Origin of the sequence: Pseudarthrobacter sp. NCCP-2145, assembly GCF_023708005.1 — a bacterium.
GTDB lineage: Bacteria > Actinomycetota > Actinomycetes > Actinomycetales > Micrococcaceae > Arthrobacter > Arthrobacter oxydans.
Map to the genome: position 1 here is coordinate 56,109 of NZ_BRCG01000005.1, position 55,490 is coordinate 111,598.

Annotated in this window: 56 protein-coding genes and 2 pseudogenes (2 of these 58 cut by a window edge); 28 read left to right on the forward strand and 30 right to left on the reverse strand. The window is 65.9% G+C overall.

Annotated features, from left to right (window positions below; genetic code table 11):
• Positions 1-28, forward strand: the end of a protein-coding gene (locus NFU08_RS05745; RefSeq protein ID WP_251421281.1) for a glycoside hydrolase family 1 protein. It extends 1,457 nt beyond the left edge of the window; only the last 28 of its 1,485 coding nucleotides appear in the window; the start codon falls outside the window, past its left edge; it ends in the stop codon at positions 26-28.
• Positions 28-1,089: a LacI family DNA-binding transcriptional regulator gene (locus NFU08_RS05750; RefSeq protein WP_174180802.1), complete on the forward strand. Its 1,062-nt coding sequence runs from the start codon at positions 28-30 to the stop codon at positions 1,087-1,089. Before NFU08_RS05745 ends, NFU08_RS05750 begins: the two co-directional genes overlap by 1 nt.
• A gap of 66 nt (positions 1,090-1,155) precedes the next feature.
• On the opposite strand, the gene rsgA is transcribed toward NFU08_RS05750, so the two are convergent.
• Positions 1,156-2,331 (reverse strand): ribosome small subunit-dependent GTPase A, encoded by a 1,176-nt coding sequence (rsgA, locus tag NFU08_RS05755; protein ID WP_397425268.1) that lies wholly within the window; start codon positions 2,329-2,331, stop codon positions 1,156-1,158.
• 390 nt (positions 2,332-2,721) lie between these two features.
• Here rsgA and NFU08_RS05760 point away from each other — a divergent pair, with 390 nt between their 5' ends.
• Positions 2,722-4,080: an Nramp family divalent metal transporter gene (locus tag NFU08_RS05760; RefSeq protein WP_251421283.1), complete on the forward strand. Its 1,359-nt coding sequence runs from the start codon at positions 2,722-2,724 to the stop codon at positions 4,078-4,080.
• A gap of 33 nt (positions 4,081-4,113) precedes the next feature.
• On the opposite strand, the gene NFU08_RS05765 is transcribed toward NFU08_RS05760, so the two are convergent.
• Positions 4,114-4,350 carry a zinc-ribbon domain-containing protein gene (locus NFU08_RS05765; RefSeq protein ID WP_174180798.1) on the reverse strand — a complete coding sequence of 79 codons (237 nt, stop codon included), beginning with the start codon at positions 4,348-4,350 and terminating at the stop codon, positions 4,114-4,116.
• A 146-nt stretch (positions 4,351-4,496) separates the two neighbouring features.
• Between NFU08_RS05765 and NFU08_RS05770 the strand changes: the two genes are divergently transcribed.
• Positions 4,497-5,648 carry a GGDEF domain-containing protein gene (locus tag NFU08_RS05770; protein ID WP_251421285.1) on the forward strand — a complete coding sequence of 384 codons (1,152 nt, stop codon included), beginning with the start codon at positions 4,497-4,499 and terminating at the stop codon, positions 5,646-5,648.
• A 155-nt stretch (positions 5,649-5,803) separates the two neighbouring features.
• On the forward strand, positions 5,804-7,423 hold the full coding sequence (gene mptB, locus NFU08_RS05775; protein ID WP_251421287.1) for a polyprenol phosphomannose-dependent alpha 1,6 mannosyltransferase MptB: 1,620 nt from the start codon (positions 5,804-5,806) through the stop codon (positions 7,421-7,423).
• A gap of 9 nt (positions 7,424-7,432) precedes the next feature.
• On the opposite strand, the gene NFU08_RS05780 is transcribed toward mptB, so the two are convergent.
• The 5 genes from NFU08_RS05780 to acsA are packed head-to-tail and all read right to left on the reverse strand — an operon-like array spanning position 7,433 to position 11,550.
• Positions 7,433-7,678, reverse strand: coding sequence for an acyl carrier protein (locus NFU08_RS05780; RefSeq protein WP_251421288.1), 246 nt, complete (start codon positions 7,676-7,678; stop codon positions 7,433-7,435).
• Positions 7,675-8,202 carry a 2-oxo acid dehydrogenase subunit E2 gene (locus NFU08_RS05785; protein ID WP_251421290.1) on the reverse strand — a complete coding sequence of 176 codons (528 nt, stop codon included), beginning with the start codon at positions 8,200-8,202 and terminating at the stop codon, positions 7,675-7,677. The genes NFU08_RS05780 and NFU08_RS05785 overlap by 4 nt, the downstream gene beginning before the upstream one ends.
• A complete protein-coding gene (locus NFU08_RS05790) occupies positions 8,166-8,747 on the reverse strand; it encodes an alpha-ketoacid dehydrogenase subunit beta (protein ID WP_246256431.1) in 582 nt (193 codons plus the stop codon). The genes NFU08_RS05785 and NFU08_RS05790 overlap by 37 nt, the downstream gene beginning before the upstream one ends.
• A complete protein-coding gene (gene pdhA / locus NFU08_RS05795) occupies positions 8,744-9,742 on the reverse strand; it encodes a pyruvate dehydrogenase (acetyl-transferring) E1 component subunit alpha (RefSeq protein ID WP_251421292.1) in 999 nt (332 codons plus the stop codon). The genes NFU08_RS05790 and pdhA overlap by 4 nt, the downstream gene beginning before the upstream one ends.
• Positions 9,739-11,550 carry an acetate--CoA ligase gene (gene acsA / locus NFU08_RS05800; RefSeq protein WP_251421294.1) on the reverse strand — a complete coding sequence of 604 codons (1,812 nt, stop codon included), beginning with the start codon at positions 11,548-11,550 and terminating at the stop codon, positions 9,739-9,741. The genes pdhA and acsA overlap by 4 nt, the downstream gene beginning before the upstream one ends.
• 201 nt (positions 11,551-11,751) lie before the next feature.
• On the opposite strand from acsA, the gene NFU08_RS05805 reads away from it, so the two are divergent.
• The 3 genes from NFU08_RS05805 to NFU08_RS05815 all read left to right on the forward strand — a co-directional run bounded on the left by NFU08_RS05805 (position 11,752) and on the right by NFU08_RS05815 (position 12,829).
• On the forward strand, positions 11,752-12,084 hold the full coding sequence (locus NFU08_RS05805; RefSeq protein ID WP_174180790.1) for a CU044_2847 family protein: 333 nt from the start codon (positions 11,752-11,754) through the stop codon (positions 12,082-12,084).
• 71 nt (positions 12,085-12,155) lie between these two features.
• On the forward strand, positions 12,156-12,650 hold the full coding sequence (locus NFU08_RS05810) for a phosphoribosyltransferase (protein WP_251421296.1): 495 nt from the start codon (positions 12,156-12,158) through the stop codon (positions 12,648-12,650).
• A gap of 11 nt (positions 12,651-12,661) precedes the next feature.
• Complete coding sequence (locus NFU08_RS05815; RefSeq protein ID WP_251421297.1) at positions 12,662-12,829, forward strand: hypothetical protein; 168 nt, start codon at positions 12,662-12,664, stop codon at positions 12,827-12,829.
• A 767-nt stretch (positions 12,830-13,596) separates the two neighbouring features.
• On the opposite strand, the gene NFU08_RS05820 is transcribed toward NFU08_RS05815, so the two are convergent.
• A complete protein-coding gene (locus tag NFU08_RS05820; RefSeq protein WP_174180785.1) occupies positions 13,597-13,887 on the reverse strand; it encodes a hypothetical protein in 291 nt (96 codons plus the stop codon).
• A gap of 542 nt (positions 13,888-14,429) precedes the next feature.
• Positions 14,430-15,002, reverse strand: a complete 573-nt coding sequence (locus NFU08_RS05825) for a hypothetical protein (RefSeq protein ID WP_251421299.1) — start codon at positions 15,000-15,002, stop codon at positions 14,430-14,432.
• Positions 15,003-15,434: 432 nt separating this feature from the next.
• Between NFU08_RS05825 and NFU08_RS20825 the strand changes: the two genes are divergently transcribed.
• Positions 15,435-15,878 carry an erythromycin esterase family protein gene (locus tag NFU08_RS20825; RefSeq protein ID WP_285835575.1) on the forward strand — a complete coding sequence of 148 codons (444 nt, stop codon included), beginning with the start codon at positions 15,435-15,437 and terminating at the stop codon, positions 15,876-15,878.
• Between the two features lie 7 nt (positions 15,879-15,885).
• Here NFU08_RS20825 and NFU08_RS05835 read toward each other — a convergent pair whose 3' ends face one another.
• Positions 15,886-17,106, reverse strand: coding sequence for a glycosyltransferase 87 family protein (locus NFU08_RS05835; protein WP_251421303.1), 1,221 nt, complete (start codon positions 17,104-17,106; stop codon positions 15,886-15,888).
• A 61-nt stretch (positions 17,107-17,167) separates the two neighbouring features.
• Positions 17,168-18,454 (reverse strand): glycosyltransferase family 87 protein, encoded by a 1,287-nt coding sequence (locus NFU08_RS05840; RefSeq protein ID WP_377085389.1) that lies wholly within the window; start codon positions 18,452-18,454, stop codon positions 17,168-17,170.
• 365 nt (positions 18,455-18,819) lie between these two features.
• Between NFU08_RS05840 and NFU08_RS05845 the strand changes: the two genes are divergently transcribed.
• Together NFU08_RS05845 and NFU08_RS05850 are read left to right on the forward strand one after the other, a co-directional pair.
• The gene (locus NFU08_RS05845; protein WP_251421305.1) at positions 18,820-19,023 is read left to right on the forward strand and encodes a hypothetical protein; all 204 of its coding nucleotides are present in this window, start codon (positions 18,820-18,822) and stop codon (positions 19,021-19,023) included.
• A gap of 205 nt (positions 19,024-19,228) precedes the next feature.
• Positions 19,229-19,519, forward strand: coding sequence for a hypothetical protein (locus tag NFU08_RS05850; RefSeq protein WP_251421307.1), 291 nt, complete (start codon positions 19,229-19,231; stop codon positions 19,517-19,519).
• Here the strand turns inward: NFU08_RS05850 and NFU08_RS05855 are convergent.
• Positions 19,516-19,995 carry a hypothetical protein gene (locus tag NFU08_RS05855; RefSeq protein ID WP_251421309.1) on the reverse strand — a complete coding sequence of 160 codons (480 nt, stop codon included), beginning with the start codon at positions 19,993-19,995 and terminating at the stop codon, positions 19,516-19,518. The two genes, NFU08_RS05850 and NFU08_RS05855, sit on opposite strands and share 4 nt — an antisense overlap.
• A gap of 221 nt (positions 19,996-20,216) precedes the next feature.
• Here NFU08_RS05855 and NFU08_RS05860 point away from each other — a divergent pair, with 221 nt between their 5' ends.
• On the forward strand, positions 20,217-21,707 hold the full coding sequence (locus NFU08_RS05860) for an FAD-dependent monooxygenase (RefSeq protein ID WP_251421310.1): 1,491 nt from the start codon (positions 20,217-20,219) through the stop codon (positions 21,705-21,707).
• Positions 21,708-21,728: 21 nt separating this feature from the next.
• Here the strand turns inward: NFU08_RS05860 and NFU08_RS05865 are convergent, their stop codons facing one another.
• Entirely contained in the window at positions 21,729-22,616 is an 888-nt protein-coding gene (locus NFU08_RS05865; RefSeq protein ID WP_251421312.1) for a class I SAM-dependent methyltransferase, read from the reverse strand.
• Positions 22,617-22,662: 46 nt separating this feature from the next.
• On the reverse strand, positions 22,663-23,055 hold the full coding sequence (locus NFU08_RS05870; protein ID WP_309296830.1) for an IclR family transcriptional regulator C-terminal domain-containing protein: 393 nt from the start codon (positions 23,053-23,055) through the stop codon (positions 22,663-22,665).
• A gap of 117 nt (positions 23,056-23,172) precedes the next feature.
• On the opposite strand from NFU08_RS05870, the pseudogene NFU08_RS05875 reads away from it, so the two are divergent.
• The 8 genes and pseudogenes from NFU08_RS05875 to NFU08_RS05910 form a co-directional block, all read left to right on the forward strand.
• Positions 23,173-23,292 (forward strand): annotated as a pseudogene (locus NFU08_RS05875) (tripartite tricarboxylate transporter substrate binding protein); the annotation flags it as partial.
• A gap of 38 nt (positions 23,293-23,330) precedes the next feature.
• Entirely contained in the window at positions 23,331-23,930 is a 600-nt protein-coding gene (locus tag NFU08_RS05880; RefSeq protein ID WP_251421314.1) for a methyltransferase, read from the forward strand.
• Between the two features lie 22 nt (positions 23,931-23,952).
• The gene (locus NFU08_RS05885; protein WP_251421317.1) at positions 23,953-24,732 is read left to right on the forward strand and encodes an NAD(P)-dependent oxidoreductase; all 780 of its coding nucleotides are present in this window, start codon (positions 23,953-23,955) and stop codon (positions 24,730-24,732) included.
• 79 nt (positions 24,733-24,811) lie between these two features.
• Positions 24,812-26,203, forward strand: a complete 1,392-nt coding sequence (locus NFU08_RS05890; RefSeq protein ID WP_251421318.1) for a TRAP transporter large permease subunit — start codon at positions 24,812-24,814, stop codon at positions 26,201-26,203.
• A complete protein-coding gene (locus tag NFU08_RS05895) occupies positions 26,161-26,415 on the forward strand; it encodes a hypothetical protein (protein ID WP_251421320.1) in 255 nt (84 codons plus the stop codon). Before NFU08_RS05890 ends, NFU08_RS05895 begins: the two co-directional genes overlap by 43 nt.
• On the forward strand, positions 26,412-27,395 hold the full coding sequence (locus tag NFU08_RS05900) for a cyclase family protein (protein ID WP_251421322.1): 984 nt from the start codon (positions 26,412-26,414) through the stop codon (positions 27,393-27,395). Before NFU08_RS05895 ends, NFU08_RS05900 begins: the two co-directional genes overlap by 4 nt.
• 96 nt (positions 27,396-27,491) lie before the next feature.
• Positions 27,492-28,148, forward strand: a complete 657-nt coding sequence (locus NFU08_RS05905; protein ID WP_174180751.1) for a GntR family transcriptional regulator — start codon at positions 27,492-27,494, stop codon at positions 28,146-28,148.
• The gene (locus NFU08_RS05910; RefSeq protein WP_251421324.1) at positions 28,145-29,320 is read left to right on the forward strand and encodes an MFS transporter; all 1,176 of its coding nucleotides are present in this window, start codon (positions 28,145-28,147) and stop codon (positions 29,318-29,320) included. Before NFU08_RS05905 ends, NFU08_RS05910 begins: the two co-directional genes overlap by 4 nt.
• A gap of 32 nt (positions 29,321-29,352) precedes the next feature.
• On the opposite strand, the gene NFU08_RS05915 is transcribed toward NFU08_RS05910, so the two are convergent.
• The 4 genes from NFU08_RS05915 to NFU08_RS05930 all read right to left on the reverse strand — a co-directional run bounded on the left by NFU08_RS05915 (position 29,353) and on the right by NFU08_RS05930 (position 33,241).
• Positions 29,353-29,925 carry an MOSC domain-containing protein gene (locus NFU08_RS05915; protein WP_174180747.1) on the reverse strand — a complete coding sequence of 191 codons (573 nt, stop codon included), beginning with the start codon at positions 29,923-29,925 and terminating at the stop codon, positions 29,353-29,355.
• The gene (locus NFU08_RS05920; protein ID WP_251421327.1) at positions 29,922-32,321 is read right to left on the reverse strand and encodes an excinuclease ABC subunit UvrA; all 2,400 of its coding nucleotides are present in this window, start codon (positions 32,319-32,321) and stop codon (positions 29,922-29,924) included. Before NFU08_RS05920 ends, NFU08_RS05915 begins: the two co-directional genes overlap by 4 nt.
• 93 nt (positions 32,322-32,414) lie before the next feature.
• Positions 32,415-32,837 carry a VOC family protein gene (locus tag NFU08_RS05925; RefSeq protein ID WP_251421330.1) on the reverse strand — a complete coding sequence of 141 codons (423 nt, stop codon included), beginning with the start codon at positions 32,835-32,837 and terminating at the stop codon, positions 32,415-32,417.
• A complete protein-coding gene (locus NFU08_RS05930; RefSeq protein ID WP_174180815.1) occupies positions 32,834-33,241 on the reverse strand; it encodes a helix-turn-helix transcriptional regulator in 408 nt (135 codons plus the stop codon). The genes NFU08_RS05925 and NFU08_RS05930 overlap by 4 nt, the downstream gene beginning before the upstream one ends.
• Before the next feature lie 286 nt (positions 33,242-33,527).
• Between NFU08_RS05930 and NFU08_RS05935 the strand changes: the two genes are divergently transcribed.
• Positions 33,528-33,929, forward strand: coding sequence for a YgjV family protein (locus tag NFU08_RS05935; protein ID WP_174180741.1), 402 nt, complete (start codon positions 33,528-33,530; stop codon positions 33,927-33,929).
• 3 nt (positions 33,930-33,932) lie between these two features.
• On the opposite strand, the gene NFU08_RS05940 is transcribed toward NFU08_RS05935, so the two are convergent.
• From NFU08_RS05940 to NFU08_RS05965, 6 genes are all read right to left on the reverse strand, one after another.
• On the reverse strand, positions 33,933-35,378 hold the full coding sequence (locus NFU08_RS05940) for an SLC13 family permease (RefSeq protein WP_251421333.1): 1,446 nt from the start codon (positions 35,376-35,378) through the stop codon (positions 33,933-33,935).
• Positions 35,379-35,402: 24 nt separating this feature from the next.
• On the reverse strand, positions 35,403-35,663 hold the full coding sequence (locus NFU08_RS05945) for a hypothetical protein (protein ID WP_251421337.1): 261 nt from the start codon (positions 35,661-35,663) through the stop codon (positions 35,403-35,405).
• Positions 35,664-35,871: 208 nt separating this feature from the next.
• Positions 35,872-36,252, reverse strand: a complete 381-nt coding sequence (locus NFU08_RS05950; RefSeq protein ID WP_174180735.1) for a universal stress protein — start codon at positions 36,250-36,252, stop codon at positions 35,872-35,874.
• Positions 36,253-36,288: 36 nt separating this feature from the next.
• Positions 36,289-38,259: a tripartite tricarboxylate transporter permease gene (locus NFU08_RS05955; RefSeq protein ID WP_174180733.1), complete on the reverse strand. Its 1,971-nt coding sequence runs from the start codon at positions 38,257-38,259 to the stop codon at positions 36,289-36,291.
• Between the two features lie 8 nt (positions 38,260-38,267).
• Complete coding sequence (locus tag NFU08_RS05960; protein WP_251421340.1) at positions 38,268-39,485, reverse strand: tripartite tricarboxylate transporter substrate binding protein; 1,218 nt, start codon at positions 39,483-39,485, stop codon at positions 38,268-38,270.
• A 78-nt stretch (positions 39,486-39,563) separates the two neighbouring features.
• On the reverse strand, positions 39,564-40,643 hold the full coding sequence (locus NFU08_RS05965) for a PrpF domain-containing protein (protein ID WP_174180729.1): 1,080 nt from the start codon (positions 40,641-40,643) through the stop codon (positions 39,564-39,566).
• Positions 40,644-40,921: 278 nt separating this feature from the next.
• On the opposite strand from NFU08_RS05965, the gene NFU08_RS05970 reads away from it, so the two are divergent.
• The 4 genes and pseudogenes from NFU08_RS05970 to NFU08_RS05985 all read left to right on the forward strand — a co-directional run bounded on the left by NFU08_RS05970 (position 40,922) and on the right by NFU08_RS05985 (position 46,166).
• The gene (locus NFU08_RS05970; RefSeq protein WP_251421344.1) at positions 40,922-41,836 is read left to right on the forward strand and encodes a LysR family transcriptional regulator; all 915 of its coding nucleotides are present in this window, start codon (positions 40,922-40,924) and stop codon (positions 41,834-41,836) included.
• Positions 41,837-41,931: 95 nt separating this feature from the next.
• Entirely contained in the window at positions 41,932-44,298 is a 2,367-nt protein-coding gene (locus NFU08_RS05975; RefSeq protein ID WP_251421604.1) for a beta-galactosidase, read from the forward strand.
• A gap of 51 nt (positions 44,299-44,349) precedes the next feature.
• The gene (locus NFU08_RS05980; RefSeq protein WP_251421347.1) at positions 44,350-45,219 is read left to right on the forward strand and encodes an AraC family transcriptional regulator; all 870 of its coding nucleotides are present in this window, start codon (positions 44,350-44,352) and stop codon (positions 45,217-45,219) included.
• A 164-nt stretch (positions 45,220-45,383) separates the two neighbouring features.
• Positions 45,384-46,166, forward strand: a pseudogene (locus NFU08_RS05985) (recombinase family protein).
• Here NFU08_RS05985 and NFU08_RS05990 read toward each other — a convergent pair.
• Both NFU08_RS05990 and NFU08_RS05995 read right to left on the reverse strand, forming a co-directional pair.
• On the reverse strand, positions 46,163-47,395 hold the full coding sequence (locus tag NFU08_RS05990; RefSeq protein WP_251421350.1) for a ZIP family metal transporter: 1,233 nt from the start codon (positions 47,393-47,395) through the stop codon (positions 46,163-46,165). The pseudogene NFU08_RS05985 and the gene NFU08_RS05990 sit on opposite strands and share 4 nt — an antisense overlap.
• Positions 47,392-48,516, reverse strand: coding sequence for a multicopper oxidase domain-containing protein (locus tag NFU08_RS05995; protein ID WP_397425330.1), 1,125 nt, complete (start codon positions 48,514-48,516; stop codon positions 47,392-47,394). Before NFU08_RS05995 ends, NFU08_RS05990 begins: the two co-directional genes overlap by 4 nt.
• 70 nt (positions 48,517-48,586) lie before the next feature.
• Between NFU08_RS05995 and NFU08_RS06000 the strand changes: the two genes are divergently transcribed.
• Positions 48,587-49,255, forward strand: a complete 669-nt coding sequence (locus NFU08_RS06000) for a metal-dependent transcriptional regulator (protein ID WP_251421356.1) — start codon at positions 48,587-48,589, stop codon at positions 49,253-49,255.
• 210 nt (positions 49,256-49,465) lie between these two features.
• A complete protein-coding gene (locus NFU08_RS06005) occupies positions 49,466-50,140 on the forward strand; it encodes a fasciclin domain-containing protein (protein ID WP_251421359.1) in 675 nt (224 codons plus the stop codon).
• A gap of 389 nt (positions 50,141-50,529) precedes the next feature.
• Here NFU08_RS06005 and NFU08_RS06010 read toward each other — a convergent pair whose 3' ends face one another.
• Positions 50,530-51,516, reverse strand: coding sequence for an arsenic resistance protein (locus tag NFU08_RS06010; RefSeq protein WP_251421362.1), 987 nt, complete (start codon positions 51,514-51,516; stop codon positions 50,530-50,532).
• Positions 51,517-51,761: 245 nt separating this feature from the next.
• Here NFU08_RS06010 and NFU08_RS06015 point away from each other — a divergent pair, with 245 nt between their 5' ends.
• Positions 51,762-53,012, forward strand: coding sequence for an Nramp family divalent metal transporter (locus NFU08_RS06015; protein ID WP_251421365.1), 1,251 nt, complete (start codon positions 51,762-51,764; stop codon positions 53,010-53,012).
• Between the two features lie 596 nt (positions 53,013-53,608).
• On the opposite strand, the gene NFU08_RS06020 is transcribed toward NFU08_RS06015, so the two are convergent.
• The 3 genes from NFU08_RS06020 to NFU08_RS06030 form a co-directional block, all read right to left on the reverse strand.
• Complete coding sequence (locus NFU08_RS06020) at positions 53,609-54,316, reverse strand: metal-dependent transcriptional regulator (RefSeq protein ID WP_251421368.1); 708 nt, start codon at positions 54,314-54,316, stop codon at positions 53,609-53,611.
• Positions 54,317-54,510: 194 nt separating this feature from the next.
• Positions 54,511-55,311, reverse strand: coding sequence for an SURF1 family protein (locus tag NFU08_RS06025; RefSeq protein WP_251421607.1), 801 nt, complete (start codon positions 55,309-55,311; stop codon positions 54,511-54,513).
• 77 nt (positions 55,312-55,388) lie between these two features.
• Positions 55,389-55,490 carry the 3' end of a DUF3105 domain-containing protein gene (locus NFU08_RS06030; RefSeq protein WP_251421371.1) on the reverse strand. The gene runs 534 nt beyond the window's last position, so only the last 102 of its 636 coding nucleotides appear in the window; the start codon falls outside the window, past its right edge — the gene reads right to left on this strand; its stop codon occupies positions 55,389-55,391.

Consider the following 55,490-nt stretch of genomic DNA (forward strand, 5'->3'; position numbering starts at 1 on the left):
GGAGCCGGGTGTCGTATTGTCTGTGTAATGAACGAAAAGTCCCGCCGGTCCGGCCTCCTGCACGCCGGGCGGCCCAGCCCGACGCTCGAGGACCTCGCCACGGCGGCCGGAGTGTCCCGCTCCACCGCGTCCCGGGCAATCAACGGCGGGCTGAAGGTCAGCCCGGAGGCGCAGGCCGCCGTCGACGCCGCAATCGTGGCCCTCGGATATACACCAAACCGTGCTGCCCGGAGCCTGGTGACCAGGCGTACCGGATCCATTGCGCTTGTCATTCCGGAGCCGGACGCCCGCGTGATGATGGACCCCTTCTTCGCCGCTGTCATCACCGGCGTCAACGAGGCACTCCGGGGCACCGACATGCAGCTGGTGCTGCTGATGTCCCGGGCGGGGGATGACTCCGCCCGGACCATGCGGTACCTGCGGGGCGGGCACGTCGACGGCGCGATCGTGGTCTCGTTCCACGAGGCGGACGACTGGGCGGAGACCCTTGGCACAACGGGCCTGCCCACCGTCTTCATCGGCCGGCCCTGGGCCACGGGCTTCGGGGTCCCTTATGTGGACCTGGACAACTTTGAGGGCGGCCGGCTTGCCGCCCGCCACCTGGCCGGCACCGGGCGCACCCGGCTCGGAACGGTGGCAGGACCGGCAGACATGACAGCGGCAGTTGACCGCCTGGAGGGGTGGATGCAGGGTATCCGGGAGGCCGGGCTGCAGCCCGGGCCCGTGGTCCACGGGGACTTTACGACGGCGGGCGGCGCCGACGCTGCACGGACCCTTTTCTCCGAAGCGCCGGAGCTTGACGGTGTCTTTGCGGCCTCCGACCTGATGGCGCTGGGGGTCATTGACACAGTGCGGGGCAGGGGCCACAAGGTTCCGGAGGACGTTGCCGTTGTGGGGTTCGACAACCATTCCCTCCTTGCCGCCAACGGCCTGGGCCTGACCACGGTGACCCAGCCCATGGTGGACATGGCCGTGACAGCCGGTCAGCTCCTGATCCGCGCGATCGAAAACCCGGAAGAGCAGCTGGAACCGGTCATCTACCCGGCCGAGCTGGTTGTCCGCGGCAGCACCGCGGGACACAGCCGCTAGAACCACCCCGGCGGACGGCGGTGCCCCGCAGCTGCAGGGCACCGCCCGTCAGGTCCAGGCCGTGGTTCAGCGCCGCTTGCGCCCCGGCCGGTCCTGCCGTCCACGCTGTTCAGAGAGGTCGCGTTCTGCGGAACGCTGGGACTTTCCGGCCATGACCACTTTCTGGTGCCATTCCCGCTGGTAGGCCCGCTGCGCTGCGGCGTCGCTCCGGCGGGCCAGGGCGGCAAGCTCCCGCTGCAGCTTCAGGTAGTTGTGCCAGCGGCGTTCCTCCAGCACGCCCTCCGCTATTGCCTCCTGCACGGCACAGCCCGGCTCGCTCTGGTGGGCGCAGTCCGTGAACCTGCACTGGCCTGCCAGTGCTTCGATGTCGCCGAACATTCCGCCGATGCCGTCCTCGGCGTCGAACAATCCGAAACCCCGCACGCCGGGTGTGTCCATCAGGACCGTCCCGTTGGGAAGGGGCACGAGTTCGCGGGATGTGGTGGTGTGTTTACCCCTGAAGTCGCCGGACCGAACATCGCCGGTGTGCTGGACATTGCGGCCCACCAGGGCGTTGATGAGCGTGGACTTCCCGGCGCCGGACGGCCCCAGGAGGACGATGGTGCCGCCCGCCGGAATGTGCGCCAGCAGCTCGGGGATGCCGTCACCGGTTTCCGCTGAGGTGGTGACCACCTCCACGCCCGCCGCCTGCAGGATGACCTTCCCGACGACGTCGTCCGCCACCCCCGCGAGGTCCGCCTTGGTGACGATCACCAGGGGAGTGGCGCCGGAATCCCAGGCGGCCACGAGCGTGCGCTCCAGCCGGTTGTGCGTCAACGGCCGGTCCACGGGGACCACCACGCCCACCATGTCCATGTTGGCCGCCAGGACCTGCGCCTCGGAGGAATCCTCGAAGGCGCGCTTCCGGCTGAGCTCCGAGAGCCGCGGAAGGACGCCGAGGACCTGGCGGTCCCCGGCCCTGTTGGGCCCCATCCACACCCAGTCGCCGGTGACTGCCGCGTCACCGGTCAGCGGATACGGAAGGTGGAGCAGGTCTGTTCCCGCGGCCACCAGGAGCAGTGAACGGTCCACGCGGACCACCCGGCCCCGCTCCGTTGCCCCGGGCAAGGGGTGGATGTCGAAGTGCCGGGCGACCGCCGGCGTGTAGCCGTAGGCACGCGGGCCGATTGGAGTTGCGTTGTGTGGCGTTGTGACGTTTGTGAGGGTGATGCTGTCCAGGACACGGCCTGATGATGTGTTCACTGTGATACCTCAGGGAAAGCCCCTGCGCACCGGCCGCAGGGGGCCCGGGTGTTGTGGCGCTCCGTTGAAGGGTCAGGCGGGGCCGGTGCAGTTCAGGGAAGGAGTCTGGAAGAGGGGTGCGGAGCGCTCAGGGCGCGGGGCTGCAACAGTCATCAAGACCACCTCCCTCTCCTGCCGTGGGTGACCGGTATCAGGGTCCCTTGGTCCGCCGGCGTCATCCGGCGGATCCACTCTAGCCCCGGCCAGCGGAATCCACCAGAGCCCGGGACCGGACATCGGTACCCGTCATGTGCCCCCGGGCCAGCCCATTGTCTTTGGAGGGGGCAATGGTTCCGGCATAGGTTGGCTGCAGTTGTGTTTTCCACGCTGCTGGACAATCGAGGAGGAACCATGGGCGATGACGCCGTGGGCAAGGCCGCTGCAAGGAACGACGCTGTGTTGAACGCGGGCAGGGAGAGCCAGCCCGGAGTCAGCCATGCGGACAGGATTGATGACGACGGCGGCCGTCCGGCGAAGTGGCGCATCGTCGGTCCCGGACTGGTGGTGGCGGCCACAGGTGTGGGTGCCGCTGACATGGTGGCCACCCTGGTGGCGGGCTCCCGCTACGGCTACGGCCTGTTCTGGGCAGTCATTGTGGGGGTGGTCCTGAAGATCATCCTCGTCGAGGGGGCCGGCAGGTACACGCTGGCAACCGGAAAAACGATCTTTGAGGGCTGGCGTTCCCTGGGCAAATGGACCACCTGGTACTTCGGCCCCTACATCATGATCTGGGGATTCGTGTACGGGGCCACGGCCATGTCCTCCGCGGCGCTGCCGCTGGCTGCCGTGTTCCCTTTCCTGCCGCTGTGGGGGTGGGCCATCCTGATGGGCCTCGCCGGCTTCGCGATGGTGTGGTGGGGCAAATACGCCACCTTCGAGAAGATCACCGCCGTGCTGGTGGGCATGATGTTCGTGACCGTGGTGGGACTGGCCGTGATTGCCGCCCCGAACATTCCGGAGATGCTCGCCGGGCTCATCCCGATGATCCCCTCGACGGACGGCGGCATCTTCTACACGCTCGCGCTGGCCGGTGGCGTGGGCGGCACCATCACCCTCGCCGCCTACGGCTACTGGCTTCGCGAAAAGGGCTGGTACACGCCCAAGTGGATGAAGGTCATGCGGATCGACAACTCCATGGCCTACGTTATGACCGGCATCTTCGTCATCGCCATGCTCATTGTGGGTGCGGAGGTTGTGCGTTCCGCGGGTGTGTCCCTCAGCGCCAGCGACGAAGGGCTGCTGGACCTCTATGGTGTGCTGAAAGCGGAATACGGGGACGTTGTGGGAACCGGGTTCCTGGTGGGTTTCTGGGCCGCGTCCTTCTCCTCCATCATCGGCGTATGGAACGGGGTCTCCCTGATGTTCGCCGACTTCTGGGGCAACATGCGGGGCAAGGAGTCCGGCCACCCGGATACCCGGGTGGGCGGTAAATACTTCAGGTTCTACATCCTGTGGCTGACGTTCCCGCCCATGGTCCTGTTCGCGCTGGGCCAGCCGATCGGCCTGATCCTGCTGTACGGGGCACTGGGTTCGCTGTTCATGCCGTTCCTGGCACTGACCCTGCTGGGGCTGCTCAACGGCCGGCGGATCCCCAGGGCGTGGGCCAACAAGCTCCACTCCAACATCGCACTGGGGATCTGCGCCCTGCTGTTCATCGTCCTGGGCATCCGGCAGTTCTGGACATCCCTCTCGCCGCTGTTCGGCGGTTAGGAGTCCGGCTGCGGCCCCTCACGGGGACCCGGCCTACCGCTGCAGTTCCAGGGCCCGCTTCTGCCGCGCCGAGATGCTCGAAACGTACCCGCAGTTGGTGCAGGTGATGTTGTATTTCCGCGACGTGGTGAACACGGGGATGAAGAAGAGCGTGAACTTGGTGGCCCGCTCCTCCAGGCGGTGATGGACGAACGAGCGGCAGTACTGGCAGGTGGCCGGTTTGCCGGGCAGCGCGTTCAGCACTGTTTTCAAACCAAAGAGAAGGAACATGGGTCTGGCCTTTCGGGGCAGTCCTGCTGGCTGTTCTGACAACCTTAGGCCCTGGGGTTGCCGATAGCGCCATCCTGACAGCCTCCCCGACCGGTGCGATACTGGGGGTCCGCGCACTGTTCGTTATCAGGGGGATTTCGGCAATCATGGTTCTGGATACCGCGACCCTCCGGATTGCGTTCGGCCTGATGGCGCTGGTGCTGGTGTTTCTTTTCTATTTCTCGGCCTACCGGGTGACGCGCTCGCCGTACAGCGGCTGGTGGTGCCTGGCGCTGCTGTTTTTCCTGGCAGGATCTGCGTGCTTCCTGCTGGACGGCACGGCCCACCAGGTCTGGGCCAACCCGCTGGGGAACGTGCTGCTGGTGCACGGCGGGGTGGCCGTGTGGGCTGGTGCACGGTCGCTGCGGACCGTACCGCCGCCCACATGGGCCTTCACCGGTATCCCCCTGGCCACCCTGGTGGCCTCGGTCCTCGATAACCCGGCCACCAATACCTGGTCCGGCGGACCTGTTTTCCTGGCGGTCATGAGCCTTACCATCGGACTGGCATCCCGTGAACTGTGGCGCCTGGAACCGGGCTACTCCCGGGTGCGGATCCCCATGGCCGTGGCCGCGGGCGGACTGTCCGTGTTCTACCTCCTGCGCTGGGGTGCCTTCATGCTGGACGGCCAGGACGGGCCTGTTTTCCAGAGCGTCTTCGGTTCCGCGGTCACCACGCTGGTGACCATGGTCCTGCTGGTGGTGGTCTCGTTCAGCATGGCGGCCCTCAGCAGCGAGCAGCAGACCAGGGCCCTGCGCGTGGTGGCTTCCCGCGACGATCTCACGGGGCTGCTGAACCGCAAGGCCTTCCTGGAAATGGCGGCGGAGCAGCTGGCGGACCTGTCCATCGCCAGGGGATCAGGCGCCCTGGTCCTGGCAGACCTGGACCACTTCAAGTCCGTCAACGACACCTACGGGCATGCCGCCGGGGACCTCGCCCTGCAGACCTTCGCCGATGCGTGCACTGCCACAGTACGGCCCACCGACCTGGTAGGCCGCTACGGCGGGGAGGAATTCGTCATCCTCGTCCCGGGCGCCAGCGCCGAACGGGCGGAACTCATCGCCGAGTCGATCAGCAACCGCCTGGCCGCGGCGACCACGGCGGACGGGATGGAGATGCCCACAGCCAGCTACGGGATTGCCACCTACGACGGCGCCTCAACGGACGTTGAGCGCCTGATCGCCTCAGCAGACGCCGCACTCTACATGGCCAAGTCGCTGGGCCGGAACCAGACTGCCCGCAGCGACAGGATGTCCTAGCCGGGGCCGCGCACCGGGCCTGTTGCCAAACTGTGGCTTCCGGGCGGTCCGTCACCCAGGGGCAGTGTGAAGCCCTGCTGATAAAATGGCGGGGTTGCAGGCGGCCTTATTGCTGGTCCAACCAGCGCCGTAACCAAGTTAGGGACCAGACACTCATGACGGCAGGCGGGTCACACCCCGGGACTTCGGAGACTCAGCCGGGCGCGCCGGCTAAAGCCTCCGGCCCGGCCACCGGCCGCGCCTATCTCGCCACCCTTGAGGGCTTCATCGGAGCCCTCATGATGTTTACCGGCTCCATCGGCACGGGCTGGATCGCCAACGGCTCACCCATGATCCGCCAGCCAGTGGTCATTGCCCTCCGCACGGAAGGCTGGGGAGTGACAGTGTCCACCGTGCTGCTCACCGTGGGCGCCATGGTGCTGATCCGTTCCTGGCTTCGGCTGGGCCAGCGGCTGGCGGACTGGGGACAGTCCGCGCTGCAGTCCGTAGTAGTGGCCATCTCCGCCTGGTCGCTGCCGCTGCTCTTCTGCGTTCCGGTGTTTTCACGGGACGTCTACGCCTACACCGGCCAGGGCAGGCTGGTGATGGAGGGCCAAAACCCGTACGAGGTGGGTATCTCAAGCCTCAGCAACTGGTTCTCGCTGGGGGCCGACCCTGCGTGGGCCGAAAACCGGACACCGTACGGCCCCTACTTCCTCTGGCTGGCACGCGGGGTGGTCGGGCTGACAGGTGCCCAGCCTGACGTGTCCGTGCTGCTCTTCCGCCTCCTGGCCGGCGCCGGCGTCCTGCTCTGCGTTATCTATGTCCCCAAGCTGGCGGAACTGCACGGCATCAACGGGGCCCGGGCCCTCTGGATTTCGGTGGCCAACCCGCTGTTCCTGATCAGCTTTATTGCCAGCGCCCACAACGACGCCCTCATGGTGGGGCTCGCCGTCGCCGGCGTCTACTTCGCAGCCACGCGCCGCTACATGGTGGGCATCCTCCTGGTCACCGCCTCCATCGGCATCAAGCCGATCACCGTGCTCCTGCTGCCGTTCATCGGTGTGATGTGGGCGGGCCCGTCCGCGTCGTGGCCGCGCAAGTTCCTGATCTGGGCTGCGACGGCGGGCATCAGCTTCGGCGTGCTGGTCCTGAGCGGCATCCCCTACAACCTTGGCATCGGCTGGACCTGGGCCATCATGGACCCCACCCCGGGGTACACAGGCTACTCGCCATCCGGCTTCCTGGGCCAGCAGGTGGAGTTCCTCGCCAACGTCCTGGGACTCCCCGGCGGAACCTTCGCCACCCTGTTGCGGACGGGCATGAAATGGGCCGCGATCGGGCTGGTCCTGCTGCTGATGTTCCGGGGTGACTACTCGCTGGCGGTACGCCGGATGGCGCTGGCGTTCACCGCCGTCGTGATGCTGTCCCCCATCATCCAGCCGTGGTACATCCTCTGGTTCCTGCCGTTCCTGGCCGTCACGGGAATCCGCGACGACTGGCAGATCAGGTCGCTGTACGTCGGCGTCACGTTCTTTGTGGTGTTCGGGGCGCAGGACCAGCTCTCCGTCTGGTCCTTCGTGGAACTGCCCATCGATGCGTCCTCGCTGGCGTTCATCACGGCCCTGGCATTTACGTTCTATCTTTTATTCCTTGACGTGCATACACGGAAGCTGCTGATCGAAGGCAAGCCACTGGACCTGGCCAGGCGGGGCTGGACGTGGCTGATGGCGCTGCGCGAGGCCAGGCGGAGCCGGGCGGAAGAGCCTGGCCGCGAGAAGCTGGGAAGCCGCTGATCCAGGCGGTCAGCCGTGCGCAGTGACGTAGTCGATGAGCCCGCCAACGGTTGAAACCTGCGGATAGTCGCGCTCCGGAATATTTACGCCGGTGGAGGTGTCGATCGTTTCCACCAGCCGCAGGAAATCCAGCGAGTCCAGCTCCAGGTCTTGGCGCAGCCGGGCGCCCGCTTCTTCCAGGTCCTCCGGCCCGACGTCCGGCGCCACCTGGTTAATGGCCCGGTGCACTGCCGCGCGGGCATCCTGTCCGTTCATAATTCCTCCGGTTTCTGCAGCAGCTCGTCCAGCCGGGCAAGGAAGCGGGCCCCGCGGAGGCCGTCGCTGACACGATGGTCGGCGGACAGTGTTGCCGTCACCACGGGGCGTATGCCCAGCATCCCGTTGTGGGCCCATGGCTGTTCCATCACCCTGCCCAGCCCCACCATGGCCACCTGGGGCGGATAGATGACGCCGAAGACGCTGTCCACGCCAAGATCGCCCAGGTTGGTCACGGTGATGGTGGGATCTGCCATCTCCGCCCGTTGCAGCTTCCCTGCCCGGGCCCGGCCCACGAGGTCGCGGAGCCCTTCCATGAGCTCGTCCACGGACAGGGTGTCCGCGTTATGGATGGCGGGGGCAACAATGCCACCCTTCCGGAGGGCGACGGCCACACCCAGGTGCACGGAGGAGCTCGGCCAGAACCCGTCGTCCAGATAGAAGCCGTTGACCTCCGGCACCGTCTTGGCGGCGAGGGCAGTTGCCTTCAGCAGCAGGGCAGACGCCACCAGCCGGGAGGACACCACTCTCCCGGCATGTTGTACAGGGTCCCGTGTTCAAAGATCAGTACCGGATCCGGATCCTGCAGGGCGGTCCAGAGCATGCCGCGGGCGTCCTCCAGCGTGGCGGGCGCGAGGATGCGCAGGCCCGGAATGTGGGCGTACCAGCCTTCCAGGCTGTGGGAGTGCTGGGCGCCCAGCTGCCGGCCCGCCCCGGTGGTCATCCTGATCACCAGGGGGACGTTGAACTGCCCGCCGGACATGTGCAGGAGGGTAGCCGCGTTGTTCACGATCTGGTCCAGGGCCAGCAGGCTGAAGTTGACCGTCATGATTTCCACGATGGGCCGCATGCCGCCGAGCGCCGCGCCAATGCCCGCCCCCACAAAGCCGGATTCGGACAAGGGCGTGTCGCGGATGCGTTCCGGCCCGAATTCCTCGAAAAGTCCCAGGCTGACAGCGAAGCAGCCCCCGTACGCCCCCACGTCCTCACCCATGAGGAACACGCGTTCGTCGCGCTTCATGGCGTCCCGGATGCCGGCCCTGATGGCTTCCCGGTAGGTGGTTTTCATTGCGGGCCCCGCTCGCTGTAGACAAACCGGGTGAGTTCCTCCACCGGCTCCGGTGTCCCGGCCTCGGCGAATTCGACGGCCGCGGCCACCTCGGCGTCGGCCTCCCGCTGCAGCTCCGTCCACTGCGCTTCGGCCAGCTGGTCCGCGTCCCCCAGGGCGTTGCGGAGCAGGGTGATGGGGTCCCGCTCCAGCCAGAGCGCCACCTCCGCCTTCTCCCGGTAGCGTTCGGGGTCGAACATGGAATGGGCCCGGAAACGGTACGTCCGCAGTTCCAGGAAGTGCGGCCCGGCGCCGGAACGAACCGCGTCCACGGCGCGGCGGGCAGCCTCATGGACGGCGAGCACGTCCATGCCGTCCACCGCCCAGGCCGCCAGTTCGTAGCCTGCCGCCTTCAGTGCAATGTCCGTCTGGGATTCGGAGCGCCCCAACGCCGTGCCCATCGCATACAGGTTGTTTTCGCAGCAGAAGAGCACCGGCAACTGCCACAGGGCGGCCAGGTTGAGGCTCTCGTGGAACTCACCTTCCGCTACGGCGCCCTCGCCAAAGAAGCAGACGGTCACCCGGGAGCGGCCGGCCATTTTGTCTGCCAGGGCAAGGCCGACGGCGAGGGGCAGCCCGCCCGCGACGATGGCGTTGCCGCCAAAAAAGCGGGTCCCGGCGTCGAAAAGGTGCATGGAGCCGCCGCGGCCGCGGCAGCATCCCTGGACGTGCCCGTACATCTCGGCGAGGATGGCGCCCGCGGGGACGCCCCGCAACAGTGCGTGCCCGTGTTCCCGGTACGTCGCGACGACGGCGTCCTCCCCCTGGAGGTTGTCCAGGACGCCCGCCGCAACGGCTTCCTCGCCGATATAGACGTGCAGGAAGCCACGGATTTTTGCCTCACTGTAGAGTTCGACGCATTTTTCCTCGAGCCGCCTGACGCGCAGCATCTGGAGAAGGAGGTGCCGGGCCAGGGCGGCCTGGTCCGCGCTGATGCGCCCTGCCACGGCGGTCATGGTGCCTCCTGCGGGGTTTCAATCGTGGAGGTGTCCCCTTCGGGAAGCCCCAGTTCACGCGCCTTCAGGAGCCGGCGCAGGATCTTCCCGCTGCGCGTCCTGGGGAGCGCCGTGGTGAACTCGACCATCCGCGGGGCCACCGCGGCACCGAGCCGTTTGCGGGCGAAGCCGATGATGTCCAGGCGAAGCTCCTCCGATGGCTCCCACCCGTTCCGCAGCTCCACGAACGCCTTGACCACTTCCCCTGCCACGGGATCGGGGACACCAATGACCCCGGCCTGGGCCACAGCCTGGTGCTCCATGAGCGAACTTTCCACCTCGAAGGGGCCGATGAGGTGGCCGGAGGATTTAATGACATCGTCACCGCGGCCCACGAACCAGTAGTATCCGTCCGCATCACGCTTGGCGATGTCCCCGGTGAGGTACCACCCTCCGGCGAAGCAGCGACGGTACCGCTCCTCTTCATGCAGGTAGCCCCTGAACATCGAGGGCCAGCCGGCCCGCAAGGCCAGTTCCCCCATCGCGTCCGGCTCCGCGACCAGCACGGGAAGACCGTCCGCAATCACCGGTTTGCCGTTCTCATCCCGCTGGACCAGGGCTGCCTCCACGCCGGGCAGGGGCCGGCCCATGAAACCGGGCCGGATCTCGGTGGCCGCGAAATTGGCAATCATGATGCCGCCGGTTTCGGTCTGCCACCAGTTGTCGTGCACGGGCTGGCCAAAGGCTTCCCGGCCCCAGACCACCACCTCCGGGTTGAGGGGTTCGCCCACGCTCGCCACGAACCGGAGCACGGACAGGTCGTGGCCCGAGGCGCGGTCGGCGCCGGCCTTCATCAGCATCCGCAGGGCGGTGGGCGCGGTGTACCAGACCGTAACGCGCTGCTCCGCCAGGATCCGGTACCACCGGTCCGCGTCCATCTCCTCCTGGTCCACCACCGTGGTGACGCCGTGCACCAAAGGGGCAATGACGCCATAGGAGATTCCGGTCACCCAGCCCGGGTCTGCGGTGCACCAGTAGACGTCGTCCGGATGCAGGTCCAAAGCGTACAGGCCCGTGGCGTAATGGGCGGTGACGGCCTCGTGCACATGGATGGCACCTTTCGGGGTGCCGGTGGTTCCGCTGGTGAAATGGAGGAGGGCCATGTCCTCGCCCTGGGTGGAGGCAATCCCGGCGTCGCCAGGTGCGGCCTCCATGAGCATGGCCAGGTCAAGGGTTCCCGGTTCCGGCTCGCCGTCGGCGTCAATCAGCAGGACGTGTGTGAGGTCCGGAAGCGCGTCCCGGATCCTGGCCACTTTCTTGCGGTAGAGGGCCCTCGTGGTGACCAGCACGCGCCCGGACCCCAGCTGCAGGCGTTGCCTCACGGGATCCGGCCCGAAGGCAGAAAACAGGGGGCAGAACACGCTTCCGTTCTTGAGGGTTCCCAGCACCGCAACGTACAGCTCCGGACTCCGGCCCATGAGGGAAAAGACGCGTTCCGTCCGGCCAATCCCGAGCTGCGCCAGGACTGCGGCAAACCGGCTGGTCTGCTCGGCAAGTTCGCGGTAGCTGAGGGAATGGGTGGACCCGTCAGCCCGGACAAAGCGCAGGGCCTCGTGGCCTGCCCTGGGGCCTGCGGCATGGCGGTCCACGGCCTCGTGCGCGATGTTGAGGCCCCCGCCGGGAAGCCCGGACAGCGCCCGGCGGGCACCGTCCCACGAAAACGCACGGCACACGGCGTCGTAATCCGCCAGGTTGGGCACCACGGGAAAGTCCTGAAGATCCTTGGAGATCCGTGGCCAGCGCGTGGGTTGGGTTGTGCCTGCGGTCATGCTCCAATCCGACTCCTGCAGGCAGGGAGTGGCAAGGGTAGAAAGTCCCCCGGGGTGGGCAGGGACGCGCGTGATGGCGGGGCGCAGCGGGCCCTTTGACCCTGTTGCGCTGCCCGGGGCAGGTGTCTAGTGGGAGGGTATTAGCCCCGCGCCCGTGGCTCTTGCCCGCCCCGGCCGGAGCAGAGGAGAAGGGTGCTTGGCATGACTGAGGTAGTCCGGTACGAGGTGGGCTCCGGGACTGTTCTGGTGGAAGTGGCGGACAACAGCTACGGCGTGGAACACCCCGCAAGGAACGAACAGGGGATTTTGGATGCCGGCCGGCGCCTGGAGGATGCCCTGGCCGCCGTCCGCCCCGCCGCGGCGGCCGCCGTCGACGCCATGCGGGAAATCGCACCCGAGCACATGGAAGTGGAATTCGGGGTGAAACTGGCGGGCACTGCGGGGGCGGTCATCGCCCGGAACACCGCTGACGGGCACTTCATCCTGAGGATGTCGTGGTCCGCCTCCCCGGATGTCCTGTCCGAGGAAGAGTAAACCGGCCTGCGGGGCCGGGGTTTCCGGGATGCAGCAGCACTTGAAGGGTCTCCACGCGAGGAGGTGTCCGGATGTATGAGTTCCGGGACCGGGTGGAAGCGGGCCGGAAGCTCGGGCTCGCCCTGGCCGGCCTGCGCGGGAAGGACGCGGTGGTCCTGGGCCTGCCCCGGGGCGGCGTTCCTGTGGCGGCCGAGGTTGCGAAAGCCCTGGACGCCCCCTTGGACGTGATTGTTGTGCGCAAACTGGGGGTGCCCTTCCAGCCGGAAGTGGCGATGGGTGCCATCGGGGAGGGCGGTGCCCGGGTGCTGGACCGGCGGGTCGTTTCCGTTGCCAGGGTTACAGAGGATGATCTCAGGACAGTTGAGGCGCGCGAGCGTGCACTCCTGGAATCCAGGCTGGAACGGTACCGCCAGGGACGGCCCCCCAAGGACCTCAGCGGACGTACGGCCATCATTGTGGACGATGGCATCGCCACCGGATCAACGGCCCGGGTGGCGTGCAAGGTGGCGCGGCAGCTGGGCCCTGCTGCTGGTGGGGGGGTGCCGACACCCAGGTCCTGGCCCTGAACCGGCAGGCCATGGACCTGATGCGGGCCCCGGTGCACCTGGAGACCATCCCGGGAGCCACCCACCTTTTCGAGGAGCCCGGCACGCTCGGCCAGGTGGCAGCTCTGGCCAGGGAATGGTTCTCGCGCTACTTGACGCCGGAGGGCGCTGCGGAAGGTGTCCAGGAGGCTCCACTGTGAACGGGGCGCCGGCGCCCGTGCGCCACATGCAGGAGCTGGACGAGATCCGGCTCCTGGGACGCCCGCTCGCTGCGGCGGAGGACCTGGACGCTTACCAGCTGCTCGCCGGCTTTGAACGATGGCCCACGTGCAGAACGCCCTGGTGGCAGCCAACGCCGAATACTGGTGCAAGTGCGTTACTCGATCCATGCGTTATTGGAATAGGTCTCGCTGCGTAGTTGGGGGTAGGCATTCCATGATCGGGTGGCGATGTCTGCCCAGCCCACTGCCGCTTGGGTCCCTAGACCGGTGAGGTCTGAGAGGAGCCGGATGGGCAGCTGCCCGGCGAGATTGGTCAGGGCTGGTCCGCGTAATTGCCTGGAGTCGATTCCGACTGGGGCGAGTCCGAGACTGAGGGATGATGTGCTGATTCGGCAAGCAGGTGTGAGGACCCGAACCAAAGCCGCGTTTCGGTGCCCTCCGTGGTGATCTTGTCGTTGGTAAGGGTGGTGATGCGTGTGAGTCGTTGGGCGTAAAGCCCCACGAAAAGGCCTAATCGTCTTGAGTGGACAATCGCAGGCGCTCCCGTTTAACCGTCAGTAGCACCGAAGAACCCCGCACTGTTCCCGGCGCGGGGTTCTTCGTTACTGGAACAGTTCCGAGTTTTATCTGGCCCTACCTAACCACCGGGACAAATGACTTGCTGCCTCGATGGCCCGCCGCGTGGGCGGTGCAGTCCGTGGCTTAGATGCTCTACGAGATCTCCATAACTAGGACGCCGTACCAGGTCAATTCCATACCGTGATGACATAGTTCCAGCCCCAGTTAACGTTTGTTCTGAAGCAGCCGCTGGCACTGATCCGCTTGTTGGGCCATTGGCGCTGGGCCCAAAGGTAGCGGGTCCAGTGATCGTTCTTGCAGTTCTCCAGGCTGTACCGGTACGGGCCGCCAACCTCCTGGTAGCAGACGGAACCGGACCAGCACGAGGCTGCCGATGCCGCCGGGGCAGCAGCCACGCCGAACCCCGTTGTAACCATGGCGGTCGCGAGGAGCAACCCGACCTTCTTCTTGATGTTCACTACTGGTACCCCCAGGTCAGTGAGACTTCCGTCCGAGTCTCGTCTGACTGACCTTATCGCCTTTTATCTCACGAGGGTCGGAGGGAAGATCGATGCTCTGTAGGGCTCGCACCCCTTCGGGCGCCCGCTTCGCGGCCGGCTGTTGGGTCCAGTCCCCACGTCGCAGAGCTCCGCGATGCCTGGCCCTTTTTGTCTACGACGATGCTCCTATAGTCGTCAAACGACCATTGAGGTCTCCCATGGATCCCGGGCTAAAGAAACCGCCTTGACACAGGTTCCGGTCTGCAGGGTGGACATGTAGCGCTGAGAATCTTCGATGTCATCTTGGCACCGTTTCGGACCCTTCACCTGCAAGTGCTTGTTGCACTACAGCGAATCGGTGTCTCCGGCCTTTTTCCGGATAACAAGCTCACTCTGACCGGCTTCAGCTATTGAGTCGCGGATTGCATTCCTTACTGCGCGATATATAACGCCATAAAGGCAGTATAGAAATATGGCAGTAAAAATTACAACCAAGAACGTCAGTAGGGTTTGATCCACTTTTAAAGTGCTCCATATATTGGTTGTGATGACTTCCTCAGCACGTCGCCTTGGTTTGAGTAACCAACGCTAAGTGCGCCGAAACCTGCCGAGACAGACACAACACTGCCGCCACGGTTGGCCTCATAAGCGAAGGCGATACCAACTTGAGCCGGACCGCCAACTGTGCAGTTCGCCGCGTTCAAAGTCGACGTTACGCACCCATTATCAGTCAGATTCGCGAATCCAGAGGTTCCATCGTGGATGTTCCAGATTGGCGCCTTTGATGAAACACCTGCATCTCTAAGGGTGGCGCGGTTGGTGACGGAACCATCCCACATGCCGGTGTTGGCCGCCAGGTTTCCGTGCCTAACGCAGTCGGGGTAGCTGAACTGAAGTGACGCGATGTCTTCCGGAGCCGCTTGGCCCACGAAGTCGTCCCTCCAGTCCCACTGGCCATAGACCGTCAGCTGGCGGCTGCCTTGCGCCAGCGGCACGTATGTGACGTAGACATCAAAGGCATCTGAAGGAAAGGCGGCCCGAGTCAAGCCCGAGTGCTTGCCGTCCAGGACCGCTTGCGCGTGCTCCGGGGTCACTTCTCCATCACCGTTGATGGAGACACGCGTCCCCTGTCCTGTGAGCCTCTTCGAGAGACGATCAAGCCCCACGATATCGCGAGGTTTCTTTGCTACATACTGGTCAAAGTTGCGCTTCTATCTCAGCGTTAGAAAGCGTCTTTTTCGCATCTGCGCTAGCGGGTTGAGCTGAAAGTCCCGCAAGAAGAGCGGCGCATGCGGCAATAGCGAACTTTTTACTTAGTTTCCCCAATTTTCCCCCATATAAAAAATACTTAAGCGCAACAAGCGTAAACGGTATATGTGACAGTTTGCAAGCTGAATCGGCCAGCCGATTTTGAGGTCTATTAATTGCAGATAAAAACCGGGATAAAGAAAATCAATGATCCTAACCGGAAGTGTTGCAAAATTGCCAGTCAAAGCTAGCTGACCATATCGGTCGTCCCACCGTTCGTGCAGGTTCCCCTACTGTTGAGGGGTGGGGGACGAACAATTGATGAGGAGAAACGGCCGGGTGGCGGTACCCAACGCCAAGATCTATTGGGAGGCCACCGGGGAACCGGGTGGCCTCCCAGCATCGCCGTCCATCACGGTCCGGGCTCAAAGGGCCCGGTGTGGGCGCACAACACGCACGTTGGCGACGCCCGAGCCACGGATATGGCCCAGGGCGGAATGGACAACATCGGGCAACTGATGCGCCAGCGTCATCCGGGGAGGTCTTCCGCGATCGGCGTTGTCTATGATCGGGGCCATGAGGGCGGCAACTACGTTCCCACCCGCATGGCGGGCCGGTACGACGCCCTGCTCTGGATCCCGGAGGCCACGGCCCTCCGTCCCCTCCACCACGAGCAGCGGCCGGGTGAGCCCGAGCTCGAGACCGAGCCCACGGGCTTCTGAGGGGAAGTTACGCCCCGGCAGGCACCGCTGCAGGTTTCCGGCCCAGCTCGGCGGTCCGCTTCACCGACCACCACAGCAGCACCACCAGGAGCACGTTGCGCGTGGTGAGGATGGCCGCCATGACCGGGTGCGCGTGGATCAGCGGGGTGTAGAACAGCGGGTAGATCACGAACGTGGTCATGGCGATGCCCATCAGCAGCGCCGCGGGGACCTTCCACCGTTCCCAGTCGTGGGTGAGCCCGGCGATAATCACCGGCGCCAGCCAGATGATGAACTGCGGGGAGCCCACCTTGTTGAACACAATGAACGCGGTGACCATCATTAGGGAGCCCTCGAGGAAGAGTTCCTCCCGTTCGGCGCCGCGGTTCAGGGCACGGACCAGCAGGACGGCGGCAATGACGGCCGCCAGGATCAGCAGCGGCTGCATCAGGAAAGCCGCCACACCGGCGCCGGGGCCGTAAACCTCGGTGGAGTTGATGGCGGTGTTGTCCGCCATCTTCGAGCCCGCAATGTTGAAGACGCTCAGCCATACCCACGGCGTGGAGAAGGTGGCTTCCAGCTGCATGCCGCGCTCGCCCTGGTTGGTGAGGAAGTCCATGATGTGCGGCAGCCCGCCGGACAGCCAGGTGCCCAGCGCCACAACCGCCGTCACCGCCACCCCGGAAAGGAGTATGTGGATCCGCTTCCGGCTGGCGATCACAATGGGCACGAGGACGGCCGCCGGCCACACCTTGATCCAGGTGGCAATGCTGAGCAGGACGCCGGCCACCACCGGCCGCTGAGCCGCATACAGCAGGGCGATGAGCACGATGGGGGCGGTGATGCCTTCAACGCGGGCGAAGCTGAGGTAACCCATGAAGACCGTGAAGAACAGCCACCACCAGGCCGGGGCGATGCCGCCCGCCTTGCGCGGTCCGCGGGTAAGGAAAGCGAGTCCGACGGCATTGAGGGCTGCGATGATCAGGAACCACACCAGGAGGTACAGGTCCGGCCCGGCGATGTTGGCCAGGAAAATGGGGATCTGCGCCAGCACGGGGTAAACCCAGGGACTGATCTTCCCGTCGAGATCCCCGGGGTTGTAGCCGTCCATGGCCCACTGGCGGTACTGCTCTGTGTCGCTGAACGTGTCGCCGTGCAGGAAGAAGGACGCCATCCAGCCTAGGAAGTACAGGTGGACGACGGCGAATCCCCACCACACGCTGGAAGGGCGGGCGAACCAGTCCACCACCTTGGCGGGCAGGACTTTGCTGCGGACGGTGACCAGGCGGTCGAAGAACCTCGTGGAAATCTCAGGACTCCTTGAGCGCGGGGGCGGCAGCGGGCGCCTTCTTGCCCAGCAGGTAGAGGCGCCGGACGCTCCAGAGGAACAGGATCACCAGGAGGACGTTCCGGATGGTCAGCACCAGGGCCATCCACGGGTTGTTGTGGCTGAGGGCGTCGTAGAACAGGGGGTAGATGAAGTAGGTTGCCACGGCAATGACGATCAGCATGGCGGCCGGGACCCGCCAATCACGCCAGCTATGGGCGAGCCCTACGGCGACGGCCGGGGCGAGCCACACCATGAACTGCGGGGAGCCCACCTTGTTGAACACGACGAACGCGGTGGCCAGGGTCAGGGCGCCGGCGAGGAGCAGTTCGGTGCGGTCAATGCCGCCGTTGAGCCGGCCTTTGTGCTGTTTCCCGTTGTGGAGTGCCCAGAACGTTAGGCCGGCCACCAACAGTGCGGCCAGGATCAGGAGTGGCTGCATCAGCACCGACATCAGTGCGGTGCCGGGGCCGTCCACCTGCATGGAGTTGATATCCGTGTTCATGTACATGCGGGAGTCGCCGATGTTCAGGACGGACAGCCAGAGCCAGGGCGTGGTGAAGGTGGCCTCCAGTTGCATGCCGCGGTCACCCTGCTGGGTGAGGAAGTTCAAAAGCTTGGGGACGCTGCCCACCGCAGCGGCCAGCGCGACGACCCCCGCCGTCGTCGCAAGTCCGGCGAGCACCACCAGGACGCGGTTTTTTACGACGGCGAACAGGGCCAGCATGACGGCGGCGGGCCAGACCTTCACCCAGGTGCCGATGGCGAGCAGGACGGAGGCGATGAACGGCCGGCCGACGCCATAGGCCAGGGCCACCAGGACCAGCGGGGCGGTGAGGCCGTCCACGCGGGCGAATCCCAGCCAGCCCATGAGGAACGTGAACACCAGCCACCACCAGCCGGCGGGGATGGCCTGGCGGTCCCTGCCGCGGTTGGTGAGTTTCAGCAGGGCCCAGCCGTTCAGGACTGTGGTCATGAGGACCCACAGGAAGAAGAACGGACCGGGGCCGGCGATGCCTGCGATGGCCATGGGGATCAGCGCAAGGATCGGGTAGACCCAGGGGCTGGGCCCGCCGGTGAGGTTCGCGTCGTTGAACCCCGCCATGGCCCAGTCGCGGTAGATGAAGGTATCGCTGAAGGCCTCACCGCGAAGCGAGAGGGATGCGGCGAAGACCAGGAAAACCAGGTGCACCACGATGAAACCGGCCAGCAGCCCGCGGCCGGTGTTCAGCCGGGTCCGGGCAGGCGCAGGAAGGATGACGTTGCGGATCCGGGTGAGATTGCCGAAGATAGCGTCCGTGGAAATGGCAGGATCCTTGTCGGTTCGTGGCGCACGCAAGTTGCCGCACTGGCGGCGTGGGTTCTGCGGCGTGGCCGGTGTTCAGGGTTTCGGAGCCGTCCGGAAACAGCCCCCACTCTGTTCCAACTCTAATTCACGCCTCTGGGGGCCAGTAATTGGCAGGAGCGGGGAAAGCGGTATCCACCCCTGACCTGCTGCGTTTATCTAAAGTTGCTGGCGTGTGAAGCGTAGGGGAGCATGGACCGCGGGGCACCGAGGTGCCTTACTTCACCTGCAGCCCTGGGGAGCGCAGGGTGCGAGTTCCCCCATCCACCGATCCACGAAGGCCTGCCCCAATGAACTTTCCGCTGACCGTTACTGTTGCCGACCGCGAAAGCATGGACAGTGAGCTCGACGCCGCTGTCACCGCCGCGAAAGCCTATGCCCTCGCCGGACAGCGGCACGGCATCCTGGTCACCCGTCTCGGTGTGGACAAGTTCACGGTGGACCTGAGTGAGGCCGTTCCTTTCGGCTTCACCCGCGAACACCAGGCCTGGTGACCCGGCCGGGCAGGTTTTCGTAACCGGTCCTGCAGCCGCCCGGCGTTGCCGGGATTGCTTCCGGCACCCTTTGTGCCCCGCTGCCGCCATGGCCCGGTTCCGGTGCGGCTTGAAGGGTTAGGCAACCGTGACCTTAAGGTCGTTCCTTCCCGGTGCAACGCCCACTACTGTCGACAGCACCATCGGGGACGACGGAAGAGGCACGATGAGCATCGACATCGAAATTGGTACAAGCCTCAGCAATGAGGACGCAGCGCACTTTGCGGCCACAACGGAAGCAATCACCTCAGCGATGCAGAGGGTGCGCGAAAGTCACGCGGCGTACAGCTGGGTGTGGACGGACGAGATCCGCTGCCGCGGCTGCAACGCGAGCCTGGACATCCCGCTGCTCGCCAGCACGAACCTGAGCGCCGACAAAGCCTTCCAGGCACATCAGTCCGCCCAGCTCGACGCCCTCCTGGCTGCCGGCGGACATCTGCGCGGGAAAGCCGGTTAGCGGTACCAGCCTACCGAACGGTCGTAGCTGGACACCAGTGCTCCCGTGCCTGGTGCGCCGTCTCCGCCCGCGGGGAAGTAGATGGCCCCAAACTCGGCGCCTTGGGATTCGATCCGTGTGCGTGCCCAGGCCTTGGCGTCGTCGATGTCCTTCTCCGGGATACTTTCGCGGGTGCTGTTTCCGGCGCTGAGATGGATGTCCAGCTGGTACTGACCTGACTGGGAGGCTCCGGCATGGTGGCCAGGATCCCGCTCATCGCGCCTGCTGACCATCACCTGCGCCAAGGCGTGCAGGACGGACGGGTCCCTGGCGGCACTGCCATGCTGCTGTTGCTCCATCCGCAGCGCTGAAACCACGCTCTCCACGGTGTCCCCGTCGCTGACCACGTATGAAGCTCCGGTGACGTCCGCCTCCGAGCCCCCAACGCTTTTCAAGTACTGCATAAATTGCTCGGAGCTGGACTGTCTGGAGTTCATGCACCCTCCCTGAGGGCTATTCGCGGCGAGTGCCGACCTTCCCCACACTAGACCCATACGGGTCGCCCAGGTCCGTGCCAGGGGCAATAGTTTGGCGGAACGAGAATTGAGCGGATCGCTCCTTCCATTTCCAATATATCTCCGGGTGCGGGGCTTGCGGCAAGGCCGGGCCGGGGGCGCACAATCGCAGTGCCCGCAACCTGGAGAACGGAGCCGGAGCAATGCGTGATCATGCAGCGGTAATAGTCGGCGGAGGCCCTACCGGGCTGATGCTGGCCGGCGAACTGGCGTTGGCGGGAGTTGATGCTGCCATCGTGGAGCGGCGTCCCAACCAGGAACTCGCGGGTGCACGTGCGGGCGGCCTGCACGCACGAACCCTTGAGGTCCTGGACCAGCGGGGCATTGCCGGCCGCTTCCTCGCCGAGGGTCAGGTGGCGCAGGTGGCCGGCTTCGCGGGAACGCGCCTCGACATCAGCGATTTTCCCACCCGGCATCCCTACGGGCTTGGTTTGTGGCAGAACCATATCGAACGCATCCTTGCCGGCTGGGTGGCGGAGCTGGCCGTCACGTTCTACCGCGGACACGAGGTGACCGGACTCGTGGAGGAAGGCGCCGCCGTCGGCGTCCAACTCCAGGACGGCAGGAGGTTGCGTGGCGGCTACGTTGTGGGGTGCGACGGCGGCCACAGCCTCGTGCGCAAAGCGGCGGGCATCGGGTTCCCCGGCTGGGATCCCACCACCAGCGCGCTGATCGCGGAGGTGGAGATGACGGACCAGCCGGAGTTTGGCGTGCACCAGAACGCTTTGGGCATCCACTCGTTTGGCCGCAGGGAGTACCAGGTTGTAGACGGCAGGGTGGTCTACGCGGACAGCGGGCCCGTGGCGGTGATGGTAACCGAGGGGCACGTCGGGCCTGCTACGGAACCATCACTGGATGATCTCAAAGCAGCACTGACGGCTGCGTGCGGAACGGATTATGGAGTCCACAGCCCCACCTGGATTTCGCGGTTCACGGACATGACCCGGCAGGCCAACGAGTACCGCAAGGGGCGGATCCTGCTGGCCGGCGACGCTGCCCACGTCCACTCTCCGGACGGCGGCCAGGGCCTGAACCTGGGTGTGCAGGACGCAGTGAATCTCGGCTGGAAGCTGGGGCGGGTAATCAACGGGACGGCCCCGGACGCGCTGCTGGATACCTACCGTTCCGAGCGCCACCCTGTGGCCGCCCGGGTGCTGCGCAACACCATGGCCCAGGTTGCGCTCCGCCGCCCGGACCCCCGCACCAGGGCGGCAGGTGAGGTGGTCTCCGAGCTCCTGGGCATGGAAGAACCCCGCCGGCGTTTCGCCGCGATGCAGTCCGGTCTTGACGTCCATTACGATCTCGGCGAGGGCCATCCGCTGCTGGGACGCCGGATGCCCGACGTCGACCTTGATACCCGGGAAGGACCCAGCACGGTCTATTCGCACCTCCATGATGCCCGGCCGGTGCTGATGAACTTCGGGGAGCGGGGGTCGCTCGGCAAGGTCCCGCGGCCGTCACAGGTGAAGTTGGTGGATGCGCGGTACGGCGGACCCTGGGAGTTGCCGGTGCTTGGGCACGTCCGTGCACCCGAGGCAGTCCTGGTCCGCCCCGACGGGTATGTGGCATGGGTGGGGGACGTTAGCGGCGACGGCCTTAAGGACGCGCTGGCCTGGTGGTCGGCCGGCCAGTAGTGGTGCCGGCGGCGCGGGCGGTCAGGTTGACTCCTGCCGCGTTGAGGTGCCGGGCTCGCCTGGTGACCCGTTCCGGCCCGCCTTCGCCAGCGTGAAAATCCCGTAGTGCATTGCGCCGGTGCGGTAGGCCAGGATCAGGCGGGGGATGCTCAAAACGAAAATGCGATTGCGTGCGCCAAGGGCGAGGCGGCGGGTCTCGCGGTCCACCAGCAGGGCCTTCACCAGGCGACGGGCGCAGATCGGCCAGGTGCGCGCGACGCGGCGGCTGGCATCCTCATAGCCAGTGATCACAAAGCCCGCCGCCGTGGCCATCGCCTCATACTCCTCGCGCGTGCCCATCGAGGGCAGGCGCCCTTCGCGGCAGATCGGCTCAAGCAGGTGGCGGACCTTCCAGCGGCCGGCATCAGTCCCGGCGAGCCACGCGCAGACGACGAAACGGCCGCCGGGGGACAGCACGCGGTGCGCCTCGGCGAAGAACCTGGGTTTGTCCACCATGTGCTCGCTCGACTCGATCGCCCACGCGGCACTGGCTGAGGCGTCGGGCAGCCCGTTGGCCAGCCAGTCGCGGAGACGGATGTCCACGTGGGGCACAGGACGCGCGGCGGCATAGTGGGCCTGCTCGGCGGACAGCGTGAAGCCGGTAACGCGCGCTCCGCGGGCCAGAGCCAGCCGCCTTGCGGTGGAGCCGTAGCCGCAGCCGATGTCGACGCACGCCTCGTCCGGCATAAGGCGCAGCCGGTCGCCGACGGTGTCCGCCAGCGCCTCGACGGCCTCGGCGGGCGTCTCGCGACCCGTTGCCCACAGGCCGTGATGGACATGCTCACCCCACACCCGGCGATAAATCGGATCGAGCTCGTCGTAGTGATCCGCCACCGCCGCGGCGTTCTGGGAAATTTCGGGGACGATCACGCCATCACAGTACAACGCCGGCGGATTCCGCCGCGGTTCCGGGCGCCTAGTACACGGAGCCCTCAAGCAGTTCGGACAGCCTGCGGGCGGCGCGCCGAAGCTCCGGCACATTGGCCTTGATTTTTTCTTCGGTCGTCGCCTCTGCCGGGCAGTTCAGCGCCATGGCCTCGTTGGCGCGGCCGGCCCTGTTGGTCAGGGCAACCCCGACGGAGAGGACGCCCACGACGCGCTCGTTCGCGGAGTACGCGTAGTCCAAGCCTGGCGCGGGCAGCCGCGACCGCAGCTCCTCAACCGTGAATCCCGGCTCCTCATGGCCGGCGGCGATCGCGGCTGCCACGACCTGTTCGAGCTCTGCGTCAGAGGCGTCCGCAATCAGGATCTTCCCTGCCGCGCCGCGGGTCAATGGCAGACGTTTACCCAGGGGAAGGTCGTACTGCATGGGCGCTTCTCCTTGAACCCGTGCCACCAGGATTCGCTCGTTCCCGAGCCGGGTATGGAGGGACACGGACATTCCGGTCTGCGTTGCCAGCTGAGGTCCTTCAGCGTCTGGTAGGGGCTGTCCGGTAGCACCACCGGGCTCCAGACCGGTGAACACTTCGCCATGGCCCAGATCCAGGAAAGCACCGGCTCCGAATTCGCCCCCGTGCACTTCTCGGAGGGGGCTTCGGCTTCCAGCCCCTGGGCCGCCAGGTCATCGACCCCACCGTCATCGCAGTGCATTTCCCCCGCCCCGAGAGGGGCGTGGTGGAGCGCCTCGCCAAGCTGCCCGCCGCCAACATCGGCGACGCCATGGACCGGCTCGGCGTCGCCGACTCCGCGATCCAGGCCATCTGGCCGGGTGCCCTCCTGGCCGGCCCCGCCTTTACGGTGTGGACCAGGCCCGGGGACAACCAGGGAATCCACAGGGCCCTTGAGCTGGCCCGCCCCGGTGACGTGCTGGTTGTTGCCGGCGGAGGCGATTCGTCCCGCGCCCTGTTGGGGGAGCTCATCGGTGAGCGTGCCATCAACCTTGGCATCGCGGGCTTCGCGCTGGACGGGGCAGCGCGCGACGCCGACGCGCTGCGTGAGATAGGCATGCCCGTCTTCGCCCGGGCTACTTCCCCCGCCGGTCCCTACAAGAACGGTCCGTTCCGCCTGGGGACGCCCCTCGCCTTCGGCGGAGTCCCCGTCCTGCCCGGTGACGTGGTCATCGGCGACTCCGACGGCGTCGTGGTGGTCCCGCGGGAGCAGGCGGCCGCCGTCGCGGATGCCGCGGAAGCGGTCTTCGCCGATGAAACGAACCGCCGCCAGGCCATCGTCGCAGCCCGCGGCTAAACCAAGAGAGACAGAGAAAACCATGACAGCGGTAACCGTTATTGGCCTCGGCGAAGCCGGAGCCACCTACGCCGCGGCACTCCACGCCGCCGGCCACAAGGTCACGGGATTCGATCCCGTTGCCCCCGCCACTCCTGCCGGCATCACCCGGGCCGCCACCGCAGCAGAAGCCTGTGCCGGCGCGGACATCGTCCTGGTGATGACGGGCGCCGCCGCCGCACGCAGCGTTGCCGCGGAGTGCCTTCCGGTCCTCGGTCCCGGCAGCTGCTACGCAGACTTCACCTCGTCCTCGCCCGGAACCATGCAGGAACTCGGGCGGCTGCCCGGCAACGCCGACTTCGCCGACGTCGCCATCCTGGGTCCCGTGTCGGCATTGGGGGAGAAAACGCCCCTCATGGCCAGCGGGCCAGGTGCCCGGGCTGTCGCCGACCTGCTCGGCCCGCTGGGCGTCGACGTCGAAATCGCCGAAGGGGAACCGGGGGCGGCCATGGCCCATAAGCTTCTTCGCAGCGTCCTGATGAAGGGCCTGGCTTCCGTGGTGGTGGAGGCCGTGACCGCGGGCCGCGCCGCCGGACTCGAGGATTGGATCCGGGCCCAGATCGCGAGCCAGTTGGCCGGCAACGGGCAGGCCGTGATTGACCGGTTCCTCACCGGCACTGCCAAGCACGCAGTACGCCGCTCGAAGGAGATGCAGGATACCGCCAGCTACCTGGGCGACCTCGGCGTACCGGCCGAGATGACGACCGCCTCTGCCGCTGCCCTGGCCCGGATGGCCCAGGAACCAGCGCCGGCCTTGCGCTGACCGCAGAGTCGGGGACAATCAGGAGCGGATATTTCGTGACCGACCACATCACCGGCGTCCCGCCGTCAGGAGCAGCAGCATGATCGGCATCTGGGCCCTCGCCGCCTACCTTGCCGTCATCCTGCTGTGGACCACCGTGTTCAGGCGCAGCGTGGGGGAGGCGATGATCCTCGGGTTCCTGGCCGTGCTTCCCTTCACGGGGGCGGCAGCGGCGCAGACCGGCTGGGATTCGCTGTACGCGGCAATCACCGATGACATTGTCTACGCCACCATGGCCTTCGTGTTCATGGGCTACCTGCTGGACAGAACCGGGGTCCTGGACCGGCTGATCGACCTGCTCAACTCCCTGATCGGCGGGGTCAAGGGCGGTCCGGCCTGGGTATCCACCGTGGCATCGGCGGGGCTGGGGAGCGTGGTCCACAACCAGGCCGCCATTGCCGCCACGGTGGGATCGGTGACCATCCCGTGGATGGAAAAGTCGCGGCTGGACAAGCCCTCGGCGGCGACGCTCGTGGCGGGCAACGCCGGCATGGGCATCACCTTTCCGTTCAGCGCCTCCATGTTCGTCCTGGTCGGTTCGGCCACCGTGGGGCCGCTGCTGGACATCAACGCCCTGGTCCTCCCGCTGCTGTTCGGCGGCCTCTGGTGCTTCCTGCACCGGCTGGTTGTCACCTGGCTGCTGGTCCGCAAGAGCGGCATGGCCCCGCTCAATGCCGCGCACCGGCTGCCCGTCCGGGCGGCGTTCGGCCGCGGCTGGGCCACGCTTCTGCTGTTTGTTGTGGTGGCCATCCCGCTGGTTGTCACCTCCGGCGCCATCGCCGAGGGGCTTTCGGGCTGGACCGGGGCGGATGTCACCAAGGCCGTCAGCGTCATCGTTTGGATTCCGGTGGTGCTGATCATCACCGGCCTCCTGCTGGGCCGGAAGAAGCTCCCCGCCGGCAGCCGGGAGTGGTGGGCGCTCCTGCAGGACTCCGCGCCCCGCTTCGGGATCGTGGGCGTCACCGTGGTGTTCGCGTTTGCCGGCGCCAACGCCCTGGCTGCCACCGGACTTCCCCGGCAGATGACCGAACTGCTCAACGGGATGAACCTGCCGCTGTGGCTCCTGGCCATCCTGATCGGCCTGATTGTCATCGCAGTGGCCGCGCCGCTGTCCGCGACGGCCACCATGGCCGCCGTCGGAACCGTCGGCGTGGCTGCCCTGGTGGCGGCCGGCGTCCCCGCGACCACCGCAGCCGTGGCCGTCCTGGTCTTTTCGTCCTGCGAGGCGGCGGTCCCGCCGGGCGGCGCCCCGCTGTACGTGGCGTGCGGCATCGCGGACGTGGACCCGGTCACCACGTTCCTCCGGCTGTTCACCCACTATGCCCTGCCGCTGCTGGGCATCGGCGTCCTGATCATCCTCGGCATCCTCCCCACTTTAAGGAATCCACCATGCACACCATCCGAAGGGCCGTCGAAGTCCTCTTCGTCCTGACCCTGGCAGCGCTGCTGGCCGGCGGCATGGTGTTCGTCGCCGGCCAGGCGATCGCCCTGGTGGCCGGCAAGGGCGATTGGCTCACATTGCTCAACGACACCATCAAGGCGCCCATGTGCATCGCGGCCTCCCTCTGCGCCGTGGCCGGGTTCCTGCTCAGCTACAAGCGCCGCCAGGACCAGGAACAGCCGCAGGAAGCGGAGGCGCGATGAATCCCGGAGAGGGGACCTACCCGTCCTTCGCGGATTTGCTCGAGCGTGAGGGGGCCTTGGCCGGAACCTCCTGGGGCCTCTTCCCGGACCCCACCCGGGGGACGCCGTCGTTCATTACTCCCCAGGCGGTGCTGGCGGCACGCACCTGCATCCGCACGGGCATGGCCTTTGGCCTGGACTATCCGGCGGATGCCTTTGATCCCGGCATGTCCCTCAAACGCGGCGCGCCCCGGCACACCATCTACTCCTCGCACCCGGCCCACCGCGACGACTTCCTGGACGGGTACTACCTGCAGGGATCCAGCCAGGTCGACGGGCTGCGGCACCGCCGGGCGGACGACGCCGGGTTCTACAACGGCACGCCGGACGAGCGAATCACCGAGGGCACCGCGGACCTGGGGATCCAGGAATGGGCGGACCATCCCATCGTGGGCAGGGGAGTCCTGGTGGACCTGGCCGGGTACCGGGCCGGGCAGGGCGCTCCAATTGACCATGCCTCCGGGGAACCCCTGGGCCTTGACCTGATCGAGGGGGCGATGGCCGCCCAGTCCGTGGACCTCCGGCAGGGCGACATCCTGATGCTGCATACGGGCTGGTGCGAATGGTTCCTTGGCCTGCAGCCGGAGGAGAAGCAGCGGATGCGGGACAGCAGGCGCGCCACGGGGATTGCACAGTCCGAGGAGTTCGTCGCCTGGGCCTGGGACCACCGGCTGGCGCTCCTCGCGGCGGACAACTTCGCCGTCGAATGCCTGCCCGCCGTGCCCGCAAGCCCTTACCGTGAGTCAGCGCCGAGCGACCACGGCATGATGCACCAGCAGCTCCTGGCCAAACTTGGCATGCCCCTGGGTGAACTGTGGCGGCTGGGTCCCCTCGCCCGGCATATGAGGAGTGCCGGCCAATGGGACGCCTTCATCACCATCAAGCCGCTGAACATCACCGGCGGGACCGGGTCGCCTGCGAACGCCACAGCACTGGTGTAAGGCGGCCACTGGCGCGACGGCGGGCTCCCTCAGAACTCGGTCCTAATTTGTATACATGTATGCATTTACGGCTAAAGTGGCTGTGGAGGTAACAACATGCCTGGTGCAACCACCCGCAACACCGGAGCGGATTTCGTCTACGACGAGCTGAAGCGGCAGATCATCAGCCTGGAGCTGAAGCCCGGGGAACGGGTTTACGAACCAAAGATGGCGTCTGCACTGCAGGTGAGCCGGACGCCGCTGCGGGAAGCCATCCGGCGGCTGGTCTCGGAGAGCCTCCTGGAACAGCAGCCCACCGGCGGCGTGGTGGTGCCTGCGCTGGACGAGGCAGCAATTTCCGAGCTGTACGAAGTCCGCGCGGCCATGGAATCACTCATGGCGCGGAACGCCTGCCTCAAAGCGACGCCGGCGGACATCGAGGCACTCGAAGGCATCCTGGAACGCAACGCTGCGATGGTTGGTTTCGCGGATGAGGCAATGAAGCAGGGGATGTCGCTGCACGGGAGGATCGCCGAGATCGCCGGCAATTCGTGGGCCCGGCGGTTCCATGACCAGGTCTCAAACCAGATGGAGCGGTACCGGCACTTCACCAACAGCACCCAGGAGCGAAGGGACCAGGCCCTGGCCCAGCACCGGACCCTGGTTGCCGCCGTGGCCGCCGGCAACCCGGACCAGGCTGCCAGGACGGCTTTCGAGCATGTCATGGGTGCCCGCGACGCGGCGGTCCGGGCCATGTCCGGCACCCCTGCATGATCGGCGAACTGGGGCGCCGGTCGACGGCGGCACTCCTGGTCCATTCCATGCTGATCCAGGCCCTGACCTTCCTGCTGCGGCCGGCCGCCACGTACCGTGCGCTGGAGCTGGACGTTCCCGGCTTCGCCCTGGGGCTCCTGGCGGCCAGCTATGCCGTCTTCCCACTGCTGCTCGCCGTCCCCACCGGTGGCCTGGTGGACCGCCTGGGTGAACGCCGCCTCATGGCGGCCGGAGCCGCCGTCGTCCTGGCCAGCGCGTCCTTCCTGCTGCTGTGGGGTACATCGATCGCCGCGCTGATCATCGGAACCGCCCTTCTTGGCGTCGGCCAGCTGACCTGCGTGGTGGGGCAGCAGGCGGTGGTGGCGAACAACGCCGCCTCGTCCCGGATGGATTCGGCGTTCGGATACCTCACCTTCGCGGCATCCCTGGGACAGGCGCTGGGTCCCCTGGCCATCGCCCTGGTGGGAGGGGCCGCCATCCGCCCGGACACCCAGGCGATCTTCCTCCTTTCGGTGTGCATGGGCCTGGTGCTCCTGGTGGCCACCTTCGGTATCTCGGCAACGGTCAGCGGCAGGAAGGGAAGGGCGGCTGCGGCGGGCGGCGGCAAAGGCAACGTTGCCGCGCTGCTGAAGACGCCCGGCGTGGCGCGGGCGCTCGCCACGTCCGCCACCGTCCTTGCCGTGGTGGACCTGACCATGGTCTATCTCCCGGTGCTTGGATCCGAACGCGGGCTCACGGCGGCAACCGTTGGCGCCCTGCTCGCCGTCCGCGCGGTGTTTTCCATGGTGTCCCGGATCCTGTTGGGGCACGTCTCCCGGAAGCTGGGGCGCAAGCGGCTGCTCGTGGCCAGCCTGGTGCTGTCCACCATCGCTTTGGCCGCCACGGCGGTTCCCATGCCGGTGCTTCTGCTCTTCGCGGTCATGGCCGTGCTCGGACTGGGCCTTGGCATTGGCCAGCCCCTCACCATGTCGTGGCTTTCGGCGCAGGCCCCCGCAGGGCAGCGCGGGCGTGCCCTTGCCCTCCGGCTCGCCGGGAACCGGGTGGGCCAGGTGGTGCTTCCCAGCGTTATCGGTGTGGCAGCGGCAGGAGTTGGCGCTGTGGGGGTTTTCCTCGCGTCAGCCGCCGCGGTGGGCGGGACCCTCCTGCTGCTCCGCGGCGTGCGCCTGGACTGACCGTGGTGCGTCCCCCGGGAGGTGCCGCACGGTTACGGCAGCCGCGACGGGCGGAGCAGGCTGGCCTCACCCGCCTGGGACGGGTCCAACGGCACGGGGCTGACAAGCACGGCAGGGCCACGGCGCAGCAGCCCACTTGAGAGGGCGCGGCACCGGATACCGCCGCGGCCCCGCATGGCCGGGTGGGCGCCGGGCGCCAGCATCTCGTTCATCCAGGCGCAGGGCTGGGCATGCCGGCCGCCGTGGAAAGCCACAGACTGCCCGCCCGACTCCAGCACAAAGTCCTGCCCCAGCAGGGGCACCAGGTGTGCGCCGCGGAGCACCACGTTCCGCCGGGCCAGGAGGGGATTGAACGGCTCTGCGCCCAGTTCGGCCGCGATGGCCTCCAGGGATTCGACGGCGAACAGGGTCACCGCGGCATCCATGTGCGCGGCCTTGCCGAAGAACCTGTCACCCACAATGCCCTTGCCCGCCACCACCTCGGCAGCATCGGCATCCGTGGTGGGCACGTCTGCGGCGCCGTCCCGCGCCCGGCCGAAGTAGGCGTGGGAGGGGGACACCAGCAGGTGCAGGATTTCGACGCCGTACCTGTACTCCTCCGTCATGCCGCGGGGGCACCGACGTAGGCGGCCAGGTGCTTGCCGGTGAGTGTCGGGGAGCCGGCCACCAGTTCAGCCGGCGTGCCCTCGAAAACGATCCGGCCGCCGTCGTGCCCTGCTCCCGGGCCAAGGTCGATGATCCAGTCCGCGTGGGCCATCACGGCCTGGTGGTGCTCGATCACGATCACGGACTTGCCCGACTCAACCAGCCGGTCCAGCAGGCCCAGCAGGTTCTCCACATCGGCCAGGTGCAGGCCGGTGGTGGGCTCGTCCAGGACGTACACGTCGCCCTTCTCGGCCATCTGGGTGGCGAGCTTGAGCCGCTGGCGCTCGCCGCCGGAAAGCGTGGTGAGCGGCTGGCCCAGGCTGAGGTAGCCCAGGCCGACATCCTCAAGCCGCGCCAGGATGGTCCGCGCGGCCGGCGTCTTGGCCTCACCTTCGGCAAAGAACGCTGCGGCTTCGGTCACGGACATGGCGAGGACCTCGGTGATGTTCCTCCCGCCCACCGTGTATTCCAGCACGGCGGCCTGGAAGCGGCGGCCCTCGCAGTCCTCGCAGGGTGACTCCACGGTGGCCATCACGCCGAGTTCGGTGAAAATGACGCCCGCGCCGTTGCAGGTGGGGCAGGCGCCCTCGGAGTTTGAGCTGAACAGTGCCGGCTTCACGCCGTTGACCTTGGCGAACGTCTTGCGGATGGGCTCCAGCAGCCCGGTGTAGGTGGCCGGGTTGCTGCGGCGCGAACCGCGGATGGCGCCCTGGTCGATCACCACCACGCCCTCGCGCTTGGCCACGGAACCGTGGATCAGGGAGCTCTTGCCCGAGCCGGCCACCCCGGTGACGACCGTCAGGACGCCCAGGGGAATATCGACGTCGACGTCCTGGAGGTTGTGCGTCGAGGCGCCGCGGACCTCCAGCACCCCGGACGCCTTCCGGGCGGCCTCCTTCAGGGCCGCGCGGTCCTCCAGATGGTGCCCGGTGATGGTGTCGCTGCTCCGCAGGCCCTCCACGGTGCCCTCGAAGCAGACCTCGCCGCCGTTGGTCCCGGCCCCGGGACCAAGGTCGACGACGTGGTCTGCGATGGTGATCATCTCCGGCTTGTGCTCCACCACCAGGACGGTGTTGCCTTTGTCCCGGAGCTGGAGCAGGAGCTGGTTCATCCGTTCGATGTCGTGCGGATGGAGGCCGATGGACGGCTCGTCGAAGACGTAGGTAACGTCCGTGAGCGAGGAGCCGAGGTGGCGGATCATTTTGGTGCGCTGGGCCTCGCCGCCGGACAGGGTGCCGGCCGGCCGGTCCAGGCTGAGGTATCCGAGGCCGATCTCCGAAAAGGAGTCGAGCAGGTGCTGGAGGCCCTTGAGCAGGGGAGCCACCGAGGGGTCCTTCACGTCCCGGACCCACCCGGCAAGGTCGCTGATCTGCATCTGGCACAGCTCGGCGATGTTCCTGCCGTTGATCCTGGAGGAGAGGGCCTGCTGGGTCAGCCGGGTCCCCTTGCACTCGGGGCAGGTCTGGAACGTGACGGCCCGCTCCACGAACCGGCGGACGTGCGGCTGCATGGCCTCGGGGTCCTTGGACAGCATGGACTTCTGGATCTTGGGGATGATCCCCTCGAAGGTCAGGTTGACGCCTTCCACCTTGATCTTGGTGGGCTCCACGTAGAGCATGGTGTCCAGCTGCTTGTTGGTGAATTTGGCGATGGGCTTGTCCATCGGCAGGCCCATGCCCTCGAACAATCGCCCGTACCACCCGTCCATGGAGTAGCCCGGAACTGTCAGCGCTCCCTCGTTCAGGGACTTGGTGTCGTCGTACAGTGCCGTGCGGTCAATGTCGCTGACGTTGCCCATGCCCTCGCAGCGCGGGCACATCCCGCCGAGGTAGACGGCATGGTTGACCACCGCCTTCTCCACCCGGCCGCCCTTGTCCGTGGACATGACGCCGCTGGCCTTCCGGGTGGGAACGTTAAAGGAGAACGCCGTGGGCGGGCCGGCGTACGGGGTGCCGAGCCGGCTGAAGAGGATGCGGAGCATGGCGTTGGCATCCGTGGCGGTGCCCACGGTGGACCGCGGGTTGGCGCCCATGCGCTCCTGGTCAACGATGATCGCGGTCGTCAGGCCTTCCAGGAAGTCCACCTCGGGGCGGGCCAGGTTCGGCATGAAGCCCTGGACAAACGCGCTGTAGGTCTCGTTGATCATGCGCTGCGATTCTGCGGCGATGGTGGCGAACACCAGGGAGCTCTTGCCCGAGCCGGACACCCCCGTAAACACCGTCAAGCGGCGCTTGGGCAGCTCAACGCTGATGTTCTTGAGGTTGTTCTCCCGCGCACCCTGCACCCGGATGAGATCGTGCGTGTCGGCGACGTGCAGCCCGTTGGCCTGGGTAGTGGTGCCGGTGTCCGTGCTCATCGGGTCTCCATCTGTTGGGCTGCGCTGATGTCCCTGCCGGGGGAGGCTGCGCCCGCAGCCTCCCCCGGCGTGGCTTGCTTCAATCCTTGCAGCCTACGGCTGCTGGTTGATCCGTACGGTATTCCCGGCCGGGTCGCGGAAGGCGCAGTCGCGGATGCCGTAGGGCTGGTCCACCGGTTCCTGCACGACGTCGGCCCCGCTCGCCTCCACCCTGGCGAAGGCGGCGTCGACATCCGGGGCGGAGAGGATGACGGTGGCGTAGGTGCCCTTGGCCATCATTTCGGTGATGGTGCGGCGTTCGTCGTCGGTGATGCCCGGATCCACGGCCGGCGGGTGGAGGACGATGGAAACGCCGGGCTGCCCGGCGGGGCCCACGGTGATCCAGCGCATGGCGCCGCGGCCCACATCGTTGCGGACCTCGAAGCCCAGGGCGTCACGGTAGAACGCCAGGGAAGCGTCGGGATCGGTGTGCGGAAGGAACGTTGAGGAGATGGTGATGTTGTCCATGGCAGTCATGCTAGTTGCGGTTCCGGAGCCGGCGCTTCTCGATTCCTGACCGGTCTGGTGACCTGCTTCGCCACGCACGCGGGGATGCCCGCCGTCGTGCTTTTTGCCTCCTGCTTGTAGGCGCTGGGCGGCATGCCCACCAGCTCACTGAAGCGGGTGCTGAAGGTGCCCAGCGAGGAACAGCCGACGGCGAAGCACACCTCCGTCACGGAAAGGTCACCCCGGCGCAGCAGCGCCATGGCCCGTTCGATCCGGCGGGTCATCAGGTAGCTGTACGGCGATTCCTGGTACGCGGCCTTGAACCTGCGGCTGAGGTGGCCGGCGGACATGTGGACACCGCGGGCCAGGGCCTCGACGTCCAAGGGCTGCGCGTACTCCCGGTCGATCCGGTCCTTGACCCGGCGCAGGAGCATCAACTCGCGCAGGTGGGGGTCGGTGGTCACCCTTCAGATGGTGCTACCTGGCGGGGGAGTTGTCCAGACTTTTGAAGGCGCGGACGCTGCGTAAAACGCCCCCTTTTTGCAGGGTATGATTATGCCGCCAGCCGGCATGAGGTCCTCGCCCGAACAGGGCTCGAGTCAACGCAGTGTTGGATGATGTCCGTTCAATGAGCAGTGGCATCCGGCGAAACCAAACCCCTTTTCATCACTGTCAAAGACCCTGCCCGGATACTGCGCGGGCAGCACCTGAAAGGACCCCATGGAACTGCTGTGGGAAATCGCCGGCTGGGCCGGCGCGGCTGCGATTCTCAGCGCGTACCTGGCCGTTTCCATGGGCTGGCTGAAGGCCGGCAAGGGATTCCAGACCGCGAACCTTGTTGGCGCGGTCGCCTTCATCATCAACGGCACCTTCCACGGCGCCTGGCCTTCCGTGGTGACGAATGTGGCCTGGTTCCTCATCTCCGCCGTGGCGCTTGTCCGGATGCGTCCCGAGAACAGCCCGGCGGCGGTGCCCGCGGATCCGCAGGTCCAGTTTCCGGGTGTCCCGGACACCACGGGCCAGATGGCCGTCGTCGAGGTCCTTACCGGTTCCATGCCAGTGGTCTCCATGCCCGCCGTCTCCATGCCTGCCATGGCTGACGGGCAGCGCCTGGCGCACTGACCGTCACATGATCCCGGTGGGCACCAGCAGTGCCCAGGCCAGCAGCGGCGCAGCCAGCACAACCCCGCCGGCGTAGATCATCAGCTGGCGGTAGACGCGCTGCCGGTCGTCCTCGCGGGCGTTGGCGACCACCAGCGCACCGTCGGTGGAGAACGGCGAAACATCCACCACGGTGGCCGCGATGGCCAGGGCGGCCACCGTTCCCGATGCGCTCAGCGTGCTGGTGGCCAGCAGCGGGCCGGCCATGGGAATGAACGCGGTCAGCAGCGCTGTGGAGGAGGCGAAGGCCGAGCCGACGCCGATGACGTAGCAAAGCACCAGGGCGATCAGAAGCGGGGCGCCCAGGGCAAGGGCCTGCTCGGCGAGGGTGTCGATGACGCCCACATGCTGGAGCAGCGAGACGTAGGTGATCATGCCCGCCACCAGCAGCACGGTGGACCAGGAGATGCCGCCGATGAAGGTCTGGTGTTCCTTGATATTGATCAGGGCCAGGAGGAGGCCGGCGGAGAGGGCCACGAAGCCGATCGGCATGTGGAAGCCCAGGGTGCACACCAGCATCACCACGATGAGCATCAGCGTGAGGATTTGCTGGCCGTGCGGACGGATGGTGCCGGGCGCAGGCATGCCGGTGTGGTGGCTGCCGGCGCCGTCGCGCAGTTTGCCCAGGAGTGCCAGCACCACGACGGTCAGGACCGAGAGGATGAGGTTGACGGCAAAGCTGGCAATGAACAGTGCACCCTGCGAAATGGGGAAGCCGTTTTCCTGGGCGATGTCGTGCACCAGCACCCCGGCCACGGACAACGGGGAAAAACCGCCCGCGTGGGCTCCGTTGATGATGAAGGCGCCCATCAGGACCGGGTGGATGCGCGATTCGTAGGCAAAGCCGATGGCCGCCGGCGCCAGGAGCGCGACGGCGGCCGGGGAGAAGGTTCCCAGCGCCGTGAGTGCGGCAGCCATGAGGAAGAACACCCAGGGAAGCATCAGCGTCCTGCCCCTGACGAGGCGCACGCAGGCCTGCACGATGACGTCGATGGTGCCGTTCCGCTGGGCCATGCTGAAGAAGTAGGTGACGCCGATAATCGTCAGCACGATGCTCGCGGGGAACTCCGCAAGGATCTCTTTGTCGGTCATGCCCAGCATGAAGTAGCCGACGCCAAAGGACGCAACCAGCCCCATCACCCCGATGTTCAGCGGCCACCGGGTCGCCACCACAAACATCACGACGAGGATGATGAGCGGGATGATCTGGACGGCGGTCATGGTCTGCTCCGGTTCCGTGGGGGCCGCCGGGCCGGGCAGGACCACCCCCAGTACGAAGGCAGCCAGACCCAGGACCGCGAGAGCGGCGAGTACCAGCAGAATACGGCGGCGGCGCCGGGGGCGCCCTGGCCGGTCTTCCGGGGTGTGCTCCACCGCGGGGGAAAGGGTTCGCTGCGGCGTGTTGCTCATGGTGGTTCTCCTCGGTGGTTGGCTCTACGCGTTCCTGGTTGCGGGCCGGCGGTAGACACGCAGGCCGTCACTGTGCAGGAACAGGGCGCGTCCTTTTCCTTCGTCCTGCTGGAGCCAGAGGAGGCTGCCGTCCAGGGCGAGCATGTCGATCCGTCCTGATGCGATGGGCCGCCCCTGGCGGTGGATTTCCACCTGGTCGCTTCGCGAAAGCTTGCACCAGTTGGGAACCGGTTCAGGAGAGAGGGGTGCGGCACCCCGTCCGACGGGCTGGGGACGGTTGTACAAGGTTTTCTCTTTCTCCTTGGTTGGGGGGTGTCCTTGCCGGACTGCCCTCGGAAAGTTCATGGGAGGAGGCAGGGTGACCGGTGGTCACCCTGCCTCCCTTGCGTGCTGTGGCGTCCCTGCGCCCGTCCTTCGGGCTACCTGTTGCGATGGAGTGCGGGAACGGCAGCACGCGGGCCGGACAAGAAGTCCGGCAGCCAGTGGGCTCCGGTCAGAGCTTGTCGGAGCGGACCGCCAGCACCGGGCAGGTGGCGTCGAGCAGGATCCTCTGGACGGTGCTTCCGAGGATGAGCTTTCCCACCATGGACCGGTGCCGAAGGCCGATCACGATCATGTCGACGTTGCGGTCCTGGGCGATCTGGATGACAGCATCCCCGGGATCAGACAGGACGGAGGATTCGATGGTCAGGCCCAGGCCGGCCTCGGCCAGCCGGGTTTCCAGCCCGCGCACTTCCTCCGGCTCCAGGTCGTGGTGGCCGCGGCCGATGTTCACAATCAGCAGGTCCGACTTCCTGAGGTGCGCTTCCTTGATTCCTTCTGACAGGGCTTCCCTGCCTTCTGAAGCAGGTGCATAGGCGACGAGTACCGTCATTTCTTTTCTCCAATGGCCAATGTGTGTGGCGGACGTCTAAACGAGGGTGTTGAACCAGCCCTGCGGCAGGTCGATCGGCAGCAGCGAGGGGAGTGCGAGGAGCACGAGGTACAGGACGCCTGTGTAGATCACGGCGACTTTCAGCCGCGCCCTTGCCACGACCAGCAGGAAGGCGGGGATGAAGATCGTTACCGCGATCAGGTACCCAAAGACGGCAGTCAGTGCGAGGAATCCGGTCATCCATGCGAACGTCTTGAACGCGAACCCTGCGTCAAGGGTCCAGCCTGCACCTTCGGTCCGTGCCCGGAGCCGGGTGCGGATCTCGGTGAACAACAGGATCCCGGAGAACACCAGGCCGCCGATACTCACCAGCTGCGGCACCAGCCGGGCTTCCGGCGAGAATGACGTGGACGATATCAGTGCCGCGGCGAAGGCCGCGGTGAAGATGCCTGCCGCAACGAGGGACCAGTTGGAGTTCTTCAGCGGAGCCTCGTCATCTTCGGGCTGTTCGTCCCTGTGGCCGTCGTCGAAGTTGGTCTTGCGGCGGGCGCGGATGAACTTGATGAAGGCCCAGATGATGGGGAGGACCAGAATTGCCAGGAACACCAGGACACCGGGACGCAGCATCCAGTCGAATCCTTCGTAGAGGCTGTCCGTCAGGAAGTAGTACCGCTCCAGCGGGATGGCCAGGACGAACCCGATCAGGAACGGTGCCCGTGGGAAGCCGGTGGACTTCAGGAGCCAGCCAAAGACGCCCAGGATGATCATGATCCAGAGGTCGCCGAGCTGGCCGCCTTCCTGGAAGGAGCCCAGGAGCATCACGGCCACCAGGCCTGCTGCCAGGACCGCGAAGGGAACCTTGGTGAGCTTGGCGAGCTGCTTGACGCTGAGGAAGCAGAACAGGGCGCCCAGGATCGAGGCGATCGCGAAGGACCACACGATCAGGTACATCAGGTCCAGGTGTTCGGTGATGATGGAGGGGCCCGGCTGGATGCCGTAGGTGAGGAGCATGCCCAGGAGCATCGCCGACGGGACACCGCCGGGGATACCAAACAGGAGGGTGGGGATCAGGTCTCCGGCTTCCACGGAGTTGTTGGCGCTTTCGGGGCCGACGATCCCGCGGGGGTCTCCCTTGCCGAACTTGCGCTTGTCCTTGGCCGTTGCGACGGCCTGGCCGTATGCCAGCCAGGTTCCGGCGGTGGCGCCGACGCCGGGCAGGACACCTGCCCAGATGCCGATGAGCGCTCCCCGGATCACCTGGGTCCAGTGGCTGAGCCATTCGCGGATGCCCCGGCCCCATCCCCCGCCCAGGCTGATGGTTTCCTTCTGTCCGCGGCGCTGGCTGGCACGTGAGGCGATTTCGGCCAGGCCGAAGATGCCCAGCGCCACGGCCACTAGTGACAGGCCGTCGCCCAGGAAGAGGCTGCCGAAGGTGAAACGCTCCTCGGCCGTGGTGGGCGAGGTTCCCACCATGCCCAGCACCAGGCCCAGGAGGCCTGCCGAGACGCCCTTGATGATGTTTCCCCGGGACAGTACGGCTGCCAGGGCGACGCCCAGGACGGTCAGCATAAAGAGCTCGGGGCTGGCGAAGGAGAGGACCAGCGGCCGGGCAAGGGGGATGGCCAGGGTCAGGCCGATGGCACCGATGATGCCGCCGGCCATGGAGGACAGGAACGCCAGGGTCAGGGCACGTGCGGCCTCGCCTTTCTTCGCCATCGAATAACCGTCGAGCATCGTGACGCTGGCGGAGGCGGAGCCTGGTGCCCCGAGCAGGACAGCGGAAACGGTGTCTGAGGTGTGCACGACGGCGAGGGCGCCGATGAGCAGGGCAAGCGCCTGGGGCGGTTCCATGCCGAACGTGATGGGCAGGAGGATGGCGACGGCGCCTGTTCCGCCGAGGCCCGGGATGAGTCCCATGACCAGGCCGGCCACGGTGCCGATCAGGAGCATGATGAGGAGGGAAGGATCAGCGAGGGATGCCAGCGCTGCCATTGCGGAGTCAAGCATGATGGTCCTTATTCAACGTGGATGTTGTATTTGTCCGCGAGCAGTCCCGTGACATAGGACCGGACGGAGCTGCTGACGGTGTAGGCCTCGCGGACCCGTTCGGCCACGCCGGAATCGGCCACCAGGGGATAGCCGCCGAGTACTTTGGCGGCCTTCTCCTGGAATGCCGGGTCCGTGCCGAGCTTTTCGCTGGACTCGCGCAGCAGCTGGTACGCCTTCTCGGGGGTTTCCTGCGGAACCCAGAGCCCCTTCTGGTACGTGTAGGTGAGTCCAAGGAGGGTCTTGTAGGCCTCGTACTTTTCACCTGAGGGCTTTGCTCCGTGCAGCGTCTCGTAAGCCTCTGCAACTGTGGGAACGTCCGGAAAGTTCGGGTCGCGGACTACTTCCCCGGCCTCGTCCAGCTGGCCGAAGGACATCAGGACAACGGCTTTGCCTTCCTTGGCGATGCCTTCGACCGCCGAGCCGTAGGCCGAGGTGGTCTGGTAGTCCAGATCGATCTCTCCGCGCTGGAGGGCCAGGTTGACGGGTCCGCGGCCTTCGAAGCCGAAGGTGCTCGTGACATCCGCCTCGAGCAGGTCGAAAGCCACCAGGGTGGTGATGTCCAGGCCCGTGGCGCTGATGCCGCCGAATTCCAGCGGGGTGTCCCTGTTGATCAGGTCCTGCACGCCGGCCACCCCGGCTTCAGCCCGGGCGTAGATGACGCCGCCAGTTCCGTTGACGACGACGGGCTTCAGGTCTTCGAACGAGTACTTCACCGCTGAGCGGCCCAGCACCCAGGGCACAACCGTCGATGCGGTGCCCACCAGGATCTCGGTCCCGTCAGTCTTGGCGGAGCGGGCGAACCGGTTGGTCCCGAGGATGCCTTCACCGCCGGCTTCATTCACGGGGGCAAAGCCGGGGCGGCCGGCCACATAATTGGTGAGCTCTGTGCCGATGAAGCGCGCCCACGTGTCCGTGCCACCGCCGGATGCCAGCGGAATGAGGAATTCGAGGGTCTCGCCGCTGAAGTCGCCGTCTTCGGTGCTGGAGGGCGGGTTCAGCAGGCTTCCGCCCAGGACGGTGGTGGCAGTTCCAAGCAGTGCGAAGGCTCCTACTGCGGCAAGGATCGTGCGCCGGGAGTGCTTCGGGGGATCTGGCAGCTCTGTGTGTTGGGTCTGCTCTGCAGGGTCGGCAGCGCCGTCCGGGGAGGTTCCGGGCGGCTCCAAGGATGACTTATTGCTCGTCATTGAGGAATCCTTTGGGGTTGGTGCCTTCCTTCCATGAAACACCAGTCCGGTGCAGCTGGGCGGGGAGGCTGTTGGGGGTTACCAGGTCTGTGGAAGCAGCAGTTCCGCGTCAGCGATGCGGCGGGCGCTTCGGAGGGTGCCGACGACGGGGACGCCGTCACGTACTTCCGCCCATGTCTGGACGATGCCGGCCGGTGTCCGCATGGTCAGGCCTGAGGAGGGATCTGTGGCGAGCAGGTCCCGGACCACCGTGCCCTCATGCTGCGCGGCCATGGTCAGGGCTACGCTTCCGGTGATCGCGAGGGCGGGATGGAGTCTGCCCATGGACAGCATTCGGACAACAAGGTCAGCCTCGTCGTCAGGCGATGCCGTGGCCACGATCGCCAGCTTGGGGATGGCCCGCTCGGCCTCGGCCCGGCTGGCCGCAAGACCCATGCGGACGGCCGCGTCCCTGCGCACGTCATCGAGGTGCACCAGCAACGCCGCCTGGCTGTCGATGTCCGCCGCGGTTTCGTGGCCCGTGAGCCCGATGGACGCGGCGTCGAGGATGATCAGCGGTGCCCCGGCATCAATGAGCGTGGCGGGAACCTGCCGGCCGTCGAAGGTCACCTTGTCCAGGGGCTCGCCGGTGGGAAACAGCTTCCCGGTGGTGCGCCCTGCAGGGTCGAGGAAACCCATGCCCACCGGAAGCCCGGGGAAAGGAACGCCCGGGATCAACTGGGTCCCGGGATCCTGGAGTGCGCCACCGGGGGTGGGGACTTTCTGCAGGATGAGCTGATCGGTGTTGGTGTTCAGCGTCCTGACCGAGGTGCTTTCCTGGCCGGGCTCCACCCAGCCGCGCTCTATGGCGTACGGTGCCACCACTGCCGAGCAGTTTCCGCAGTTGCTTCCCCAGTCCACCTTGTGTTCATCTATGGCCACCTGGGCGAACGTGTAGTCAACGTCAGCATCCTCGCCCAGGGAACGGGAGAGGATGACTGCCTTGCTCGTCGTGGATGTCCCGCCGCCCACTCCATCCACCTGCCGGTGGTCGGGGCTGCCAAAGAGGCGGAGGAGGACCTCGTCCACGCTTTTTCCGGGGACCTGGAGGTTGTCCCATTCGAAGACCCAGCACTTGCTGGTCCCGCCCCGCATCCACACTGCTGGGATCTTAAACATGATTGCCCTTCACATCCTTGTGGGCCCTTCAATGGGCCATCAAGCCTTACCGGCTTTCACCAGTGTGATCCGGGTCAATGATGAATTACAAACGCCAAATTTTGCATATCTATGCACTTTTTCTTCAATCACAAGCACAGCTGCCCGCGCACTTTTAGCCCTTCTGCAACGGAAGCGGCGGAGCCGGCATCGGCGGGGGCGCGATTTCTAGGTCTGCATGAAGCAGGGGCCTAGAATGGTGAGGGGTATGTAACAAAAACTTCAATCGGAGGGCTGCCATGTTGAACGTCCGGAGGCTTGAACTGCTGCTTGATGTCGTTGAGCTCGGGTCGATCACCGCTGCGGCGGAAAAGCATGTGTACTCGCCCTCCGGGGTTTCCCAGCAGCTCCGGCGCCTGGAAGCCGAAATCGGGCAGCCCCTCCTGCAGAGGCAGACGCGGGGCATGGTCCCCACGGATGCCGGACACGTCCTTGCCTCCCATACGCGGCGCATCCTCCGGCAGATGGCAGCGGCCGAGGCCGACCTTGCGGAAATCGCAGGCCTTAACCGGGGCAGCCTCACCATGGGAACCTTCCCCACGCTCGGAGGCTCGTTCCTCCCCGTCGTCATCAGCCGATTCAAGAAGGAGTACCCGGCCATCGAGCTGCATGTCCGCAGCAGCCGGTTCGAGGACCTGATTGAGATGCTGGAGAACGGCCAGGTGGGAATGTCACTGCTGTGGGACTACGAATGGAACCGGATGAATCCGGAGGACTTCGCCCTGACCGCGGTGTTCGAGGACGCCACAGCGCTGATTGTCGGCAAGGACCACCGCCTGGCCCGCCGGAAGCAGGTGGCCATGGCGGACCTGGCGGACGAGGAATGGATCGTCCGCGGCCAGGAACACCCTGTCGTGGAGGTCCTGCAGCGAAGTGCCAGCGCTGCCGGATTTACGCCCCGGATCGCCTTCCACGCCAATGACTACCAGGAGGCCCAGGCCATGGTCAGTGTTGGCCTGGGCATCGCGCTGGCGCCCCGGACCGCCGTCGTCAATAAACACCCCGGCGTGAGCATCGTTTCGCTGGGCTCATCGGCCCCGTCCCGGCGGGTCCTGCTGGCGCACCGCCATGACAGGGTCCGTGCTGCTGCCGAAATTGCCTTCCAGACGACGCTCCTGGAGGTCGCAAAGCATTCGACGGCCGACTCCCGGTGAGGACGTGCGGAACACCGGCGCGAAGAAGATCGTCCATATAGCTGCACTTATCTGCCATGGGCGGCCAGGAGTGATGGGCATAGTGTGAAGTAGTGATGAACCCCGAGACCTCCATGCCGATCGGGCTGGGGACCCTTGAGATGCCCAGCGCCGGGATGCTGAGCGCCGCGCACCGGCCGCACGAACGGGCGCTGCAGTTCCCGCCCATGAGCAACACGGAGGACCGCCACAAAAGGTGGCGGCTCACCAGCCAGTACATGGAACACGACGGCGTCCCGGCGGTGCCGGTCTCCGGGGAAATGCATTTCAGCCGCTTGCCCCGGTCCCGCTGGGAAGAGCGGCTCCGGCTGATGAAGGCCGGAGGGATCACGGTGGTGGCGTGCTACATCTTCTGGATCCACCACGAGCCGGTTGAAGGCGAGGCACGCTTTGACGGCAACCTGGACGTGGCTGCGTTCGTCCGGCTCTGCGCTGACGTTGGCCTGGACTTGGTCCTGCGCCTGGGCCCCTGGTGCCACGGCGAGGCCCGCAACGGCGGCTTCCCGGACTGGGTGCAGGCCGCGCCGGTGGCACACCGGACCAACGACCCCGCGTACCTGGCCATGGTGGAGCGCTGGTTCACCCGCATCGGCAAGGAACTGCACGGCCTCACCGGCCCGGACAGCAATGTCATTGGCATCCAGCTGGAAAATGAGCTCTACGACCAGCCCCGGCACATCACGGAGCTCAAGAAACTGGCCAGGGCGGCCGGGCTGGGCGCACCCGTCTGGACGGCAACCGCCTGGGGCGCGGCTGACATCCCTGAGGTCGACGTCATGCCGGTCTTCGGTGGCTACGGGGACGGCTTTTGGGTTGACGCCGACGCCCCGTGGGACCCCACCTTCCGGGAACACTACTTCTTCAGCCACGAGTGGGATGACCCGGGGATCGGTGCGGACCTGCGTGAACACTTCTCGGGAAGCGGTGCTGCACCGGCCCGTTCCCAGTCCACGCTCTATCCGCCGGCAACCTGCGAACTCACCGGCGGCATGGCCACGGCCTACCAGCGGCGGCCATGGCCCGGCGGCAAGGACGTTGCGGCGGTGGCCAACACCAAGATCGGCAGCGGCTCCGCGTGGCAGGGCCATTACATGTTCACCGGCGGAATTAATCCCCCGGGCGGAATGCAGGAGTCCCAGGCAACGGGCTACCCCAACGATCTTCCGGTGTTTGACTACGATTTCCACGCCCCCATCGGTGCGGCGGGACGGCTGGCGCCGAGCTTCGCCGAACTGCGGAAGCAGCACGCGTTCCTGGCGGCGTTTGGTGCCCGGCTCGCCCCGATGCCGTCCACCCTGCCGGACACACTTCCTGCAAGCATTGATGACGCGGCCACGCTCCGCTGGGCCATGCGCTCGGACGGTGGTTCCGGCTTCCTGTTTGTCACCTGGCACCAGCCGCACATTCCCCTGCCGGATTACCCGGGAGCCCAGTTCAGGCTCCTCCTGGACGGGGAAACACTCATTTTTCCGCGCGGAGGCCTCACCATTCCTGCCGGAACCATCGCGCGCTGGCCCGTCAATCTGGATGTGGCAGGTGTCCGCCTTCGCTGGGCAACGGCGTCGGCCTTCACACTGCTGGACCCGGACGGTGCACCCACGCTGGTCCTCGCCGCCGAGGAAGGGATAGTGCCGCAACTGTGCGTGCCGGAAGGAACCGTTCTGGAGGGGCCGGCAACCGCGCTGGGCGAGGGCGTGTACGCCGCCGACAGCGGCGGTCCGGTCACGTTGACGGCGAGCTCGGACGCAGGCTCTTTGGCCATTCTTGTCCTGCCCTCCCGCCTGGCCGGCCAGGCGTGGGCGTTGGAAACACCGCGGGGGCGGCAGCTGGTCCTGTCCGCAGGCCCGCTCTGGGTTGGAGCGGACGGCCGCCTGGCCGGCAGGTCGCAGGGAGAACCCGCCGTGCGGCGCTACTCCACCGCGGACGGCGGGTTCGAGGTCGTGCGGACAGGCACCTTGAAGCCTGAAATCTTTCGCCGGACGCTGCCTGCCGAGCGGATCCGCGCCGCGAAGTCCGTTCCGGCGTCGTTCGGCTCCCTAGCGGGCCGCGCTGCCGCACCTACGGAGGCAGACGTTGACGAGCTGGCAGCTGTTTATGCGGTGGATGTGGCGGGGGCGGACCTGGCCGGGGACCATACGGAACTGGAGGTTTCCTGGGCCGGGGATGTTGCCCGCCTGGTGGTTGACGGAACCGTGGTGGCGGACAGGTTCTGGGATGGTTCTCCATGGATTATCGAAACCAATGACGCCGGGATACGCCACGGCTCGGACGTAAGGCTCCAGATCCTGCCGCTCCCGAAAGATGCAGAGGTTGGGCTGCCGGCCGAGGCGCAGCGCCGGCGGGACGCGGTTGCCGGTGACCTGGTTTCCCTGGACAGCCTCGAGCTCCTCCACTGGATTGGGTGGACGGAGGAACCCGCCTGAGCTGCCGCCTTGTGCCATAGCATAGACACTTCGTGGCGGAAGGAGTGCGGGGTGGAGCGGGCAGCGGGGTTCCCCAACCAGCGCTTGGTGGTGGTTCCCCGGCCGCTGGTCCGGGAGGCGCTGGAGCGTCCCATCACGCGGCGTCTGGTGGTCACCGATGCCGGCGTTTTTCCTGCTGCCGAAGAGCACGGGCGGTACCGCCCCCAGGGCGCGGAGGAAACCATCGTCATCCTCTGCGTCGCGGGGGCGGGGTGGGTGGAATCCGGCGGTGCGCGGTACGACGTCGGCAAGGCGACCGCCGTCGTACTTCCCGGCAACACCGGTGAGGCTCATGCCTACGGTGCCTCTGCTGAGGACCCCTGGACCATCTGGTGGTGCCACGTCCGCGGCTCCGATGCCGCCGAACTCGTTGAAGAATCCGGGGTGCGCGCCGGCAGGCCCCTTATTCCGCTGGTGGCCGTGGACCGGCTGACCGCAATGATGGACGAGATCATCACTGCCCTGGAGCAGGACCAGTCGCCGGCCCGCCTGGTAGCGACCGCGGGAATGGCGTGGAAGCTGCTGGCCACCCTGGCGGTTGACCGTCGCCTCCCGGAACAGGGAACGCCGCTGCAGCAGGCCATGAAGTTCCTGGAGGACCGGGTGGACGGCGCCATCCGCCTGCCGGACCTGGCCAGGGTGGTGGGTGTTTCGCCGTCGCACTTGAGCAAGCTGTTCCGGGAGGCGACGGGCGGGGGTGTGCTGGCCCATCACACGGCTTTGAAGATGGCCCGGGCCAGGCTCCTGCTCGACACAACAGACCTGACAATTGCGGAGGTGGGCCGGGAGATCGGGCTGGCAGACCAGTTCTACTTCTCGCGCCAGTTCCGCCGGCTGCACGGGGTGAGCCCCAGCGCGTACCGGGCGGAACGGAAGGGGTGAGGCGGTTGTGGCTTTCCAGGCCTTCCGTAGAGGACCGGCCCGCTCCAAACCCGTTCGGATGAGTGTCAGGTTGGGGCCTAAGGCCTTCCATGGGGTGTGTCCGAAATGCTCGTTAGGGATCCCAATCTGACGCTTTTGTCGGGCAAATCTGACGTCAGGTTGGGGTGTGCCCTACCCGACCGGGCTCGTCGAAAACATGCGAGTCTCGAAGGCCGACGGTTCTCAGACGACAGATTTGCAGCGGGACGCACTTTTGGCCTCCCGGCACCGACGCGGCTTCGCTCTACGAAGACAAGGCTTCGGGAAAGAAGGACGACCGGCCCCACCTGGCCGCGTTTCTCAAGGCACTGCGCCAAAGCGACACCTTGGTGGTCTGGAAAACTCGACCGGCTCGGCCGGCACCTCCGGCACTTGGTTAACATCGTCCACGACCTGACTGAACGGGGCATCGGCTGAAAGTCCTTACCGGCCAGGGCACCGCTATCGACACAACCACAGCATCTGGAAAGCTCGTCTTCGGGATCTTCGCCGCCTTGGCCGAGTTCGAACGCGAACTGATCTCCGAGCGCACCCTCGCCGGCCTCGCCTCAGCCCGCGGCCGCAACGGTGGTCGCCCCTATAAGATGACACCAGCGAAACTTCGTCTCGCCATGGCCTCCATGGGTAAGCCCGGCAGCGAACTTTGCACGGGACTAGGCATCACTCGCCAGACCCTGTACCGGCACGTATCGCCCCACGGGGAACTGCGAGCCGGACGGCGAAAAGCTGCTGTCCCGGTAGACGCCGCCTGTCCGGTCCGCTGGTTCCCGCGTGTTCCCGTGTTCGTGCCTCGGAGGCGGCTTCCTCCCATCGGGAGCGCATGGGCCAGCATGGATCGTGATGCCTTGACGAGAAGGGACTTGGAGACCCTTCAGGGCCGCCGCTTCCTCCCGCCCCATATCGTCTAAGCCTGCACGAGTAGTCCGGTTGCGAACATCACGGCCAGTCCCAGGATGATCCCGATGGTGGTTGGTGCCGTGAGCGTTTTTTCTGTGCGGTCCTTGAGTAGGGGGATGAGTTTGACGGCCACCTGGGCGACCGCTCCGGCGCCGACGCCAAGCAGGAAGGCGGAGAGGGCTGGCTGGTAGACGGTTGCTCCGATCAGGGCCCCGGCGATGGCGGGTGAACCGGCGATGAGTCCTAGGAGTGCCAGACGGGCAAGGCCTGGCGGTTGCTTCGCCAAGGGGGTGACGATGGCCAGGCCTTCGGTGGTGTTGTGGATGGCGAAGCCGACGATAAGGGACGCGCCCAGGGCGAGTGAGCCCACGGCGTAGGCGGACCCGATGGCGAGTCCTTCGCCAAAGTTGTGCAGTCCGATGCCTATCGCAATCAGCAGTGCCAGGCGGCCCGGGGGGAGTGTGGCGGGCTGGGATGTAGCGCTCAGCTTCTGGTGCCGGCGCATCCAGGCGTCGGTGCCTTCAAGGACCAGGTAGGCTGCCACCGCGCCGAGGAACACCACTATCGGGCCACCGAACGCGCCGTTGTCCGCCACGAGTTCCACGGCTTCGAGTGTGGCATCGATGGCAAGGAACGCGAGCAGTCCCACGGTGACGCCCAGCAGGACCCGGACCCAGGATGCGGGCGCGCGGCGAACGAATGGCATCCACAGCATCCCCAAGGCAACGGGGATGACGCCGACGTACACGCCAAGGAGCGTCATGAGGCCGAAGAAGGAGCTGCCGCGTTCCGGACTCAGTGCCGCGGCTTCGATGTCCGCGGGGATCTTGCCTCCGAGAGAGGTCACCAGTGCAACTTCGTAGGGATCACCCTCCACCCAGTTGTAGCTGATGGTCAGGGTGGTGGACTCCAGCGGCGCCATGGTCTCGCGGGTCTGGGTGAACAGCGCGTAGTAGTCCGAGACATTGACCTGGGCGATCGAGACACGGTCCGGTCCTTCGTTTCGGACGGTGATGGCGATCTGGCCCGGCGTGAGCCGGATGTCTTCGACGGCGACTTCCTCCTTGGGCGGAACGCCCTCGGACAGCTTGGACAACCCGGGCGCATTCAGGAGCGAAAACAGGCCAAGAAGTATCGCGATCAAGACCAGCGGTCCCACGCCGAGCAGCCAGCGCGGCACCGGGGTCCGGCGGTGGGGTTCGGCTGCCGGTGCTGCGGCTGTCTTTTCATCAAGGCTCATGATGCGCTCACCTCGAAGAAGCCCATCCAGCCCAGTTCGGCGAACTCGGTCTTATGGGCGTGGAACATGTACTTGCCCGGGTACGGGAAGCGCACCTCCACGATGCCGCGCTGGCCCTGTGCCTGGGAGATGGTGTCCGTGAATTCGCTGGGCGTGAGCATGGTCCCGGTCGGGTAGTAGTGAAAGAAGTTCCCGTGCAGGTGGAAAGAGTTGATGGGGTCGTATTCGAGGATGTTGATCAGGTGGATCCGCACCAGCTCGTTCTGTTTGACCTGGACAGGGAAGTCCATGAAGTGGAAGGGCAATCCGTTGACAGAGTAGAACTCGTTGTCGTCTCCGCCGTCGGTGTTGTACCCGTTCATCACCATCACCATCTCGTTGTCGGCCTTCGGACGGCCTTCCTTGGGCTCGATGATGAACCCTCCGTAGAGACCCTTGGCGATATGGGGGGCCAAGGGTGACTGGTGGCAGTGGTAGAGATGGGTGCCGAACGGGGTCGCGTCGAATTCATAGGTGAAGCTTTGCCCCGGGGCGATCGACCCGGCCCCGATGCCTGGCGTTCCGTCCATTTCCGCGCGGTGGATCCCGTGGAAGTGGATGGTGTGCGGGTGCGCCCCTGCGTTGGTGAAGTGAATCCGCAGCGCGTCCCCTTCCTGCGCCCAGAGGGTGGGGCCGGGGATGCGGCCGTTGTAGCTCCATCCCGGGAAGGTGACGCCCGGGGCGATCTCAAAATCCTTGTCCACGGCGACGATGTCCCACTCCCGCAGGGTCCTGCCGTCGGGCAGAGTGCTGGTGGTGCCCCGGTCGAAGTCGTGCAGGATCGCGGTGGGGTCAATGCCCGCGCGCTCCGGCGGGACAGATCCGCCAGCAAAACCAGCATGCCCGGCGTGGTTGGTCGCATGGGCGGCACCCGAGCCTGTTGAGGGCTCCGGGGCAACCGAAGATCCCATGGGGGCTGTCTGTGTGCCGTGTGCCCCATGCCCGGACGACGCTGGACCTTGGATCCCTTCGAGCGACACCCAGGCGCCAACAGCGGGAAGGGCAGCGAAAGCCGCAACGCCGGAGAGCATACGCCGTCGGCTGGGCATGGCTCGGACGCTATTTTTCGGTGACCCATCCATCTTAACTCCAATGCTCAAAAACTAATGTTAGCCCAGTCTAACATTGCTTTTCTGTTGGTAGTATTGGACTATGACCGTCTCTGACTTGACCGCCCCTGCACAGGACTACCTAAAGATGATTTGGTCAGCCACTGAATGGTCACAGACCCCCATCACAGTTGGAGCGATGGCTGAGCGTCTGGGAGTGAAACCCTCCACGGTCTCTGATGGGATTCGGCGGCTCACCAAACAGGGTCTGGTCGCCCACGCGCCTTACGGAAAAATCGAATTGACCGAGGACGGGCGTGATCACGCCGTTCAAATGGTGCGCAGGCACCGGCTGCTGGAGACGTTCCTGGTCCAGATCTTGGGCTACGGCTGGGACGAGGTGCACGACGAGGCTGAAATTCTCGAACACGCCGTGTCGGACACCATGATTGAACGCATCGCTGAACGCCTCGGCCACCCCACCAGAGATCCGCACGGAGACCCCATCCCCTCGGCGAACGGTCGGCTGCCTGTACCCCAGGGCTTCCAGCTCGCGGAAGCTGAACCGGACAGAGGTTTAAGAATTACCAGGATCTCCGACTCGGACCCGCAGATGCTTCGCTATTTCGCAGAACTCGGCCTGGCACCCGATACGCAGCTGAGGGTCTTGGCACACCGCCCCTACGCGGACGTCACCACGGTCCGACTGCAAGATCGCGACGTTGACCTTGGCCCCTCAGCGGCAGAGGCGATCTGGGTCATCGCCAATTAGCTGCGGGTAAGGCAGCCCCGCCCATCGGCCGGCCCGCTTCACCCTGTATAAGTGGGCAGTTTCTCAGAAGCGAAGAATCCCACGAAAAACTCCTTGATATTGACCCATCCATGTTTCTGCGTCGGCCGAATAGTCATTGAGACACCAGCCAGGGGCAGGTGGACATCGGTCGAGGCCAGGTAACCGGCCAGAAGTCAAGGAGAACTTAGAATGCAGACAATCAAGCGCACAACTTTCACGGTCGCCGGCGTTGCAGCCGCGGCTTTGCTTAGCCTGACAGCCTGCGGTGGATCGGCTACCACTTCAGGATCCTCCGCTCCCGCCGCTGCACCTTCTGCTTCCAGCGCTGCGCCCTCGGCGTCCGCCAGCGCCTCGGCCGGCGCCATGGACCCGGCCGCCAACCTGGTCGGGCCGGGCTGCGCCGCCTACGCCGAGCAGGTCCCCACCGGCGCAGGTTCCGTCGAGGGCATGGCCCTTGACCCCGTCGCTGTCGCAGCATCGAACAACCCGATCCTGACCACCCTGACTGCCGCGGTCTCCGGCAAGCTGAACCCGAAGGTGGACCTGGTGGACACCCTCAACGGCGGCGAGTTCACCGTCTTCGCCCCAGTGGATGACGCCTTCGCCAAGATCGACGCCGCAACCATCGACACGCTGAAGACCGATGATGCCCTCCTGAGCAAGATCCTGACCTACCACGTGGTTCCCGGCCAGATCACTCCTGACAAGATCGCCGGCACCCACGCCACCGTCCAGGGCGGCTCGGTAACCGTCACCGGCAGCGGCGACGCACTCAAGGTCGACGACGCCAGCGTGATCTGCGGCGGCGTGCAGACCAAGAACGCCACGGTTTACCTCATCGACTCGGTGCTGATGCCCAAGTAAGACGCTGCTAACCCAGCGCCATAAGACTGCTCCCTGGAAGTTGGAACCGAATTTCTCAGTCCAAACTTCCCGGGAGCAGTTTCTTGTGTAGCCACACCCTCTTTGGCCGCGATAACTCATATTGGACGCCTAAGTCCATCGGGCAGGAATCCCATGGCGGGCCGGCAGTCTTGAGAGTGAACCTCCTATTTCCGTCATCTCCGCTGACTACCGTGCAGAGCCGGCACTCTCCCGCAGCCGCTTGACCAGAACTGACCCGCCGCGCTAGCCATACCCCTTTCTCAATGACTGCTGGGCAAACTCAAATGCGTAAAGCTTCATTTACTCATTTGAGTTTGAGGAGTGCTCCATGGCCGGCGGTGCGAGGGAGTGGGGCGGAGAGGGCCGCGTTAGCTGGATTGGAGGGTCCGGTCCGTCCTGATGATCCGGGGGACGATCTTGACGTAGGCCACCATCCCGGTGAGCTCCACTAATGTCTGGGTGACGACGACGAGGGATACCAGGGCGAGAGGCTCGGGAAGGGCCAGGGCAAGGGGGAGTACGACCAAGGAGTTGCGTGTTGCGCCGCTGAAGATCACGGCCTTGGTACTGGCGGCGTCCAAACCGCCTACCCGCGCCGCTGCCATACCCAGCGGGACCATCACCACGAGGAACGCAGCATAGATCGGGATTACCGACAGCAGGGATCCGATCTCGTTGCCCACGCCGGAGATCTGTGACCCGATGACGACAGCGAGGGTCAGCATCATCAAGGGAACCATCAGCCCTTCCATCAGCGTCATCACGGCACGGCCTGCGGCTGCCCGTCTGGCCCATGCCTGGGTGAGAGCCGCCAGAACAAGCGGGATAACGATCAGGAAGACAAGCGCCTCGATGAAGGGCCCTGGCTCTATCCCGGAGACCAGGTTGGGGCCCACAAAGAACAGCAGGTACAAGGGCAACAGCAGCATCTGCGTGAGCATCAGCAGCGGCGCGGCCGCAAGCAGCCGGTCGCTTGAGCCGCCGGCCAGTCCCGAGAACACGATCACGTAGTCGATGCAGGGGGTCAGCAGCACCATCATCACCCCGATCAGAAGGGCCTGATCATGTGCAATGAACCGGGACAGGGTAAAGACAACGCCTGGGACGATAAGGAAGTTCAGGACCAGAACGGTCCCCATGAACCGGACATCACGTATCGCCTTACCGATAGAGGCAAACGGGATGCCCAGGAACGTCGCAAACAGCAGCAATCCCAGGACGGGGTAGATGGCCTGTTCCAGGGGCACAGACCCGGCAGGAACGAGCCAGCCGAGCACTGCTCCAGCCACAATGGCCAGCAGGTAAAGGCCGATCTGCCGGCGCTCCATGACACTGATCAAACGGGCTACTCGCATTCATCAAGCGTAGGCGGGTGAATATGGGGCGTCGGAAGATGACGAAGCAGGCCAGCCCGGCCCGGGAACAAGCACGAGCGGGCGTCAGCTGACGAAAAACCGCCCGCCGCCGGACGGAACACTTACCAGCAGCGCTCAGCCGCGGGCCCAACACGTGCAAGGTAAACCGAAGCTTTACTTTTCGGTACGCCTAACTTTGCGTTATTCTCGGTGGTATCACCACGCCCGCGATGACGAGGACCATGATGGCTATTCCCACACTTCAGGCACGCCCGGCCGCGGGACGCCGGTGGTCCCGCCTGCTGCTGATGGGCCCGGCCTTTGTGGCCGCGATCGCTTACGTGGATCCTGGAAACGTTGCCGCGAACCTCACCGCGGGTGCGAGCTACGGATATTTGCTGGTCTGGGTTTTGGTGGCAGCGAACGCCATGGCCGTGCTGGTGCAGTATCAGTCGGCCAAACTCGGGCTGGCCACGGGCCTGAGCCTTCCCGAAATTCTGGGCAAGCGTCTTGGCAACGGCAAACGACGGATGTACTGGCTCCAGGCTGAGGTGGTCGCCGGTGCAACCGACATGGCGGAGGTCATCGGCGGTGCCGTGGCGCTGAACCTGTTGTTCGGCCTTCCGCTGCTGGCCGGCGGGCTCATCATTGGTGTGGCATCAATGCTGCTTCTCGCGTTGCAGAACGCACGGGGCCAGAAGTCCTTTGAGTACGCGATCCTGATCCTGCTTGGCGTCATCGCGGTCGGTTTCGTATCCGGGCTGTTCGTGAATCCGCCCGATGCCGGGAGCGCCCTGGGCGGCCTGATTCCCCGCTTTGAGGGAACGGACACCGTCCTGCTCGCGGCCAGCATGCTGGGAGCCACGGTGATGCCGCACGCGATTTATCTGCATTCGGCGCTGGCGAGGGACCGGCACGGCTTCTCCAAGGATCCCGCCGTCCGGACACGACTCATTAAGGCCACCCGCTTCGACGTGGCGGGCGCCCTGATGCTCGCCGGGGTAGTTAACATTGCGATGCTTTTGTTGGCTGCGTCCAGCCTGCGCGGCATCGAAGGAACAGACACCATTGCCGGCGCCCACGCCGCTGTCACCTCCGCCCTGGGCCCGGTCATCGGCGTCGTCTTCGCGATCGGGCTGCTGGCCTCGGGACTGGCCTCAACATCTGTGGGCTGCTACGCGGGCGCCACGATCATGGGTGGGCTGCTGAAGCTCCGCGTACCGCTGCTTACCCGTCGCGTCATCACCTTGATCCCTGCCCTGCTGATCCTCGGTGCCGGGATCGAGCCGACCCTAGCCCTGGTCCTGAGCCAGGTCCTGCTCAGCTTCGGCATCCCGTTCGCCCTGATCCCGCTGATCCGGCTCACCGGAAAACGTGACGTGATGGGCATCCACACCGACTCGACACCACTGAAAATCGCGGGCTGGACCAGCGCGACGCTCATCGTCGGCCTGAACTGCGTCCTCATCGCCCTCACCATCACCGGTCAAGCCTGATCATCCCGGAGTTACCTGGAAGCGGAGTCACCGCTGCCGACCGGAGCCACCCTCACCGCGTGCGTCACTCTTGGTTCGCTGGGTGACGTCCTGGCCGCTGCTGGTCATGCGGACGGTTGTTCCACCAATGAAGGGCGAACTCGTCCAGGGCTCTGCCATCGACGAGCCAAGGAGTTGGCGGCACGAGCCGGAGACCGCGGAGCTCACCACTCTCCAGCATCTTCAAAACTTCTGCTTCACTGATGCCCAGCGCCCCGGAGGCCGTTTTGACCGTGTAAAAGTGGGCCATCCGCCGTGCCGGTTTGGGGGCGTCACATGGGGACATGCCAGAACTCCTTTTCGGATCGGGCAAGTGTTGGCCGCCTGATGGGAAGTGCCGTCATTTCCACGGCCGTGCATACCGGTCGGTACCGCAATCTAAGGGCTTCAGTTCCATTTTGTCGACCACCAAATTTGGGGACAGTACTGCCCACCCGTATCGGTAGGGTCCGGTGAAGGAGATTTCGGGACAACCGACAGTCGCTGACCAACGCGACATTGATCATGGCTGACCTGCGTTCTCACCATCACCGGCAAGCCTGATCGGACAGCCGGGCTTACCCGGACGCGGAATCCCCGCTGCTGGCAGGGACCACCCACACCGCGTCCGTCGCTTCGGTTCCGAGCGTGATGTCCTGCCCGCTGCGGGTCACGTGGAAGGTTGTCCCTGCCGCGAAGGGCTTCCGCTCCCTGATGGTGAGCTCGGTACCGGGGGTGAGGCCAAGGGCGGAAAAATAACGCAGCAACTTCGGGTCCGCGTCCGAGACCCGGCAAATAACCGCGTTTTGTCCTGGCTGCGCGGCGGTCAGCTGGCTGGCTCCGGGCCGGCGCATCTGTCCGTCGGCTGTGGGGATGGGATCGCCGTGAGGGTCAGCGGACGGGTGTTCCAGGAGTTCATCCATTGTGGCGATCAGGTGTTCGGAGGCCGCGTGTTCGAGCTTTGCGGCCTCGTCGTGGATTTCGTCCCAGGTGTATCCAAGGGTCTGCACCAGGAAGGTTTCCAGGAGCCGGTGTCGGCGGACCATGACCAGCGCATACAGCCGCCCATTGGGCGTGAGGCTGACGCTGCTGTACTTGGCGTGTGTGACAAGATCCCGCCGCGCGAGTTTTGCAATGCCCTCCGAGACCGTGGACATACTGAGGCCCAGCCGGTCCGCCAGTAATCCAACAGTGACCGGCGCTTCCGACCATTCACCGGCGGTGTAGAGGAGCTTCAAGTAGGCCTGGGCGGCAACGGTCAGGTCAGAAACGACGGGCTTATCCACTGCCGCGCCGCCCACCCTGTAGGCAGCCAGTGAGCCGTCGCTTTGGTGGAAGGATGATCAAGGGCCGGGGGCTCAGTCCTTGATGCCAAGCGGAGCAAACGACCGCCCATGGTCCGGTCGTCGCCCCTGCAGCGGATCCACCCGTCCGACGGAGGCTGGCAGTCAGGAACTCCACACGTGGCTGGCCTTTTCTGTTAGAGGCCCATGGCATCCAGAAGAGCATCTTCCTCGTCATCGGAGCGTGGGCGCCGTGGTTTGCCCTGTGGGCTGGCCTGCTGTCCAGGTTCGGACGGTTCCGCAGCTTCACGTTCCTCCCGGCCGATGCGGGCCTGCTGCCGCGCTACATAGCCGAACCCGACGAAGGCCAGCACTCCGAAGGTAATCCACTGCATTGCGTAGGACAGGTTGGATCCTTCCTGCACCTTGGGTGGGGCGAGTTGCTGAGGGGCAAGCTCCGGCGGGGGTGATTCGGAGGCCATGAGCCCATAACTGCCGGTCTTGACCGGGTATTCGAGCTGGCGCGCATAGGAGGCCAGGTCAATGCTGGCCAGTTGCCCTTCGGGAGCACTCCGGTCCACGTCGGCCTCTGATGGTTTGATCCGCACCACTGCTGCGACAGTTCCGGGGGGCGGTGCAGGAACCGTATCAGGGTAGCCTGGCCGATTGTTCCCGATGGGAACCCAGCCCCGGTTGATGATGATCGTTTCACCGGAAACCAGCCGGAACGGGACCAGAACCTCGTATCCGGCGGCCGAGTAGTTGGGCCGGTTCCGGACGATCCGCTGGTCGTTGGCGATGTACTGGCCCCTGACAGATACCGTGGTCCACTTGGCGTCCGGGTCCGGGTCGTCAAAGTAGCGGCTGGCTTCTTCGTAGGGCACGGGCGGCTTGTCGTAGTTCTGCTGGACGCGGCGGATTTCGGTGACCGCCTGGTTCCGCCGGTCCATCTGCCAGTTACCCAGCCCCATGCAGGCCGCTGCGAACAGAACGGCCATGCCCAGGATGCCCAGCCACCGCCAGGACAGCAGGAATCCGTAGGCCCGGGGCGTCCGGTCCTTGTTCGGCAGCAAGGTCAGCCCTGCACGCCGCCGGAACAAACGGCCCCGGGCTCAGGTGCCTGCGGGCCTTGCCGGTATTTCTTAATAAACGGTGCCAGACGTTCGTCGCTGCCGCT

Bases quoted from the DNA above. Each gene is read 5' to 3' on its own strand.
- NFU08_RS05750 (WP_174180802.1), top strand. From the start codon at position 28: ATGAACGAAAAGTCCCGCCGGTCCGGCCTCCTGCACGCCGGGCGGCCC.
- NFU08_RS05760 (WP_251421283.1), top strand. From the start codon at position 2,722: ATGGGCGATGACGCCGTGGGCAAGGCCGCTGCAAGGAACGACGCTGTG.
- NFU08_RS05765 (WP_174180798.1), bottom strand. From the start codon at position 4,350: ATGTTCCTTCTCTTTGGTTTGAAAACAGTGCTGAACGCGCTGCCCGGC.
- NFU08_RS05770 (WP_251421285.1), top strand. From the start codon at position 4,497: ATGGTTCTGGATACCGCGACCCTCCGGATTGCGTTCGGCCTGATGGCG.
- mptB (WP_251421287.1), top strand. From the start codon at position 5,804: ATGACGGCAGGCGGGTCACACCCCGGGACTTCGGAGACTCAGCCGGGC.
- NFU08_RS05780 (WP_251421288.1), bottom strand. From the start codon at position 7,678: ATGAACGGACAGGATGCCCGCGCGGCAGTGCACCGGGCCATTAACCAG.
- NFU08_RS05790 (WP_246256431.1), bottom strand. From the start codon at position 8,747: ATGAAAACCACCTACCGGGAAGCCATCAGGGCCGGCATCCGGGACGCC.
- pdhA (WP_251421292.1), bottom strand. From the start codon at position 9,742: ATGACCGCCGTGGCAGGGCGCATCAGCGCGGACCAGGCCGCCCTGGCC.
- acsA (WP_251421294.1), bottom strand. From the start codon at position 11,550: ATGACCGCAGGCACAACCCAACCCACGCGCTGGCCACGGATCTCCAAG.
- NFU08_RS05805 (WP_174180790.1), top strand. From the start codon at position 11,752: ATGACTGAGGTAGTCCGGTACGAGGTGGGCTCCGGGACTGTTCTGGTG.
- NFU08_RS05810 (WP_251421296.1), top strand. From the start codon at position 12,156: ATGTATGAGTTCCGGGACCGGGTGGAAGCGGGCCGGAAGCTCGGGCTC.
- NFU08_RS05815 (WP_251421297.1), top strand. From the start codon at position 12,662: ATGGACCTGATGCGGGCCCCGGTGCACCTGGAGACCATCCCGGGAGCC.
- NFU08_RS05845 (WP_251421305.1), top strand. From the start codon at position 18,820: ATGAACTTTCCGCTGACCGTTACTGTTGCCGACCGCGAAAGCATGGAC.
- NFU08_RS05850 (WP_251421307.1), top strand. From the start codon at position 19,229: ATGAGCATCGACATCGAAATTGGTACAAGCCTCAGCAATGAGGACGCA.
- NFU08_RS05855 (WP_251421309.1), bottom strand. From the start codon at position 19,995: ATGAACTCCAGACAGTCCAGCTCCGAGCAATTTATGCAGTACTTGAAA.
- NFU08_RS05860 (WP_251421310.1), top strand. From the start codon at position 20,217: ATGCGTGATCATGCAGCGGTAATAGTCGGCGGAGGCCCTACCGGGCTG.
- NFU08_RS05870 (WP_309296830.1), bottom strand. From the start codon at position 23,055: ATGCAGTACGACCTTCCCCTGGGTAAACGTCTGCCATTGACCCGCGGC.
- NFU08_RS05885 (WP_251421317.1), top strand. From the start codon at position 23,953: ATGACAGCGGTAACCGTTATTGGCCTCGGCGAAGCCGGAGCCACCTAC.
- NFU08_RS05890 (WP_251421318.1), top strand. From the start codon at position 24,812: ATGATCGGCATCTGGGCCCTCGCCGCCTACCTTGCCGTCATCCTGCTG.
- NFU08_RS05895 (WP_251421320.1), top strand. From the start codon at position 26,161: ATGCACACCATCCGAAGGGCCGTCGAAGTCCTCTTCGTCCTGACCCTG.
- NFU08_RS05900 (WP_251421322.1), top strand. From the start codon at position 26,412: ATGAATCCCGGAGAGGGGACCTACCCGTCCTTCGCGGATTTGCTCGAG.
- NFU08_RS05905 (WP_174180751.1), top strand. From the start codon at position 27,492: ATGCCTGGTGCAACCACCCGCAACACCGGAGCGGATTTCGTCTACGAC.
- NFU08_RS05910 (WP_251421324.1), top strand. From the start codon at position 28,145: ATGATCGGCGAACTGGGGCGCCGGTCGACGGCGGCACTCCTGGTCCAT.
- NFU08_RS05915 (WP_174180747.1), bottom strand. From the start codon at position 29,925: ATGACGGAGGAGTACAGGTACGGCGTCGAAATCCTGCACCTGCTGGTG.
- NFU08_RS05920 (WP_251421327.1), bottom strand. From the start codon at position 32,321: ATGAGCACGGACACCGGCACCACTACCCAGGCCAACGGGCTGCACGTC.
- NFU08_RS05925 (WP_251421330.1), bottom strand. From the start codon at position 32,837: ATGACTGCCATGGACAACATCACCATCTCCTCAACGTTCCTTCCGCAC.
- NFU08_RS05930 (WP_174180815.1), bottom strand. From the start codon at position 33,241: ATGCTCCTGCGCCGGGTCAAGGACCGGATCGACCGGGAGTACGCGCAG.
- NFU08_RS05935 (WP_174180741.1), top strand. From the start codon at position 33,528: ATGGAACTGCTGTGGGAAATCGCCGGCTGGGCCGGCGCGGCTGCGATT.
- NFU08_RS05940 (WP_251421333.1), bottom strand. From the start codon at position 35,378: ATGAGCAACACGCCGCAGCGAACCCTTTCCCCCGCGGTGGAGCACACC.
- NFU08_RS05950 (WP_174180735.1), bottom strand. From the start codon at position 36,252: ATGACGGTACTCGTCGCCTATGCACCTGCTTCAGAAGGCAGGGAAGCC.
- NFU08_RS05955 (WP_174180733.1), bottom strand. From the start codon at position 38,259: ATGCTTGACTCCGCAATGGCAGCGCTGGCATCCCTCGCTGATCCTTCC.
- NFU08_RS05960 (WP_251421340.1), bottom strand. From the start codon at position 39,485: ATGACGAGCAATAAGTCATCCTTGGAGCCGCCCGGAACCTCCCCGGAC.
- NFU08_RS05965 (WP_174180729.1), bottom strand. From the start codon at position 40,643: ATGTTTAAGATCCCAGCAGTGTGGATGCGGGGCGGGACCAGCAAGTGC.
- NFU08_RS05970 (WP_251421344.1), top strand. From the start codon at position 40,922: ATGTTGAACGTCCGGAGGCTTGAACTGCTGCTTGATGTCGTTGAGCTC.
- NFU08_RS05975 (WP_251421604.1), top strand. From the start codon at position 41,932: ATGAACCCCGAGACCTCCATGCCGATCGGGCTGGGGACCCTTGAGATG.
- NFU08_RS05990 (WP_251421350.1), bottom strand. From the start codon at position 47,395: ATGAGCCTTGATGAAAAGACAGCCGCAGCACCGGCAGCCGAACCCCAC.
- NFU08_RS05995 (WP_397425330.1), bottom strand. From the start codon at position 48,516: ATGGATGGGTCACCGAAAAATAGCGTCCGAGCCATGCCCAGCCGACGG.
- NFU08_RS06000 (WP_251421356.1), top strand. From the start codon at position 48,587: ATGACCGTCTCTGACTTGACCGCCCCTGCACAGGACTACCTAAAGATG.
- NFU08_RS06005 (WP_251421359.1), top strand. From the start codon at position 49,466: ATGCAGACAATCAAGCGCACAACTTTCACGGTCGCCGGCGTTGCAGCC.
- NFU08_RS06010 (WP_251421362.1), bottom strand. From the start codon at position 51,516: ATGCGAGTAGCCCGTTTGATCAGTGTCATGGAGCGCCGGCAGATCGGC.
- NFU08_RS06015 (WP_251421365.1), top strand. From the start codon at position 51,762: ATGGCTATTCCCACACTTCAGGCACGCCCGGCCGCGGGACGCCGGTGG.
- NFU08_RS06025 (WP_251421607.1), bottom strand. From the start codon at position 55,311: ATGGCCGTTCTGTTCGCAGCGGCCTGCATGGGGCTGGGTAACTGGCAG.